Raw genomic sequence first — 56,507 nt, forward strand, 5'->3', positions numbered from 1 at the left:
ATGGCGGGTGAAGTTACCAGCAACCTACGCGGTGTTACTGACATCCACAACGAACTCACCATCGCCGCTCGCCTACCGGCCAGCCAGCGCCTGACCGACACATGGCTCACCACGAATGTCGTCAGCCACCTGGCAACCAACGACCGCATCGACTCTTCAAAAATCAAAGTCACCACCGAAAATGCCAGCGTATATCTGATGGGCCGCGTGACCCGGGAAGAGGCTGACCGTATCGTCAATGCCGCTTCCTCGGTTGGTGGTGTACAACGAATCGTAAAAGTATTTGATTACCTAGACTAATCCACTGTTTTCCCATTGCGTTTTAGCAGCCACAAAAAAGCCTCGCTTAATAAGCGAGGCTTTTTTGTGGGCGGCACACCCCAGGGTGTTATTTAACGACCCGCAGGGTGGGTTTTTTCTTCGTCTTGCTCTTAGCTTGAGACTCTTTTTCAGACGTATCCGCTGACGCCGTTGAGTCACTGTCACTCTTTTCGGAGACGGGCTCTGTGATCGACAGCTCAGGCTTACTAGAGGGCTTCTCTTCGTCCTCAATAGCGCCAAAAGAGTCGGCTCCATCACCTAGCTCAGGCTCATGACCAAAGACCATTCCTGCACCGTTCTCACGGGCGTAAATAGCGATTAAGGCCGGAGTCGGTATCATTACCTGCATAGGCTGCCCGCCAAAGCGCGCATTAAAGCCTATCGCCTGATTCTCCATAAAAAGATCACGTACTGCAGTCGGCGCCACGTTCAAAACGATCTGACCGTTTTGAACAAACTGACGGGGCACCTCAACGCCAGGCAAGGTAGCATCAACCACCAGGTAAGGCGTTAGCTCATTATCCAGCAACCACTCATAGAGTGCTCGGGCGAGATAGGGGCGACTCGATTTCATCTAGACTCCCTCCTCCTTACAAGAAAGGCTCCCTGCCCTTATCAAGCACAAAGGAGCCAAATGAATTCAAGCGCGCATCTCTTTTTCACGCTCACTTAAAGATGCCTTGAACGCTTCACGCTCGAATACTCGCGACATGTAGGACAGCAGCGGCTTAACCTGCTTCTCGGGCAATTCGATATTGAGTTCCGGCAAACGCCACAATACAGGCGCTAAACAACAATCCACCAGCGTAAACTCTTCGCTCATGAAGTAAGGCATATCCTCGAAAATTGGCGATATGCCGATCAGACTTTCACGCAACTCTTTACGCGCTTTATCTGCCTCTTTCTTTCCACCACTGCGAATCAGGTCGACCATTGGGCACCACTCGCGCTCAATGCGGTGCATCCATAGGCGGCTTTGCGCACGCGCTACTGGATAAACAGGCAATAGCGGAGGATGCGGGAAACGCTCATCCAGGTACTCCATCATAACTTTGGACTCATACAGCACCAAGTCACGATCTAACAGCGTCGGTACGCTGTTGTACGGATTGAGGTCTGCCAGCTCTTCCGGTGGTTTTTCGTCGAGTACATCGACGATGTCGACGGCAACCCCCTTCTCGGCCAGCACAATGCGCACACGATGACTGAAATGATCATCACTGCCTGAGTAAAAGATCATCGACGACCGTTTGGCCACAACACCCATGAAAGCATCCTCACATCAAAACAATCTTGGATAATAACACGCCAGCGCTACCTTAGGGGAAGCCAGCTTGCTTTGCTTTACTGCCATGCTGACAAGCAAAAGGCGCACGACTTACGCCGTGCGCCCCACTGACCATCAGCTACTGCTAATTAGTGGATATCTCGCCAGTACTCGCGCTTGAGCAGGTAAGCAATCACACCAAAAATGAAAATAAAGATCAGTACTTTAGGTGCCAGCGCCTGTGCTTGAAGCTTGGAGGGCTCACCTACATAAGCCAGGAAGTTAGTAAGATCATACATCGCCTCCTCAAATTCCGCAGGTTCGAGCTCCCCCGGCTCGGTCACTTGCAGCACGTTACAAGACTGATACTTGCCCGATAACGCATCCGGTTCTTGCCCTTCTACCGGGTGATCGGTTTCAGCACATACCAGCTCTTGCACGCCCTGCAGAGGCTCTAACACGTTCGGCATTGCCACTAGGTCAAACACCGTATTGTTAACGCCCGTGGGACGGCTAGGATCTTTGTAGAAACCGAGCAAATAAGAGTAAATCCAATCGGTCCCACGCACACGCGTCTTGAGCGACAGGTCGGGCGGCGGCGCACCAAACCAACCCTCCGCATCACCGCTGTTCATGGCGTTATGCATTTGATCGTTGTAAGCCAAATCTGACGAGAAAATCAAATTCTCTTCAACCAAATCCTGAGGCATCCCCAAGTCGTCTGCCGCACGCGAAAAGCGTTGATAGTTAAGCGAGTGACAGCCCATGCAGTAGTTAACATAGAGCTTCATGCCATTTTGCAACGAGGCCTGATCATGCAGATCAGGATCCATCGAGTGAGGCACACTTGCGCCCCCCGCAGCCATCGCGGTTACTGGCACTAAGGCGAAAAGGAGTCCAAATAGATACTTTTTCATTAGCCAGTCACCCTTTCCGGAACGGGTTTAGTCTTCTCCAGCTTGGTGTAGAACGGCATCAAGACAAAGAAGGCGAAATAGATCACGGTGCACGCCTGGGCTAGCAGTGTCCTACCCTCTGTCGATGGCAACACACCTAAAACACCCAGGATGACAAAACTGATAGCAAACAGCAGCAGCATGACTTTCGACATCCAGCCTTTGTAACGCATAGAGCGCACGGGGCTACGATCCAGCCAGGGCAGAACAAACAGGATTGCAATCGCCGCGCCCATAAAGATAACCCCTAGGAACTTGGCGTCTAAACCAAAGACCGAGAAGGTGATGGCGCGGAGAATGGCGTAGAACGGTGTCATATACCAAACGGGGGCAATGTGATCTGGTGTCTGCAGCGGGTTCGCCTGATCAAAGTTAGGCCGCTCAATAAAGTAGCCACCACCTTCGGGGAAGTAGAACACCACTACGCAGAAAACGAACAGGAACACTGCCACACCGACAAGGTCTTTCACCGTGTAGTAAGGGTGGAAAGGAATTCCATCCAACGGCACACCAGCCTCATCCTTCTTCTGCTTGATATCAATGCCGTCCGGGTTATTCGAGCCCACCTCATGCAAAGCAATGATGTGCAGCACAACCAGTGCCAGAATAACGATTGGCAGCGCAACCACATGCAGTGCAAAGAAGCGGTTTAGGGTAATGCCTGAAATCAGGAAGTCACCACGCACCCACTGTGCCAGGTCAGGGCCGATCGCCGGAATCGCTGAGAACAGCGAGATAATCACCTGCGCACCCCAGTAGGACATTTGCCCCCACGGCAGCAGATAACCCATAAAGGCTTCCGCCATTAGCACCAGGTAAATAGTCATGCCGAAGACCCACACTAACTCGCGCGGGGCTTTATAAGAACCGTACAAAAGGCCACGGAACATATGCAGATAGACAACGAGGAAGAAGGCGGAGGCCCCCGTGGTGTGCATATAGCGAATCAACCACCCCCATTCCACATCACGCATGATGTATTCGACGGAATCGAAGGCACCTTCAGCTGAGGGGTTAAAGCTCATGGTCAACCAAACCCCGGTGAGGATTTGGTTGACCAGCGCCAGCAGCGCTAACGAGCCAAAGAAGTACCAGAAATTGAAGTTTTTCGGCGCGTAATATTTGGAGAGGTGCTCTTGCCACATCTGAGTAGCAGGGAAGCGATCATCCACCCAACGCATGAGGCCTTTTTCCGCCTTGGCTTTATTCGGATTACCCATTAGGCAGTCTCCTCATCTTCGCCGACGATAATGATATCGTCATTCTCAAAGCGGTAGGGTGGAACCTCAAGATTGGTCGGCGCAGGAACGTTGTTAAATACGCGACCAGCCAAATCAAAGCGGGAACCGTGGCATGGGCAGAAGAAACCACCCGGCCAGTTATCAACGCCTACGCCCTCTGCGTCGGGTTCAGGCCGGAATAACGGCGAACAGCCTAGGTGAGTACAAATACCGATCAACACCCCAATCTCGGGCTTGATAGAGCGCAATCCACCCTCGATATAAGCGGGCTGTTGTGGCTCTTCCGAATCCGGATCGGCCAGTTGCTCACCGCTCAGCGACTCAGTACGCTCGATCATTTCCGGCGTGCGATTAATGATCCATATTGGCCGACCACGCCACTCAACGGTCATACGCTGCCCAGGCTCAAGCTTGGAAATATCTGCTTGAACGGGAGCACCCGCCGCTCTTGCTTTGGCACTAGGCTGCCAAGAAGCCACAAAGGGTACCGCTACCCCGACAGCACCTACCGCACCCACAACGGAGGTGGCGCCTACGAGGAAACGGCGTCGGCCTTTGTTTACGCCGTTATCTGCCATTTCAGGTTTCTCCCATCAGCTTACCCGTTCCGCCACAAAGGCGTCTTGCGGCGACGAATATTAATTACGCTCTATGGTAAAAAAACAAAGCGCTGTGCACAAGAACAACCGCTCGTGACCATAGTGGTACGAGCAATATAATTTTTTGATATTCCAATAAAAAACGCCCAGGTCGATGACCTGGGCGTTTTTCCGCATAGCGTAAAAATTAACGCTTCGAGAACTGCGGACGACGACGTGCTTTGCGCAGACCGACTTTCTTACGTTCAACTTGACGTGCATCACGCGTTACGTAGCCAGCGGCACGTAGCGAAGGACGCAGGTCTTCATTGTAGTTCATCAGGGCACGTGTAATGCCGTGACGGATCGCACCAGCTTGAGAAGAACCACCACCACCAGCGACAGTCACGAAGATGTCAAACTGGTTCAGGGTTTCAGTCAATTCAAGCGGCTGGCGAACAACCATACGACCGGTAACACGACCAAAGTAGAGGTCAAGGTCTTGGTTGTTGACAGTAATTTTGCCAGAGCCCGGCTTCATAAACACGCGAGCGGTGGAAGTCTTGCGGCGCCCGGTACCGTAATACTGCTGTGTCATGGCGAAGATTTCCTCAGAGGTTCAGTTCAAGCGGCTGTTGGGCAGCATGCGGATGCTCGTCGCCAGCGTACACTTTCAACTTCGTGTACATGGCACGGCCCAAGGGACCTTTCGGCAACATACCTTTAACGGCAGACTCAATGATACGCTCGGGCGCATGATCAAGCATTTTGTCGAATGTCATAGAGCGCAGACCGCCCGGGTAACCAGTGTGGCGGTAATAGGTTTTAGCCTTCGCCTTATTACCAGTTACGTGGACTTTCTCTGCGTTGATCACGACGATGTAGTCGCCAGTATCAACGTGAGGGGTAAATTCGGGCTTATGCTTGCCACGTAGGCGGCGAGCAATCTCGGTTGCCAGACGACCGAGCGTTTTGTCCGTAGCGTCGACTACATACCAGTCGCGCTGGACGGACTGCGGCTTAGCACTGAACGTCTTCATGGATGAAATCACCAGATTAAATGTATTGGGTGACTTACACCGTTGTACGGCGAAGCACCATCCCTATTCTTTTTGGTTGCTGGTTTAACCCAGCAACATGCAGCGAGGCGGCATTCTACAGTAAGGCTACTGACAAGTTAAGCCGTATCGTGACTTTTTTACTGAGCCGACACCCCGTCAGGCTTTAAGGCTTATGCGCCAGCGCCAAGTACTCCTTGGACTGCATCTCTTGTAGACGCGACAACGTCCGCTGGAACTCGAACGTTAGCTTGCCATCGCTATACAGCTCTTCAATCGGCGCTTCCGCGGACATCAGTAGTTTGACGCCACGATCATAAAACTCATCGACCATATTGATGAAGCGGCGTGCCTGATCATCCTGCTTGGCATTCATACGCCTCACATTGGAAACCAGCACTGTATGAAACTCCCTGGCCAGTTCAATATAGTCATTTTGACTGCGCGGCCCGTCACACAGCTCAAGAAACTCAAACCAGGCGACATCATCATGCAGCCGACGCGTTTTCAACACACGGTGATTTACCTCTAGCGACGCCTGTGACTCGCCTTCGTGCCCGGCTATTTCCCGAAAGCTGCGCGATAGTTCGCGCTCAGCCGCTTCATCCAGCGGCGAGTAGAAGATGGCCGCACGCTCCAATGCGCGCAGTCGATAATCCACCCCAGAATCGACATTAACCACCTCACAATGACGATTCACAAGCTCAATGGCTGGCAAAAAGCGCGCCCGTTGTAGGCCATCTTTATATAAATCATCAGGTACGATATTAGAGGTCGCCACCAATACCACTCCGCGCTCAAATAACGCCTCTAGCAAGTTGGCAAGAATCATCGCATCGGTAATATCTTTGACGAAAAATTCATCAAAGCAAATAACCCGCGCCTCAGTAGCAAACTTACCCGCGATTAGGGTCAGTGGATTCTTTTCACCTTTATAGTGGGTCAGCTCGTTATGGACACGCTGCATAAAGCGGTGAAAATGGGTACGCATTTTGTCGGGAAAGGGCAAGGCTTCATAAAAGGTATCGACCAAGTAGGTTTTGCCCCGCCCTACCCCACCCCAAAAATAGAGGCCTTGGATATCGGGCAAGACAGGCTCATCAGCCAATGAGGATTTCTTGCCCATGAAACCCGCCATCTTGGCTTTTAACCCTTTATGGAGCCCCTTATTCGCAACCAGAGCTTTGGGAACGGTTGTTGGCGCAGCGACAAGCTCATCATAGAGCCGCTGTAGATGCTTTACTGCCAACTCCTGCGCTGCATCATATTGAAAATCATCGCGCTCTAAGTCCGCCCGATAGCGCTCTATAGGCGATGCAGGGCGCGTTTTTGACGATGCCCTACTCGCAGTTGTTGATGACATGCACTCGCCTCCCACAGCATGTAAGGCAGCCGCCAGTACATGACTGGCAACCTTGAAAAGGTTGTGATTATACCTGTAGAGACATCTAAGCGCATGAGCGGATTGACCCAACCGGCTGAGTGACGCCTATAATGGCAGCCTGTTTGATTCTTAAGCTGCTAGCATATGCAGCCTCTAAATCATTATATTCAAGGCGCCAGGGAGAACACTGTGGACGCGAGCTCACCATTAACGTTTGCCATAATCGGTTTTATCGTCGGCCTGATCATTGGAGCGGTTGCTTATCGCCTCTTCAGCAAAAGCCAGCGTGAAGCGGCTTCCATGCGCCAAAAGCTACTCGAACGCGAGCACCAGATTGCCGAGATGAAGAGCAGCGTGGGCAGCCATTTAACGGGTATTTATCAACGCCTAAGCAATATACGCGACGAAGCCAACCAGCTTGAGCTTCAACTGAAAGAGGACGCCGCGGAGTGGGATATTCGCGACGCTGCTATTCAGCCTAGCCTTGATCTCTCGGGTATTGATCCAGCGCGCGAGCAGCAGACGACGGCAGACGCCAGCTCCCCTTCGACGCCACGTGACTACGCGGATGGTAAGGGCGGCACGCTGTCAGAAGACTTTGGCTTGAAGAGCAATGAGGCGGCGACACCCCAGCCGCCGCGCTACTAATAATGATTGATCAGCCCCGGCTTCTGTTATCGGTGATCCGGGGCATTTAATGCGTTAAGCGGGATTATCAATATCCACAAAGCGGTGCTCAACGTCATACTCATCGCTTAGCCACTCGCCCAGCGCCTGAACACCATAACGTTCAGTGGCATGGTGCCCGGCGGCGATATAATGAATACCCATCTCCCTCGCCAGATGAGTGGTTCGCTCGGATATCTCACCTGATACAAATACCTGTGCGCCCGACTCATAGGCGTCGGTGATCATGTCCTGCGCACCACCGGTACACCAGGCGATGCGCTCAATATCTCCCACCTGCGGGGCTTCAATGACCAACGGCTTGCGCTGTAAGGTTTGCGCTATTTGCGCTGCCAGCTCACTGACTGAGTGTGGCTGCGGTAATCGTCCTGACCACAAAAGCCCCTCCCCCAGCGCGCCATCAATGCATCCCTCTACTTTCCACCCCAAGTGACGGGCTAACTCCGCGTTATTGCCCATCTCGGCATGCGCATCCAGAGGCAGATGATACGCTAACAGACTAATGTCATGATCAAGCAGGGTTTTAATCCGCCGCTGCTTCATACCAGTAATCGCCACGGGCTCGTTTTTCCAAAAGTAACCGTGATGCACCAGCACCATATCTGCCTGCCAGGCAACGGCTTCGTCCAGCAGCGCTTGGCAGGCAGTAACACCGGTCATGATGCGCTTGACGTGTTCACTGCCCGCCACCTGTAAGCCATTAATGGTAAAATCTTTAAACTCTGCCGCACGTAACTGATGGTCACAAGCCGCTACTAGTTGATCACGATGAATCATATTGAGTCCTTTATTGATTTAACCGCACCCGTGAGGTAGCTGCTAAGAAAGTGTTACCATAAAACCATTGTAAAACTCGCTGCTTTATATCGCGAACAGCGAGACTGACCCGTTAAGGAATTGATTGCATGCGACGCTACGTGCTGCCTTATCTCTGGCCTGTTATCACTGGCGTACTGCTCGCGGTGGTGATTCTCTTCGCACTCCCCGAGCAGTTGCCCAACCCGTTTCGTGACTCGTCGCCTCAAGCCCCCCAAGTCGCCGCGCCGGTCATCTCGACGACACCAGAAGTGGTAGAACCCAACCCTAGTCGCCCTGCGCCTGAAATTCATCAGGCAGCGCCGCTTTCCCGGAACAAAGGCCCCGTCAGCTATGCTCAGGCAGTGGAGCAAGCCGCGCCGGCGGTAGTAAATATCTACTCATCGCGCATCGTTGAGCGCGACCAGCACCCACTGATGTCAGATCCATTTTTTCAGCAATTTTTTGATAACCAGGGAGATGACGCGACGACCCATCAACGCATGCTCTCAAGCTTGGGCTCTGGCGTTATAGTCAGTGAGGACGGCTACGTACTAACCAATCACCACGTCATCAACGGCGCCGATGAAATCCAGGTCGCTCTGCGCGACGGACGCGAAACCCTGGCAGAGGTGATCGGCACAGATCCTGAAAGTGATTTAGCCGTGCTAAGAATTAACCTGGACGATTTGCCAGTCATTGAACTCACAGACTCAGCCGACGTAGCGGTAGGCGACGTAGCGCTCGCTATTGGCAACCCTTTTGGTGTCGGTCAGACGGTCACCATGGGTATTATTAGTGCCACGGGGCGCAATCATTTAGGGCTAAACGCCTATGAAGACTTTATTCAAACAGATGCGGCTATCAACCCGGGTAACTCAGGTGGCGCGCTGGTCAATCCTGAGGGCGCCATGGTCGGCATTAATACGGCTATTTTCTCGCGCTCAGGTGGCTCCCAAGGCATTGGCTTTGCCATTCCTGCCAACCTTGCCCACAGCATTCTGGATGAACTGGTCACTCAAGGACGGGTAATTCGTGGCTGGTTAGGCATTGAAGCGCAAGCACTATCACGGGAACTGGCAGCCTCTTTTGGACTGCAAACACCCCAAGGTGTGATCGTCGCGGGGGTTGTCAGCGGAGGGCCTGCCGCGGAAGCGGGGCTAGAGCCAGGCGATGTGCTTCTCTCTGTCAATGGCCAGCCTATTCTGGATGCCCGCACCACGATGAGCGACATTGCCTCTATTCCCCCCGGTACTTCGCTACCGATAACCATCGTACGCAGCGGCGAACGCATGGAGATGACCCTCGAAGTGGGAGAACGCCCGCTACCGACCATCCCAATTAATGAAGAGACCCCAGGCCAACGCGACTCATAGCATACTTACAAATAGTTAGTTACTACTATTAAGCGCGTTGGCGCAGGGCTGGGTGTATCAATCGCGAATCCGGTACTCCGCTGAACGAGCGTGAGCGGTCAGCGACTCACCTCGCGCCAATACCGAGGCGATTTTACCTAGCTCAGAAGCGCCGCCTGCGGAGCAGTGAATAATCGAAGAGCGCTTCTGGAAATCGTAAACGCCCAGTGGTGAAGAGAAGCGCGCCGTGCCAGAGGTAGGCAGCACGTGATTTGGCCCAGCACAGTAATCACCCAGCGCCTCGGCGGTGTAACGCCCCATAAAGATTGCCCCGGCATGGCGGATATCGTCCAACCATGTCTCGGGGGCAGCCACCGATAGCTCCAGGTGCTCAGGAGCAATCCGGTTAATCAACGTAATCGCTTCTTGGGCGTCCTGGCAGAGCACTAACGCTCCTCGCTTACGCAGCGACTCACGCACGATCTCTTCGCGCTCTAAGGTCGGCAACAGCCGCTCAATTGCCGACTCCACAGCATCTAAGTGCCCGGCATCCCAGCTCACCAAGATCGCCTGGGCATCTTCGTCGTGTTCGGCTTGAGAAAATAGATCCATTGCCAGCCAATCGGGATCAGTCTGACCATCGGAAATCACCATAATCTCCGAGGGCCCGGCAATCATATCAATGCCCACTTGACCAAATACTGCACGCTTCGCCGTGGCCACATAAATATTGCCCGGCCCAACTATTTTATCGACTCGGGGGACACTTTCAGTGCCATAGGCAAGCGCGGCTACGGCCTGAGCGCCACCGATGGTAAACACATAGTCGACCCCCGCCAGGTGGGCCGCTGCCAGCACCAACTCATTGAGCACGCCATCCGGAGTAGGTACGACCATAACGATTTCGCGCACACCGGCCACATGGGCCGGAATCGCATTCATCAGCACTGACGAGGGATAGGCAGCTTTGCCGCCAGGAACATAAATACCGGCGCGATCCAGGGGGGCAACTTTCTGCCCCAGTACCGTGCCGTCTGCTTCTTCGTATTGCCAGGAGCTGGGCTTCTGACGCTCGTGGTAGCACTTAATCCGCTCGGCGGCGCTGGAAAGCGCCTCGCGCTGCTCAGCAGGCAAGTTATCAAACGCTCTTTTCAACTGCTCGGGCGTTAACTGCAATTCGTCCATCGAGGTAGCCGCAAGTCGGTCAAAACGATTCGTGGCTTCCACTACCGCAGCATCGCCGCGCTGCTTTACACTGGCAAGAATTTCTTCGACCCGCGCCTGCACCGCTTTGTCAGACACCCCTTCCCAATCTAACAGCGCATCAAGTCGATGGTTAAAGGCATCATCGCTTGTCGATAGGCGTGAAATCGTTGCAGTCGTCTGTTTGCTCATGGGTTCACTCATGGGTCACCTCACATCATTCGGCAAGCTGGGTCTGACGCTTTTTGACCGCACTGTCCAAGCGCTCTAGTAACGGCTTAATACGCTCATGCTTCATGGTCATGGCGGCCTTATTCACCACCAGCCGGGTGCTGATATGGGCAATAAGCTCACGCGGCTCCATACCATTCGCCCGCAGGGTATTGCCAGTATCGACGATATCAACAATTTCATCGGCGAGATTCATTAACGGCGCCAGTTCCATAGCGCCATAAAGTTTGATCACCTCAGCCTGAATTCCCTGCTCGGCGTAGTAGCGTCGCGCCACGTTAACAAATTTCGTTGCCACCCGACGCCGGGCACGGGCTGGCAACTGGCCGGTCACACCCGCAGTCATCAACTTACAGCGGGCAATTTCCAAATCCAACGGCTCATAAAGCCCTTCGGCACCGTGCTCAAGCAGCACATCTTTACCTGCGATACCGACATCGGCTGCCCCTAGCTGAACGTAGGTGGGCACGTCGGTGGCACGGATAATCACCAGTTTTACGTCGGGCAAGTTGGTATCAAATAGCAGCTTACGACTTTTGCTTAAATCCTCTGCAGGTGTAATACCCGCATCGGCCAGTAGTGGCAGCGTCTCTTCCAGAATACGGCCCTTCGAGAGGGCTAAAATCAGTTGCTTACTCATCGTGTTGCCCAGTGGTTATTAGCATGCAGGGGCTTAGCAGCAGAGACTCAGTAGAAATGGTCTAGCCAGGAATACGGCGAATGCGCGCACCCAGCAGCTGCAATTTCTCTTCGATACACTCGTAGCCACGGTCAATGTGATAGATGCGGTCTACTAGAGTTTCCCCCTCGGCCATCATGGCCGCAATCACCAGCGAAGCCGACGCGCGCAGATCGGTTGCCATTACCGGTGCACCGGAAAGCTTCTCGACCCCCTCGATCAAGGCGGTGTTGCCCTCCAGCACGATATTGGCGCCCATGCGGTTAAGCTCTTGAACATGCATAAAGCGGTTTTCGAAGATCGTCTCGACCACCCGAGAGTGCCCCACGGCCACTGCGTTCATGGCCACGAACTGCGCCTGCATATCGGTTGGGAACGCTGGATAAGGCGCAGTACGAATATTCACCGCCTTAGGACGCTTGCCGTGCATATCCAGGGCGATCCAGTCGTCTCCACTGGTGACTTCCGCACCCGCCTCTTCCAGCTTGGCAATGACCGCGTCCAGGATATCGGCCCGGGTGCGCTTGACCTTCACCCGTCCGCCAGTCATGGCGGCGGCAACTAGAAAGGTGCCTGTCTCGATACGGTCGGGCATGACATCGTGCTCGCAACCGTGCAGTTTTTCGACGCCTTCGATAGTAATGGTGTCAGTGCCTTGACCGCAGATTTTAGCGCCCATTTTGATCAAGCACTCAGCCAAGTCGACAATTTCAGGCTCGCGGGCAGCGTTTTCCAGAACGGTTTTGCCATCGGCTAGGGTCGCCGCCATCAGCAGGTTTTCGGTACCGGTCACTGTCACGGTATCAAAGTAGATAGTTGCCCCTTTTAGACGACCGTCCACCCGCGCGCGGATATAGCCAGCCTCAACGCGAATCTCCGCCCCCATGGCTTCTAAACCGCGAATATGCAAATCCACCGGGCGCGAGCCAATGGCGCAACCACCGGGTAGCGATACATCGGCTTTACCGAAGTGGGCAAGCAGAGGGCCCAACACCAGTATCGAGGCACGCATTTTCTTAACCAGCTCATACGGTGCGTGACACTGAGTGACTTGGGAGCCATCCAACTGAATACTCAGCTTTTCGCCCATCACCGGCTCAACGCCCATGCGGCCGAGCAGTTCTAAGGTGGTGGTAATATCCTGCAAGTGCGGCAAGTTACCAATCACCACGGGGCCATCGGCCAACAGGCTGGCACACAAAATAGGCAGCGCCGCATTTTTAGCGCCACTCACCCACACTTCACCGTCTACCGATCCATTGCCGGTAATGATTAATTTATCCATGGGGCGACCGTTATTGAACGTTTTCCGGTGCAGTTTGCCACTGCACCGGGGTAAACGTTTTGATGCTAATAGCGTGGAGCGCACCCGAGGCGATCTCATCGCTCAGCGCAGCGTAGACAAGCTGCTGACGTTTGACCGGAGAGAGACCTTCAAAGGCATCGCCAACCGCAATCACCTGAAAATTACAGCCTTCACCCTGGATATGGAACTGACATCCGTCGATACGGGATTCAAGCAGTGCTTTTACCTCGTTGGGTTGCATGGCGCAGAAAACTCCTTTGGGGTCATCGTTATTAATGAACGTAATTGGGTCGACATAATAAAGAAAAGCAGTGCGCTTGGCGATGCCGGAGCGTTAAATGGCCAGAGTAGCCGCAGGCTGATCAATCAAAGCATCCAACTCAGCCAGGGAGGCAAGTCGGCGTAGCGGCGCTGAAAAAAGAATGGCTTGGATATGGATACCGCGCTGCCGACAAATTCGAAGCCATTCAAACAGCACGCTAATGGCAGCGCTGCTAGCCTTCTCAATGCGACTAAAGTCCAAGCTGAGCGAAGTTAGCTCGGTGTGCTTGAGCCATTTAACACCACAGGCGGCCAAATCGGCCGCCAAGGATACCTCCACATCACCTTCCACCAGCAAGGTAGTGTTTTCTACACTAACCGTTACACTGGGGCGTGAAAACAGCACTGTCACGCATCGCCTCCCTGCTCAAGCTCTTCAACGCCCACTTCAGGTGACCATCCCTCAATAACCGCGTCATAATCACGATTGTTATCGCGCATGGCTTGGTCAAATTGATTGCGGAACGTCAGACCCAGATTAATACCGTTAACGATCACGTTAACCACCCGCCATTCGCCGTCGGAGAGTCTCAGGCTATAGCTTACGGGGTACACCTTGCCGTTATTGGCCACCACTTCCATGGCAACGCTGGCCTGGTCGTCATAGCGCTGAGCCTGCTGGGCATTCAGCACCCGCAGCTCATCATAATCAAACGTCACCAGTCCGCGGGTATAGGTATCAATCAGCGTTTGGCGAAACACATCGACAAAACGACGGCGCTGTTCCGGGGAAGCGTTGCGGAAGTAGTTCCCCATCACGCTGGCCCCGATATAGCGGAAATCCGCCACTTGTTCGAGGTTGCTATCCACTAACGCCTCAAGCTCGCTAAGATTATTGGCGTAATAATCCTTGCGACCTTCGAGTTCCGACATCAGTGACTCAACGTTATCGCGAATCATTGCTTCTGGTGTCTGAGACTGCGCCTGTGACTGCAGTGGCACCATTAACGCCGCCATCATCATTACCACCAATAACCAACGACCCATCATCAAGTTCACTCCATTCATAACCATCATCTCCCCACCCGGTATTGCACTGGGCCCGTTATTACACTGGATTAGTGCCTGCCGTTTGAAACACTAGTTAGTTGCCATATTGGACACAAACTGCTGGATAAGTTCTTCCAACACCAGTGCCGACTGGGTGTCACGAATCGTATCGCCATCCTCAAGCATTTCAGGGTCGCCGCCCACGCTAAGGCCAATGTACTGCTCACCTAATAAGCCTGCAGTCAGGATCGAGGCAATCGAGTCTTTGGAGAGCTGACCCTCAAGCTCGCTATCCAGGCTAAGAACGACCCGCGCATCGAACCACTGCGTATCCAGCTCAATGGCTTCTACCCGCCCCACTGTCACACCCGCCATGGTGACCCTGGCACGGGGTTTTAAACTACCAATATTGGCGAAGTTGGCCTCTAACTGAAACGACTGCGTGGGCGCTGAGAGCGTCAGTCCACTCACACGTAGGCCGAGGAACACCAGCCCCAGAATGCCCGCCACCATAAACAGGCCCACACCGAACTCCATGGTTTTACTGCGTTTCATGAAACTGCTCCAGCCATTAAAGGCCGCCAAACATAATGGCGGTCAACACAAAATCAAGCCCCAATACTGCAAGCGACGAATACACCACCGTGCGCGTAGTAGCGCGGGAAATGCCTTCAGAAGTGGGCACCAAATCATAACCTTGAAATACCGCGATCCAGGTCACCACCAAAGCAAATACGGCGCTTTTGATCATGCCGTTACCGATATCACTGATAAAGGCTACATTGGCCTGCATGTTGCTCCAGTAAGAGCCCTCGAAGACGCCTAGCCACTCCACGCCCACCAAGTAGCCGCCCCAGATGCCCACGACACTAAACCCAACCGTTAAAATAGGCAGTGACACAAAGCCTGCCCATAGGCGTGGCGCCACCACGCGGCGCAGTGGGTCAACACCGATCATCTCCATGCTGGTGAGCTGCTCTGTCGCTTTCATTAAACCGATCTCGGCGGTGAGCGCAGATCCCGCCCGGCCAGCAAACAGTAGTGCTGCCACCACTGGGGCTAACTCCCTCAATAGCGACAGTGCCACCATTTGTCCCAGCGCCTGCTCAGCCCCGAAATCGACCAAAATGGTATAGCCCTGCAGTGCCAGCACCATGCCGATAAACAGCCCCGACACCAATACAATGGCTAACGAAAGCACGCCCACAAAGTGCATCTGGTGCAACCATAATCGCCAGCCTTCCCGGGAAGGCACGCCGACCACAGACTGGAATAGAAACACGCCCGCTCGACCCAATGCTTCCATTAAGTCGCACCCTCGGCGCCCCAGCCGTGTAACACGTGCGGCGCTATTAGAGAACTTTGACTGCATTAACTCTGCCCTTTATTTACCCTGCATTGGTGCATTTAAGCGCCTTATGTCACCCACTCTAGCGGTTCTATTTAACCGGAGCCCCGCCCAGAATATCGCGATAAAACGCCTCAGCGGGGTAGTGAAATGGTACCGGCCCATCAGGTTCGCCATGAATAAACTGGCTAACCCGGGGATCTTGATTTGTGTCCAGGGTTTGCGGTGTGCCATGGGCTACCACCTGGCCATCGGCGATCAGATAGAGATAGTCCGCAATGCTCAAGGTCTCCTTGATATCATGGGAGACCACCACCGAGGTTAGCTGCAGCGCTTGATTAAGGCGCTTGATTAGCTGCACCAACACGCCCATAGAGATGGGATCCTGACCAACAAACGGCTCATCATACAAAATCAGTTCTGGATCCAGCGCCACCGCACGAGCCAATGCGACCCGGCGCGCCATCCCTCCGGACAGCTCCGCAGGCGTTAAGTGTCGCGCTCCGCGCAGGCCGACCGCCTGTAGCTTGAGCAACACCAGGTCACGCACCATGGTATCGGGCAAATCCGTATGCACCCGCAGCGGAAAGGCAACGTTTTCAAACACATCCAAATCAGAAAACAGCGCACCACTCTGAAAAAGCATTCCCATCCGCTTGCGTAGCGTGAATAGCGCCTTCCGGGACAGTTTATGAACATTCTGCCCATCAATGAGTATTCGACCACGCTCCGGGGTTAGCTGGCCGCCGATCAGCTTCAGTAGCGTGGTTTTACCGGTACCACTTGGCCCCATGATCGCGGTTACTTTACCCCGCGGTATGGTCATATTCACGCCACGGAAAATTTCGTGATCACCACGCGAAAAGTAAAGCTCTTCAATTTCTATAAAGGGTGCATCTGTCATGGATCAGTTGACTCTTAACGAGGCGCGACTAAAGCTGTATAGCATACCCTACTTGCGGCTATCGCAATTAGAAAACAGCGTTTCTAAAACATTATCGAACATTGTACTATAACGCTACAAGGCATTACTGCACGAATGGGCTTTCCTATTGTTCAGGGTTATCAAAGTTGCAAAGGCTTGCTTACCCTCGCCTAAACCTGCTCTCGGCCCTGGTGATGCGGGTATAGCCCCCCAGGGAGTCGCCTCAATTACTGCCTATTAGAGCTGTCGAGATGTTATTCTTACCGGTTACTACTTTTATATTTTCATTTGTTAAGAGAAAACGCTATGCGCCAGCCTATCGCCCCCTCCAGCCTACTACGTGAAAGCGCACTGCGTACGCTACAAATCGAGCAGGCAGCGATTGGAGGCCTTCAGGCTAAGCTAGACGAAAGCTTTGATCGCGCCTGTGAGCTAATTCTCGCCTGCCAAGGTCGTGTAGTGGTGACCGGTATGGGCAAGTCGGGGCATATTGCTGGCAAGCTAGCGGCGACACTTGCCAGTACCGGCACGCCGGCTTTTTTCGTTCACCCCGGTGAAGCCAGCCATGGCGATCTAGGCATGATTACCCGCGCAGATGTAGTGCTGGCGCTCTCTAACTCGGGCGAAACTGCCGAAGTCACTGCTCTGCTACCACTGCTTAAACGCCTTGGCACACCGCTGGTCAGCATGACGGGGCGCCCCCACTCCACGCTTGCCAAGCACGCTGATGCGCACCTAAACAGTGGCGTTGAGCGTGAGGCTTGCCCGCTCGACCTCGCCCCCACCAGTTCCACCACCGCGGCTCTCGCCCTGGGTGATGCACTGGCGGTTGCATTACTGGAAGCACGCGGCTTTACCGCTGAAGATTTTGCCCTCTCCCACCCCGGCGGCAGTTTAGGCAAGCGCTTACTGCTACGCGTTAGAGACCTCATGCACGACGGCGCACGCCTGCCCCAGGTCGCATTGGGCAGCCCGCTGCGCGACGCATTACTAGAAATTACCCGGCAAGGGCTTGGCTTTACCTGCGTAGTGGATAGTGAAGGACGCTTAGCCGGGGTCTACACCGATGGCGACCTACGCCGCACGCTGGATCAATTCCATAATCTGCGCGACGTGCTCGTTGATGATGTCATGACTCGACCGGGCAAACGCATAGGCCCCGATATCCTGGCGGCCGAAGCGGTACGCATCATGGAAGAAAGCCGTATTACCGCGCTAGCGGTGGTTGATGAACAACAGCGCCCAATTGGGGCTCTACATATGCACGACCTGCTCGCCAGCGGCGTTATTTAACCCAGCGGCGCCAACACGACCTGCTTTACGAACTGATTGATATGGAGGTTCTATGACCCTACCTGCCTCGCTACTCGACCGACTCCGCCGTGTACGCCTGCTAGCACTGGATGTTGACGGCGTCCTTACCGATGGGCGCCTCTACTTTCAGGCCGATGGTATCGAAATCAAAGCATTCCACACCCAGGATGGCCACGGGCTAAAGCTTCTCAAACGCGTGGGCGTACATGTCGCGTTGATTACCGGGCGCGACTCCCCCATGGTTAGCCAACGCGCGGCAGCACTCGGCATTGACCATGTTCACCAAGGCTGTGAAGACAAACTGGCCACACTGCGCGGGCTCTGCCAACGCCTCGATATTGAACTAGAGCAGGTGGCTTATTGTGGCGACGACCTACCCGACCTAGCGGCTATCAAACGATGCGGCGTCGGCATTACCGTACCTAACGCACCAGATTATATGCATACCCACGCCGACTGGACTACCGAACGCTTGGGTGGCCACGGTGCCGTGCGTGAGATCTGCGATACGCTGCTTGAATCTCAAGGACACTGGGGCGCGGTGCTCGACACCTATCTGCACGGCCGCACGTAAATGTTTAAACGCTTTAAAGTACGCCTTTGGTTAGCCGGGCTAGTCATCGCGCTGGGGATTCTGCTGGTATGGCTTGACCCACGCGGGCCTCAAGACACCAGCATCGATCCCGAAGCACAGGCTCAGGAACCTGGCCACGTGCTGGAAAATGCCGAGATTACCCTATTCGGGGATAACGGCAGTGTCATGCAGTCGCTAAAAACACCGCGCCTTATCCATACCCCGCAGCGCAGCGAAACCTGGACGGAAGAGCCCGAGGCAGTACTGTATGACAGCGAAAACCGTCAGTGGCTGGCCAGCGCCGCTGTAGGCACGCTCAACACCGCTACCCAAGCCCTGCTGCTGTCAGGTTCGGCTCGACTGTTTGCACCAGATGAAGGCTGGCAGCTAGATACCGAGCTACTGCACTATGATGGCCTCGAGCAGCATGCCTGGAGTGACACACCGGTATTGATGCAGCAACCGCCGCAGCAAATGAGCGCTTCACGTATGGACGTTTGGCTTAACACCAGCCAGGTTCGCTTAACGGATAATGTGCGCGGCACGCACCCCCCGGCCACACAACGCTAATAGGAACCGCCATGAAAGCCATGATTTCCCCAGCCCTGCTCTACACTGCACTGTTCGGTTTAGCGATACCTTTATCAGTGTTAGCCCAAACCAACTCATCTTCCCAGGCCCCAGTGGAAGTGGAAGCCGACCGTTTAGATCTTGATCAGCGGGCAGGCACAGCTGTTTATACTGGGGATGTGGACATTCGCCAAGGCGAAATGCAGCTGCGCGGCGAGCGGGTAGAGATCGAACGCAACGACGCGGGCGAACTCTCGACAGCCACCGCTACCGGTGAGCGCGCCTACTTGCGCCATCAAGGCGAAGGGCAAGAAGGCCCCACGGAAGGCTGGGCGCGGCGGATTATTTATCACGTCGCCGAGCGTCGCGTAGAGCTGATCGACCAAGCCGAACTGACCCAGCAAGAGGACACCTTTAGTGGCGGTCGCCTTGAGTATTTTATTGACCGAGAAGTGATTCAAGCGCGCTCTGACGTTGATGGCAGCGAGCCCCAGCGCATACGCATGACCCTTCAGCCTGAACAATAGGGAGCCTAGCTGTGGCCACTGCAGACACTGCGCCGATCAAAACCCTTTATGCCCACCACCTGGCTAAAAGCTACAAACGCCGCCGAGTGGTCAAAGACATCAATCTGGAGATATCCCAAGGCAGTGTCGTTGGCCTTTTGGGCCCCAACGGCGCGGGCAAAACCACCTCATTTTATATGATTGTTGGGCTGGTCAAATCCGACGCTGGCAAGGTGGGTATCGACGATGTGGATTTAACGCGCGCCCCCATGCACGAGCGCGCAGCCGCGGGGATTGGCTATCTACCTCAAGAGGCGTCTATTTTCCGCAAACTCTCGGTTGCCGAGAATATTATGGCGATACTCGAGACCCGCAAAGAGCTTAACCGCAGCGACCGCGAACAGCGCCTGGAAGCGCTACTCGAAGACTTCCATATCACCCATATTCGCGACAACCTGGGCATGAGCCTTTCGGGCGGCGAGCGCAGGCGTGTAGAAATAGCCCGCTCGCTAGCCACAGAGCCCGCTTTTATTCTGCTCGATGAGCCTTTTGCGGGCGTTGACCCCATCTCGGTAGGTGAGATTAAAACCATCATTCGTGCACTGAAACAGCGCCATATCGGCGTGCTGATCACCGATCACAACGTGCGTGAAACACTAGACATTTGCGATACCGCCTATATCGTCGGCGATGGGCAAATCATCGCCAGTGGCTCGCCCGCCTCGATTCTCACCAACCAAAAAGTAAGGGATGTGTATTTGGGCGCCGATTTTCGCCTGTAATGTTTTTGCCTTAATTGCCCCTAAATAGCGCTTTAAAACAACTTTACGACCAATGGCATGCTTATTGCACTTGCGCCAAGCACTCACTCGCACTAGGGTGGAGCATTCTGATTAACGAGTGGTTCTCAGATGGTCATGAAAGCTTCTCTCCAACTGCGTATCGGCACACAGCTGACCATGACGCCCCAGTTGCAGCAGGCCATTGCGCTGCTGCAACTCTCTACGCTGGATCTTCGTCAAGAAATTCAGCAGGCCCTCGATGCCAATCCCATGCTGGAGCAGGAAGATGAATTTAGTGAACAGGCTGTCAGCGAGCCTAAGGAAGAAGAGTGGTCAGAGAGCATCCCTACTGAGCTCTCGGTAGATAGCGACTGGTCAGATACCTATCAAGATATGGGAAGCCAGGGGGGCAGCAGCAGCGAAGGCCCCGACTTTGAGCGCCAGGCAGCCGGGCAGAGCCTTCATGGCCACCTGCTGTGGCAACTCGCCATGACCGATTTTAGCGCTCGCGAGCAGCTTGTCGCGGAAAGTTTAATCGACGCGCTAGACGCCAACGGCTACCTGACCCAGCCGCTCAACGACATCCGTGAAGGGCTTCGTGCCCAGGGCATTGACGGGCTAAGCCAGCGCGAAGTGGAAACCATTCTACTCAAGCTCCAGCAGTTTGAGCCGACCGGCATATTTGCCCGTGACTTGCGTGAATGCTTGATGCTGCAGCTCGCCGCTCTCCCCGATGATACGCCACTGCTGGTTCCCGCCCGCCGCTTGGTGCGGCAGTTTCTCGAAGCGCTTGGCAAAGACGATATGCGTCTGCTGAAACGCCGTCTAGGGCTCGACGACGAACAGCTGGCCGATGTCATCCTGCTTATTCGCAGCCTAGACCCACGCCCAGGCAGCGCCTACGGCGACACCGATGACAGCTATGTCACCCCCGATCTAGTCGTCCGCCACGATAATGAAGGCTGGCATTTAGAGCTCAACCCCGAGGCCCTGCCACGGCTGCGCATTCAGCCCGACTACGCCAGCTTGATTAAGCGTGCGGATAAAAGCGATGACAACCAGTTTCTCAAAGAGCACTTGCAGGAAGCGCGCTGGTTGATCAAGAGCCTCTCTAGCCGAAACGATACGCTGCTGCGTGTTGGTCGCGAAATCATTACCCGCCAGATTGGCTTTTTAGAGCACGGCGAAGAAGCCATGAAACCACTGATACTGGCCGACATTGCCGAAGCCGTGGAGATGCACGAGTCGACTATTTCACGGGTAACGACGCAAAAATATATCCATACACCCCGTGGTGTGTTTGAACTCAAATACTTTTTCTCAAGCCAGGTGAGCGGTCAAGATGGCGACAGCCACTCCAGCACCGCCATCCGTGCACGACTCAAGAAACTGATTCAAGAGGAGCCGCCCGGCAAGCCGCTTTCAGACAGCCGCTTAGTGACGCTATTAGGCGAAGGAGGGATTCAAGTGGCGCGTCGTACGGTGGCGAAATACCGTGAAGCCATGGGCATTCCCTCTTCCAGTGAACGGCGTCGTTTGCGCTAACTTCGTTAACGTTTCAGGGAAACTCTCGACAAGGGCTTTGCAACGCGGCAAAAAGGGTTACAATCGAAGTACAGTCCGATGGATAAGGAGCACGTCAATGCAAGTAAATATCACTGGTCATCACGTAGAACTGACTGACGCCTTGCGTGACTATGTCAACGAAAAGCTTGAGCGTGTAGAGCGCCATTACGACAATATAACTACGGTGCAAGTCACCTTATCAGTGGAGAAAGAGCGCCAGCAGGCCGCCTGTACGCTGCACGCCGCAGGTGCTGACTTACATGCGGAAGCCCTAGACAGTGATATGTACGCCGCTATCGACGCACTAGCGGACAAAATCGACCGTCAACTCGTTAAACACAAGGAAAAAGCACAAGCTCGCGCCCAAGGCGCCGGTGTGCGTTAATTCAATGACGTTGGAAACCATACTCCCCCCGGAACGCGTTCTGTTCGACGTCCCCGGGGGCAGCAAAAAAAGGGTGCTGGAGTTTTACAGCACCTTTATCGCCCAAAATATCCCCAGCCTGGACAGCCAAGAAGTGTTTAGCCGTTTAATCGGCCGCGAGCGCTTAGGTAGTACGGGTATTGGTAACGGCGTGGCTATTCCTCATGCGCGTAGCCCCCACTGCAACGCCCCTATCGCTGGATTTTTGAAACTGGCTGAAGCGATCGATTTTGACGCTATCGACGGCGACCCGGTAGATCTGGTGTTTGTCCTGTTGGTACCCGAAGAGGCAGATGACACGCATCTCTCACTACTGGGTCAGGTAGCGACCATCATGAATGATGCGGACACGCGCCAGCAACTGCGTAAAGCAGCCAGCCAGCGCGAACTGCTTGAGCTGATTACCGCCAAAATTCGCGAGCAATCAGCGGCCTAAGGGTCTGAAACCCTGTTCAGGGCAGATCACAGCAGGTTATCCGCTCACCACCCTCAACGCAGCTTGATCAAAGCAAAGAGAGACTCTATGCAACTGGTGATCATTAGCGGCCGCTCCGGGTCAGGTAAATCTATCGCCTTGCAAGCGCTGGAAGATCTTGGCTACTACGCGATTGATAACCTCCCAGCTATGTTGCTGGGGTCGTTGGTGGATGAACTGCGTGACCAGGGCGACCGAGCACATTTAGCGGTGAGTATTGATGCCCGCAATTTGCCGGGAGCTCTGGAGCGCCTGCCCTCTTTATTAGACGAGTTGCGCCAGCGTAAAATCGACTTCCAAGTTATTTACCTGACCACCGATGCTCGCATACTGCTTGAGCGTTACTCAGCAACGCGTCGCCGTCATCCGCTGACCCGCGATAGCGAAATGACGCTGGAAGAGGCGATCAATAAAGAAGAGACGACGCTAGAGGATATTCGCGATCTGGCCGATCTATTGATCGATACATCACGATTATCGGTGCACGATTTACGCCGTCGCATTACCGACCAAGTAGCCCATCAGCGGCGCGACAAGCTGACGCTAACGCTGGAATCGTTTGGGTATAAACGCGGCGTACCGTTAGACGCCGACCTGGTCTTCGATGTGCGCTGCCTGCCAAATCCGTACTGGGATCCAACGCTGCGCCAGTTCACTGGCCGCGACGCGGAAATCGTGGCTTTTTTGAACAGCTATCCGATTGTTGATGCCATGAGCGACGACATCTTGGCCTGGCTAGAGCGTTGGCTACCCGCTTACCAGAATAGCCAACGTAGCTACATGACTATCGCGATTGGCTGTACTGGTGGCCAGCACCGCTCGGTCTATATGGCCGAGAAGTTAGCGGAAAAATTGACTCCTAGCATGGGCGAAGTTCAACTTCGCCACCGCGAACTGGGTCTGCACTACACCATAAGCGAACAGTTGGCCGCTCCCCTCGTCAGCGCTTCCACACCTAACGAGCGGCCAGAGACCTCTTAAGCGCGTCTATCCATTAATGACACCACTCGGCGAAAAGGAACCAGGGTGCCAGAACGCATACTTACACTTACCAATCAACGCGGGCTACACGCTCGCGCGGCGACAAAACTGGTCAAATGCGGCCAACAGTTCACGGCAAAAATACGCGTTTACAAACAGCAACAGGCCGCCGACGCCGCCAATATCATGTCACTGCTGATGCTTGCCGCACCTTGTGGCACCGAGCTTAGAATCACCGCCGAAGGCGATGACGCCGAACAGGCGCTTGAAGCGATTCAAGCGCTGTTCGACGCCCGCTTTGAGGAGGATCAGTAAGCCGCCGCTTGGCTTGTTAGTCCCCCGCCACGGTCATGGCATCAATCAACCAGCTACCCGTGTGAACACTGCCACGGGTATCAGTGTCATCGCCAATACCTACTAAGCCAGCAAACATCCGCTCCAGGTTTCCGGCAATGGTGAACTCTTCGACCGGGTACTGCACCTTTCCATTTTCGACCCAAAAACCTGCTGCACCGCGGGAATAGTCACCGGTCACACCGTTGACACCTTGGCCCATCAACTCAGTCACCCAAATACCCCGCCCCATCTCTTGCAACAAGCTTTCGCGTGATTGCAGCGGCGCCGCTAAACGCACGTTACGTGCCCCACCGGCATTGCCCGTGGTTTGCATATCGAGACGACGAGCGCTGTAAGAAGAGAGCATATAGCTGGCAATGCGTCCCTGATCGATAAAGCGATTATTGCGCGTTTGCACGCCCTCGCCATCAAACGGTGAGCTTGCCGTGGCGCCAATCTCCATTGGCCGCTCTTCGAGACTAAACCAGTCGGGAAACAATGGTGTACCGAGCCGGTCGCACAAAAACGAGGCCTGCCGGTAAAGCGCACCACCGGCTAACCCACCGAGCAGGTGGCCAATCAAGCCACTGGCCAACGATGGGTCAAACAGCACCGGAAAGGTGCCCGTTGGCGGCCGTTTAGCACCTAGCCTGCGCAGCGTACGCATCGCGGCTTCGCGCCCCACCTCAGCGGGGTCACGTAGCGCCTTGGGGTCACGGGCAGAGGTGTAGTCATAATCACGCTGCATACCGCTCGCGTCTTGGGCAATCAGCATGCAAGAAAGAGAGTGACTACTGCCCTTTTGGGTACCTAAAAAGCCGTGGCTATTGGCGTAAACGCGCACCCCTTCGCCACTGGAGAGAGACGCGCCATCTGACTGTGAGATGCCGTCAACGTCTCGCCCCGCCTGCTCGCAGGCAAGCGCTAACTCAATCGCCTCATCCGTTGTGAGCGCCCAGGGGTAGTGCACTTTTAGATCGGGTAACTCAGTAGCCATAAGGGAGGCATCGGCCAGCCCTGCGGCCGGGTCTTCGCCGGTATAGCGGGCAATCGCCAGCGCTTTCTCTACGGCTGCCTGGATCGAGGCACTGCTGGCATCAGTGGATGAAGCGCTGCCTTTACGTTGACCCACGTATAGCGTGACGGCAATGCCTTGGTCACGGGATAACTCAACCGTTTCAACTTCGCCCAGGCGTACGCTAACGCCTATACCCTGATCGACGCTTGCGCCTACTTCGGCAGCATCCGCGCCCAAGCGCTTCGCCAGCGCTAACGCCTCTTCGGCGCGCGCGGTCAATAGCGACTGCTGCGCGGATGCATCAAATGCCTGTGCCATATGGCCTCCTATTTCAACCGAATGCCTCTCAACCAAAGTCTTGCAAGAGAGTGTCATCGGCGAATCAATGTTGTACTCGCAGCTGGTATAATGCCGCCACGAATCTTGTCTGTGAGTCACACTATGCGTAAGCAACGTCCCGATCCCGTTGAAGTAGAAGAACAGGAAGAACGCCCTAGCAAGTCGCAACTCAAACGCGAAATGCATGCCTTACAGGCACTTGGGGAAACCTTAATCGCCATGCGACCGGCGGAACGCGCCCGTTTCCCCCTCTCTGACGATATGCTACGCGCTATCGAGGAAACCTCGCGTATTCGCTCCCATGAAGGTCGCCGCCGCCATATGCAGTATGTCGGTAAGCTGATCCGTAAAGAGGATCTTACCGCCATTCAAGCCGTGTTCGACTCCATCGACCAGGAGCAAGAGCAGCGCGACCACGCGTTCCACCGACTGGAAAAATGGCGGGAACGCTTAATTGACGAGGGAGATGCGGCAGTTGACCTGTTTATGGCGGAGCACCCCGACGCCGATCGCCAGACACTGCGTCAATTGATTCGCAACGCCCAGCGGGAACGCGAACAGGGCAAACCGCCGACCAGCTCGCGCAAGCTCTTCAAACACCTGCGCGAAACCCTCGCACTTTAAAAACAGCCTCTTTAAGACGGTTTTTCAAGACCGCCTATCAAGACTGCGTGCCGCCGACGGTCAGCTCATCCAATTTCAGGGTGGGCTGGCCCACACCCACCGGCACGCCCTGCCCTTCTTTACCACACACGCCAATGCCGGTATCCAGCGCCATATCATGGCCAATCATGGAAACACGCTGCATCGCTTCCGGCCCGTTACCAATCAAGGTGGCGCCTTTCACCGGCACCGTCACCTTACCGTCTTCAATCAAGTAGGCTTCGCTGGCAGAGAACACAAATTTGCCAGAGGTGATATCCACCTGCCCGCCCCCAAAGCTCACCGCGTAAATACCGCGCTTAACGCTTTTGATAATATCGCTGGGCTCATCTTGGCCCGCAAGCATGACCGTATTCGTCATGCGCGGCATCGGCAGGTGGGCAAAGGATTCGCGTCGCGCATTGCCTGTGGGAGCCATGCCCATTAAGCGGGCATTGAGTTTGTCCTGCATATAGCCAGTCAAAATGCCGTCTTCGATAAGCGGCGTGTATTGGCCCGGCGTGCCCTCGTCATCCACGCTCATCGAGCCACGGCAATCCGATAGTGTCGCATCATCGACAATCGTCACACCTTTTGCGGCCACGCGCTCGCCCATTTTGCCAGCAAAAGCGGAACTGCCCTTACGGTTGAAATCCCCTTCCAAACCATGGCCGACGGCTTCATGAAGCAAAATTCCCGGCCACCCCGACGCCAGCACCACAGGCATTTGCCCCGCGGGCGCATCGACGGCTTCCAGGTTGACCAGTGCCTGACGCACCGCCTCTTTGGCGTACTGCTCGGCAACTTGGTCATCGCGCAGCTTGGCCATGGAGTAACGGCCACCGCCGCCCGCACTGCCGCGTTCACGACGACCATTTTTAACCGCGATAACGCTGACATTAAAGCGCACCAGCGGGCGAATATCCGCCGCCAAGGTGCCATCGCTTGCCCTCACCAGCACTACTTCGTAGGTACCTGAAAGAGAAGCACTCACTTGACTGATGCTCGGGTCTGCAGCACGCGCGATTTTGTCAGCCTGTTTTAGCATGGCGACTTTGTCTTCCGCGCTTAGCCCGGCCAGGGGGTCGATTCCCGCATAGCGCGACATGGCGGATACCGGGCGCACCAACTGTCCAGGCAGACGTTGACCGCTGCGGACGATGCCTGCCGCCGTGCGGCCGGTGTCCATTAGCGCATCGGCCGTTATTTGGTTGGAGTAGGCAAAGCCAGTCTTTTCACCTGCCAGTGAGCGTACGCCGACGCCACCGTCAATATTGTAGCTGGCCTCTTTTACCTCTCCATCCTCCAGTACCCAGCCCTCTTGCCAGGTACGCTGGAAATAGAGATCGGCATAGTCAATGCCCGCGCCCATGGCGTAGCCCAACCCCGTTTCCAGAGCCTCTAAATCGAGCCCTCCGGGGGTCAACAGAATGGCGGCGGCCGTATCTACATCACTTTTATATGCGGTCATTGGGGGCCTTCTAAAGTAACCTGCGGCGAAGTCCAAGGGCCTCGCACGCGATAATGGAGTGTCGTGGCGCGATCTAAGGCGTCGCCAAACAGCTGGTCAGCAAGGAACAGCGCGCCACCCACGATGGGTGCGCCAACGGCAATCGCCGCGATCGGTAAACTTTGCGTCACTGGTAGTGTGACGCCAAGCCGCTGGTCAAGTTCACGCGTCACCAGGTTGACACTGCCGGTAAGCGTTAGGGTGGTGGCCGGAGTATCAATTTGCAATGGCCCGCGCAGCGTCAGCAACTCACCAGTAACATCAGCCGTCCCCTTAACACGGTCAAATGCCGTGCCGCGGCCGGTAACGTCGGAAAAATCCAAGCGTAGACGACGTAAAATATTATCGAAATTGAGCAAGCCAATTAAGCGCGCAGGTGCCGATTCCAGAGTGACAAAGCGGCCATCACGAATGTCGGTACTGATATAGCCATCTGAGCGGCTTAACTCCAACTGCCAGGGCGCCCCCGGCCAATCAAGCGAAGCAGCCACATCGGTACTTCGGCTACGCATGGCCACCGGTTGGTCAAGACGCTCAAGGGCGGTGCCGATGTCGCCACCCTGAATCGTAATGTCCGCACGGGTATGACTGGAAACAGCGTCCCCCTCCCAGTAAAGCTCACCTCGCGCAGAGAGCTGACCCAGGGTTAAGCCAACGGGGGTAAGCGAAAAACGCTCGCCGTCAGTTTTCCAGTAAGCAGTCAAAGGGCCGAAGCGGCGCGGCCCCATAGCAATTTCGGCTAAGCGTAATCGTCCATTGGGCACATCGGCTAGCCAATCAGGAATGGCCACAGGCACCTTGCGCTGGGTATCGACCGTTTCCATCCAGGAGTCTGGCATCGGAGCATCGCTGTCGTGTTCAACATTGGCTAACGCCAGCAAGCGATCAAGCGCCAGAGCTTCAATGGCCACATCTAACGGTTGCGGTGATTGAGCATCGTACAGTAAATGCCCAGTGACCAGATTACCGCTTAGCCCCAAATCGATCCGGCCATCGTTCACGCCTCCCGACGCGTTAAGGCTGCCTAAACACTCCCTTTGGTAAACCACACAGGGTGTGGCTAACGAGACCGCCAACGGTATTTGAGTACCTCCACCCGACGCACTGAGCAACCCGCTGGGCATTAGCGGTGAAATCGCCTGCTGCCACGCTAGCGGGTCAATGCGAGGTAGGGCAGCATCGATACTAACCCCTGGCTGGGAGGGCCAGTCGGGCAGGCGCACCGCCTGGCTGCCTAAATTTAGCGTCCCGGCAAGCGAGCCATTAAGCTGTTGCAGTCGTGCAGAAGCGATATCGGCTAGGCGGCTTTCGATACGTTTTGTGTCCATATCGGCGGTTAATGTCCAGGGCCAGGCCTGCCGTGACGATTTTGCAAAGGGCTCGGGAAGATGACTGGTGACGCCGACTAAACGACTCTCCAAGCGCAGGATGGGCGTTGGCGTTAGGGCGACACTGCCCTGCCACTCTAGCGGTCCTTCTAGCGGCATACGCCCTTGACTATCCAACCCTGCAAGCCCAAAAAGCGCCCCAGTGGCGACACTCCCCTGCAGCTGTATGTCGTTGCGTTGAGTATCAATATCAGCGTTGATAGGGCCTCCCAGCAACTGCCCACTAACCTCACCGACGAGACCTGAACTCTTCCCGTTTTGAAGCCAGGCGAGATCCCCCTCAACCGATTGAAGACGTAGATCGAGCGGTTTATACACCACTTCCGGAAAGCGTGGCCGAGCATTGATTTCCAGTTGCAGCGCTTCAGGGTTTGCCAACGGCAACGACAACGCAATATCGCCGTTAACGCCACCCGTTACGCGCAAATCACTTAGTGGGGAAAGATCAATCTCGGGCATTGCCTGTAAAAATGATATCAGCGCTGGCCCATCCGATTTTAACTGCCCCGAAAGGTTGAGCGTCTCATCCTCCATCACCACCTCACCCTCTGAAGCAGTGATGCCATGGCTCTGGGCGTTATCAATTTCAGCTTCTAACACTCTGTTTTGCCACTTTAAGCGCCCCTCGACGTCGTCAAGACGTGGCCAGCCTGGCGCGATCGGCAAATGTCCTTGGGTCACCGCCAGAGCGAGCGTTGCAGTAAAGTCGTTGGCGGTCGCCCCTTCGCCTAACGGTTGGCTAAGCTGCAGAGAGCCCTCGCTCACGTAGCCACCAATATCATTAAGCAGCCATTCGCGAAGCTCGTCATCCATGACGCTGAGCGGCAACCACTGGGCCAGCGGACGCTCAACAGCATCCACGTCACTGAAATTGAGGTCTAAACCAAAATGCCCGCGCTGATTACCCGTCACCAAACCAAAGCCGCCCGCTATCTGGGCGCCGTCCCAGTCGACGCTTAGGCGCTTGCCACTCACCATGGTATTGGGGCCGTCGTATACCCACTCCACTTCCCCTTCAGCACGTCGCAGTTGCATGGGAGCGGCAAAAAACTCAGGAAAGTAGAGAGTGCTTTCACCGTTGCTGCTAAACAGCACGCGGCCGCGTAAATCCCGCGCCTGTACCCAGGCATCCAGCGGGCCTCCGCCCGGTGCCTGCTGCCACGGTGAGACCTCCACGCCGGTTAACGCCGCATCCACTCCCCAGTGACCATCCTGCTGCCCCACGTGCAACCCCTCGACTTGCCCACGAGGAGCAAGGGTTTGCAATACCCGGGTGACGGATTCAGGGAGCAATACGTAGTCACGCCAAGCGGTCAGCGAGGCAAGCTCAAAGGCGCTGGTGCGCACTTCCCACTGTCCTGGTTGGTGGGTGGCATGCCAGTGGCGTGGCAACGCTGGCCCAACGTTACCTCCAGGGGGCTGGGCCCACTCAACGCTCTCCGCGTCGCCGCTTAGCCACGCCTCACCACCTTCGCCGTCGCGCTGCCACAGGCCATTAGCCTTAATATCTCTTAACACCGCGTACTGAACCTGGTGGCGAAGCGTCAACTGTGGAACGTCGACGGCAACACGAGCTTCCTCAAGGCGCCCGGTGGTCCAACGCCCCCATAGCCGCGCACTGCCCCCGGCTTGCTCTAAATAGGCGGCATGATCAGGCCGAAACATATCCGCCAGAACCACTAACTGATCAAGCTGAATATCCAACTGCAGTGCTGCCGAAAAATCGCTAAAACCTCGTCGGCCGGGCTGCATTTCGACCTTCATTTCCGCCGCAGGAAGGTCTATATCGCGAGCCTGCTCTAACGATGGGGCAATATTGATGGCGCCCTCTAACCTTGTGCGCCGCTCATCACCGGTCAGCAGCAGTGTCTGAGCATGCAGCATCACGGTGTCGTCTTTGCCGTGCAGTACAACCCGCGTGTCATCCACCCACAGGCGTTGGCGTAGAATCAAGCCCGCCCAGCTATCAATTGTGGCCAGATCCACATCGGGTTCTGCCGCCATCAATAGCGGTAACTCCGCAGGCTCAGGCCACTGTAAAGACCTCCCCGAACCTTGATAGAGGTGAAACTGTGTACCACTGATACGCGCATCACTAAAAATCGGTGCCAGATTGGCAAACGACGCCCAGGTATCTAAGCGCAGCCCCGCATGCTCAAGGGAAAAGAGTGCTTGGCCATCGGGGGTTTCCGCGTTCACCCCGTCAAGCCGTAGCAGTAGATCGCTACGCGCTAGCGATAGCGATAAGCGCTCGATGGTCACCGGCACGCCAATGCGCGCCTCGAGTAACGCTTCAATGTGGGGGGTAAGGGCATCGGATTGGCTGATCGCTAGACGCAGCAGCAACAGCAGCACAGCCGCGCTGCCCAAAAGCCAGGCCGCTATCAGCAAACTCCAACGCACCAGCGAACGAGTCAGCATGGTTACATCAGCACAATATCGTACTGCTCTTGGGAGTAGTGTTGCTCAACCTGAAAACGGATCGTTTTATTGATAAACGTCTCCAGGTCAGCCACTGCCGCTGACTCTTCATCTAGTAAACGGTCAACAACGGGCTGCGATGCAAGCACCATATAAGTTTCAGCACTGTAGGCACGCTCTTCGCGCAGAATCTCACGGAAAATTTCGTAGCAGACAGTCTCAGGCGTTTTAAGTGTGCCGCGCCCACTGCAGGTTGGGCACGCTTCACACATCGTTTGCTCTAGGCTCTCCCGGGTGCGCTTACGGGTAAGCTGAACCAAGCCAAGCTCGGTAACACCGGTACACTTGGTTTTAGCGTGGTCGCGCTCTAAGGCTTTTTCCAATACTCGCAACACTTGCCGCTGATGCTCAACATCGTTCATATCGATAAAGTCGATAATGATGATACCGCCCAGGTTGCGCAACCGAAGTTGGCGGGCAATCGCCGTGGCCGCCTCAAGGTTGGTTTTGAAAATGGTCTCTTCAAGGTTGCGGTGACCCACATAGCCGCCGGTATTAACATCAATGGTGGTCATTGCCTCGGTGGGGTCAATCACCAGATAACCACCGGATTTCAGCTGCACCTTGCGACCCAAGGCTTTCTGGATCTCATCCTCGACACTGTAGAGATCAAAGATGGGGCGCTCACCTGGGTAGTACTCAATCCGCTCAACGGCATCGGGCATAAACTCTTCGGCAAACTCGACCAGTTTGACGAAGTTTTCCCGCGAATCGATACGCACTTTTTCAATATCGTCGCGCATTACGTCGCGCAGAGTGCGCATAAAGAGCGGCAAATCATCATAAATGACGCTTTGTGGCGTCGCGGTGACTTTACGCTCACTCACCTTACGCCACAGCCGCAACAGAAAGTGCATATCGCCTTTTAGCTCTTCGTCACCTACGCCTTCCGCGGCAGTTCGGACAATAAAGCCACCCGTCACTTCCAGCGTCTGCTCCGCCACGCTGTTATCCAGCAGGGCTTTTAAACGCTCGCGTTCACGCTCATCCTCGATGCGTTGCGAAACGCCGTGATGCGGCGAGTCGGGCATATACACCAAATAGCGGGAAGGGATCGAGAGGTGCGTGGTTAAGCGCGCACCTTTACTTCCAATAGGGTCTTTGGTCGCCTGCACCACCAACGCCTGGCCTTCATGAAGTAACTGGCCGATGGTCTGCTGCTCATCGAGCGGTGTGCCGGGTGGCATCACTTCGTGGGCATGAATAAATGCCGCCCGCTCTAAGCCAATATCAACAAAGGCAGCCTGCATACCAGGCAGTACACGGACGACTTTGCCTTTGTAGATATTGCCCACGATGCCACGCCGACGGGAACGCTCGATCAGTGCCTCTTGCAAAACGCCATTTTCAACCAGCGCGACGCGGGTTTCCATTGGCGTTAAATTGATGAGAACTTCACCGCTCATGCAAAATTCCTTGTTGGTTGACGTATTCCTTGCCAGCGATACAGGCGGCGTTGCCCTCTATATCTAGAGAATTAAACGCGCTGCCAGATAGGAACTCCCTGTCGGCATAGCAAGTGCGTCGTCTCATACAGCGGTAGCCCTACCACTGCTGAGTGACTGCCTTGAATCTGTTTTACAAATATGGCGGCTAATCCCTGTATTGCGTAGCCACCAGCCTTATCAGCAGGTTCACCCGTGCGCCAATAGGCAACGATTTCATCAGCGCTTATCTCACGCATTGTTACCTGAGTAGTCACGCAGGAGGAGAGCATACCTTCTGGCCCACGTACCGCCACAGCGGTAAGCACCTCGTGGCACCGCCCCGAAAGCAGCCGCAGCATCTCGGCGCCCTCCTCAGCATTCGCTGGTTTACCTAGGATACGCCCATCGACCACCACAGCGGTATCTGAACCTAGGATAGGCAAGTGGGTAAAAGGGGCTGCTGCCTCGGCTTTGGCAACTGCTAAGCGCTGCACATACGCTTGAGCCGACTCACCCACCTGCGGAGTCTCATCAATATCACAAGGGTGAACCGCGACCGGCACACCAATGGATGCCAGCAAAGCTCGACGGCGTGGAGAGGCAGACGCTAAACACAAAACAGGCGCAGTCATGAAGCGGCCAACCGACGTTCTAATGCTTGAAACATCGTCGCTAGCCATGGCCATAGCAACGCACTGATCAGCGCGGGAATCAAAAAGGCTAAATGAATCGAAAAATCACCCACGATAGTGCGTAGCCATTGAGCGACTAGCTGCATCAAGCCCAACAGCACCAGCACCAGCGCTGATTGCTGTACCAGTGAATAAGCACGGAAGCGGGGATAGACCAGCGCACACAAGAAGGCCAGCAGTGCATAAATAAGCGCATGCTGGCCCAGCACGGTGCCTTCAATTAAATCCATCAAAATCCCCAGCACAAAGCCATGAAAAACGCCGACTCTGTCGGGTGTGCGCATACACCAGTAGATCAGCATCAGCCCTAACCACTCGGGGCGATATACCTGCCAGCCATCGGCCAGCGGCATCACCTGCAAGCAAAGAGCCAAGACCAAACTAAACCAAATAATCACTAGCGGAACAATCGGTGCTCGTGGCATCAGGGCACCTCTTGAGATGATGCATTTGAGTCGCGCAACGCATTGTTGGGGCTTGTTGAAAGCTGGAGTGAAGAGCGCAAGGCCTCTGCGGAGATATCCAGCGTCTCATCCCAGGCATGTTCTTCTACCTCCTCTCGCGGGGGCGGAAAAAGTAGCAAGAAATGACGCGAGCGCTGCAGTTGAGCCATCGGTTCGGCCGTCACGCGAGCAAAAGGCTGCCCCGGATCGTGAAACACCTCGGTGACTCGCGCCACGGGGTAACCCGGAGGAAAGCGTCCAGCCAAGCCCGATGTGGTCAGTAAATCACCTTCACGGATATCCGCCGTATCAGGTACGTGCATCACATTAACGCTGCTGTAACGTCCCGCCCCTTGGACGATAAAACGTAAGCCATTGCGGTTTAACTGAACCGGCAACGCATGACTGGCATCAGCTAACAGCAGTACCCGACTTGAGTAGGCAGAGACCGCGGTAATTTGCCCCACCAAGCCCGAGGCATCAATCACCGGCTGCCCCACGTAGGTGCCATTGCGATGGCCGCGATTAATCACCATCTGATGACTAAAGGGGTCGTTATCAAGCGACAACAGTTCGGCGGTGATATAAGGAATATCACGCCGCTTCGCGGCTTTTAGCAATTCGCGAAGCTCGCTGTTTTCCGCGGTCAAATTCGCCATTCGCTGACCACGATGGGAAAGGGTGAGAATCTGCTCACGCAGGCGACGGTTTTCATCCACCAACGCCTGCTGGTCAGAGAGCGCAAGCGACCCCCAATTCAACAGGTCGCTAGGCACACTGACGACCCATTGAATAGGAGCAACGACCATCGACATTTGCGCGCGCACTTTCTCCATACGCGTGAAATGCTGGTCGACAAACATCAATGCACTGGCGGCCAAGACGCAAAAAAACAGCCGGTAGCCCGGCAGTGGCCCGTGCGAAAACAGCGGTTTAATAGGCAATCCCCCCGCAATTAACCGCTGCGATTAGTCGCTCGACAGCAACTCAAAGGTGTGCTGATCAATCATCTCCAGCGCCTTACCACCGCCGCGAGCAACGCAGGTCAACGGGTCTTCGGCAACAATTACCGGCAACCCTGTCTCTTCAGCGATCAGCTTGTCCAGGTCGCGCAACAGCGCCCCACCGCCCGTTAGCACCAAGCCTCGCTCAGCGATGTCGGATGCCAACTCAGGCGGTGACTGCTCAAGGGCGCTCTTAATGGCGGCCACGATAGAACCCAGGGTTTCTTGCAATGCTTCCAGGGTTTCGTGGGAATTGAGCGTGAAGCTGCGTGGAATGCCTTCGGCCAGATTACGACCGCGCACGTCAATTTCGCGCAGTTCGCCACCGGGGTAGGCGCAACCAATCTCTTCCTTGATGCGCTCGGCTGTCGCTTCGCCTATCAGGCTGCCGTAGTGACGACGTACATAGGCGGTAATGGCCTCATCAAAGCGGTCGCCGCCCACCCGAATCGATTCGGAGTAGACCACGCCGTTGAGTGAAATAATCGCGATTTCAGTGGTACCACCACCGATATCCACCACCATCGACCCCTGCGCTTCATCAACCGGAAGGCCAGCGCCAATTGCCGCCGCCATGGGTTCTTCGATCAAGAACACCTCGCGGGCACCTGCCCCTTCGGCAGACTCACGAATCGCCCGACGTTCTACTTGTGTTGACATGCAAGGAACGCATACCAGAACGCGTGGACTGGGGGTTAAGAAGGTGCTTTGGTGAACTTTACGGATAAAGTGCTGAAGCATCTGCTCGGTGACGGTGAAGTCGGCAATAACGCCATCTTTCATCGGCCGAATCGCGGTAATATTGCCGGGCGTACGCCCCAGCATTCGCTTGGCATCAGTACCAACTGCCGCGACGCTGCGCATATTGCCAGACTGGCGGATAGCAACCACGGACGGCTCATCGAGCACGATGCCGCGACCGCGAACATAAATCAGTGTGTTGGCCGTACCCAAGTCGATCGATAGATCGCTGGAAAACAGCCCCCTCAAACGTTTAAACATGGATGTTGTTACCTAGTGCAGACCGGGAACCCTGTGCGGATGCAAACGGTATCACCGCAACCCCCTGGCAGCAAGCACGAGTCGCGCCTAACACTGCCCGTTAAGGCCAAGATGTGGTACCTTTTGCGGCTATTTTCCACGTCTGCAACACAAGACGTTTTTTTGATATCGGTATGTATACCGCTTAAAGCCGATTATGTTCCATCACGTTTATGAGGAAATATCGATCATGGCGCTTGAAGAATCTCATGTGCGCCGGGCCGCTCACTTGGCCCGACTCGCTGTCAGCGATGACCAAGCCAGCGGCTTTGTAGACGACCTAAGCCGGATTCTGGACATGGTCGACCAGCTACAAAGCCTCGATACTGAAGGCGTTACGCCGCTCGCCCATCCGCTAGATGCGACCCAGCGACTGCGCGCCGATGAAGTGACGGAAACCAACCAGCGCGACACGTTTCAGCGCTGTGCTCCGGCAGTGGAAAATGGCCTGTATCTCGTGCCCCGCGTCGTTGAATAAGTACGCTGAGTAACAACGCACGAATATTTAATCAAGCCACCACTATTGCCTCTTTTTTTCTCCCCTGAACGGAGCTTCTGGGTCATGTACGAGAAAACCTTAACGCAACTCGCCGCCGCGCTAAAAAGCGGTGAGTTCTCAAGCCGCGAGCTGACCGCTCACTATTTGCAGCGTATCGAACAGGCTGACGGCAAGCTGAATAGTTTTATCAGCGTGACCGCCGAGCAAGCGCTGAAACAGGCTGAAGTAGCCGACAACGCCCGAGCGGCAGGCAACGCCGGGCCGCTGTCAGGCATTCCCCTAGCGCTCAAAGATATTTTTTGCACCCAGGGCGTGAAAACCAGCTGCGGTTCAAAAATGCTGGATAATTTTATCGCCCCCTACAACGCCACCGTGGTTGAAAAGCTCAACGCGGCGGGCACGATCAGCCTGGGCAAAACCAATATGGACGAGTTCGCCATGGGCTCCTCCAACGAAAACAGCTACTACGGCCCGGTCAAAAATCCCTGGGATCTGACAGCGGTGCCCGGCGGCAGCTCCGGCGGCAGCGCAGCAGCGGTCGCGGCTGGTTTGGTGCCCGCCGCCATGGGTACCGACACCGGCGGCTCGATTCGCCAGCCCGCGGCATTTTGTGGCATCACCGGTTTAAAGCCCACCTATGGTCGTGTGTCGCGCTTCGGCATTATTGCCTACGCCTCAAGCCTTGATCAGGCTGGCCCCATGGCGCGCAGCGCCGAAGATTGCGCCCACCTACTGGGTGTTATTGCGGGCCATGACGGCCGCGATTCCACCAGCGTTGCCCGCGGCGTACCCGACTATGTGGAAGGCCTTAATGCCCCCCTCTCGGGCCTCAAGATCGGGCTTCCCAAAGAGTATTTCGGCGATGGTTTAGACCCTGATGTCGAAAAAGCCGTCCGTGAGGCGGTAAAAGTTTACGAATCCCTAGGCGCGACGGTTCGTGAGGTCAGCCTACCGCATACCCACTATGCGATTCCGGCCTACTACGTGATCGCCCCCGCGGAAGCCTCTTCCAACCTGTCCCGCTACGACGGTGTGCGTTTTGGTCACCGCTGCGACAATCCCAGCGATTTGATTGACCTCTACACACGTTCGCGGGCTGAAGGCTTCGGCGAAGAAGTTAAACGACGCATCCTGATCGGCACTCACACGCTCTCTGAAGGCTTCTTTGACGCTTACTACACCAAAGCCCAGCAGGTGCGCCGTTTGATCCGTCAGGACTTCCTGGACGCCTTTGAAGACGTCGACGTGCTGATGGGCCCCGCCTCGCCTACCCCCGCGTTTGACCTGGGTGCCAAAAAAGATCCGGTGTCGATGTACCTGCAGGATATCTACACTATCGCGGTGAACCTAGCGGGCATTCCCGGCATCAGCGTGCCGGCGGGTTTGGCCGGTGGCCGCCCCGTTGGTCTCCAGATTCTGGGCACCCACTTTGCCGAAGCGCAGCTGCTTAACGTCGCTCACCAGTTTCAGCAAGCGACCGACTGGCACTTACAACGTCCTGCCTTTGCCGAGGAGTACGCCTAATGCAATGGGAAACCGTGATTGGGCTTGAAGTCCACGTTCAGCTCGCAACGCGTTCAAAAATCTTTTCCGGTGCCTCAACGGCGTTTGGCGCCGAGCCAAACACCCAGGCCTGCGCGGTGGATTTAGGCCTACCTGGCGTGCTGCCAGTGCTCAATGAGCAGGCCGTGGCCATGGCCGTGCAGTTTGGCCTGGCGGTGCATGCGGATATCGCCGAAGTCTCGGTGTTTGACCGTAAAAATTACTTCTACCCCGACCTGCCCAAGGGTTATCAAACCAGCCAGATGTACCATCCCATCGTCGGCCCTGGCGATGTTGAGATTACGCTGGAAGATGGCAGCACTAAGCGTATCCGCATTCACCATGCCCACCTTGAGGAAGATGCCGGTAAATCGCTGCATGAAGATTTTCACGGCATGACCGGTATCGACTTGAACCGTGCTGGCACGCCGCTACTGGAGATCGTCTCCGAGCCGGATATGCGTAGCGCCAAAGAGGCCGCGGCGTATCTCAAAGCGATTCACTCGATCGTTACTTACCTGGGCATTTCCGACGGCAATATGGCGGAAGGCTCCATGCGTTGCGACGTTAACGTCTCGGTACGCCCCAAAGGTCAGGAAGCCTTTGGCACCCGCGCTGAGATTAAAAACGTTAACTCTTTCCGTTTTGTCGAGCGCGCCATTGCCTTTGAGGTTGAGCGACAAATTGAGCTGATCGAAGATGGCGGCAGCGTGGTTCAAGAAACCCGCTTGTTTGACCCAGACCGTGATGAAACCCGCAGCATGCGTACCAAGGAGGAGGCCAACGACTACCGTTACTTCCCCTGCCCTGACCTGCTGCCGGTGGTGCTTGACCAAGCTTATCTTGACCACCTGCGTGGCCAGTTGCCCGAGCTGCCAGCAGATAAGCGTGAGCGCTTCCAGAACGAGCTGGGTCTGTCTGCTTATGACGCCAATGTCATCTCCGCCAGTCGCGATATGGCCGAATTCTTTGAAGCGGTGCATAGCGAGTGCGGCGATGCCAAGCAGGCAGCTAACTGGGTACAGGGTGAACTTTCCGGGGCACTTAACCGAGAAAACCTGAGCATTGCCAATAGCCCGATCTCAGCGCGCCAGCTAGGCGAGCTGATCAGCCGCGTACTGGATGACACCATTAACGGCAAAGCCGCTAAAGAGGTTTTTCAGGCGCTGTGGAACGGTCAGGGTGAGTCCGCCGATGAGGTGATTGACGCAAAAGGCCTCAAGCAGGTGACCGACACCGGCGCCATTGAAGCAATGATCGACCAAGTGATTGCCGACAGCCCCGCTCAGGTCGCCCAGTACTGCGACTCGGAGCCGGAAAAACGCGGTAAAATGATCGGCTACTTTGTTGGTCAGGTGATGAAGGCGTCACGCGGCACCGCCAACCCACAGCAGGTGAACGGCTTGCTAAAAGAGAAGCTCGACGCGCTGCTGTAAAGCCTAAAAAACGGCTGCCTAGGCAGCCGTTTTTTAATGGCACACATTTGAACTAGGCCAACTGGCTGGGCTGGGTAAATCGCTTCAACTGCGCACAGCCTGCCGCCCATACGTCGGCCTCAAGCTCGGCGATGGCGGCGGTAGGGAAGCCAAGCCCCTGAGCAGGGCTGCCCTCTACTAACAACCCCGCCAGTTCGCCTACCAGCGGCATATGACTGACCAGCATGATCGGCGCACCTTCAGGCTGTTCAAGCAACCAGTCGCTTACTGCATGGGGCGAGTCATCCGGAGTGATAAAATCCAGCGTTTCCAGCGAGGCTCCCAGCGCATCACATAGCGTTTGCGCGGTTTGCTGCGCGCGAGAATAGGGGCTGGCATAAATTTTCGGCATAAACAGCTCCCCATCAGCCACGCGCTCAGTCAGCCAACGGGCCATTTTTTTGACCTCCTGCTCACCATGAGGCGTTAATCGACGCGCTTGGTCGGGATACCCCGGTGCGGCCTCAGCGTGGCGCATAATCAACACATCAGGCATTCCTGCCTCCATTGCCCTTAGAAACCTGGTTCTTAGAAGCGTGGTTGTGAGGAGCTTGGTCTCGATGGGCCTGCTGTACGGCTTCACGGGGCAGAATAAACTCTACATCGCTACTCTGCTCACCCATCATAAGGGTGCGCGCCATCTCCTGGGCGGGCACGCCGTCAAACAGCACATGATTGAGACCTTCCGCCAACGGCATATAAACACCCATTTCACTCGCTTTAGCGCATACCAGTTTAACGGTGTTTACCCCTTCTGCGACCTGGCCAAGGGCATCAACCGCCTCTTCCAACGTACGCCCTTCGCCCATGGCGTAGCCAACACGATAATTACGCGACAGGTTAGACGAGCAGGTAACGATCAAATCCCCCACCCCCGCCAGTCCTAAAAAGGTCATTGGGTTAGCCCCCTGGGCAACGGCAAAGCGGCTCATTTCGGCTAAGGCGCGAGTCATCAGCATACTGCGGGTGTTTTCGCCCATGCCCAGCGCCGCCGCCATACCGGCGGCAATCGCATAAATATTTTTCAGTGCACCACCCAGTTCAACACCATGACGGTCATCGCTAGCGTACACACGAAAGTAACGGCAACCCAATACTTGCTGTACGCGGGTGCGGGTAAGCGGGTCAGCGCTGGCAATCACGGTAGCAGTTAACTGCTTATCGGCAATTTCAGAGGCCAGATTTGGGCCCGCAATCACGCCAATGTGACTAAAACCCGTTTCCTGCTCGAGTACTTGGCTCATCAGCAGAAAGCCCTTCTGCTCGATCCCCTTAGTGGTACTGACCAGTATCTGCTCGGGTCTCAACCACGCTTTCGCCGCCTGCACAACGCTGCGAAAGGCCTTTGAAGGAATAGCGATGAGTACAAGCTCCGCATCGGCCAGCACGGCTTGGAGGTCGGTTGAGGCTTTCACTGCCGGATTCATTGCATAGTGGGGCAGATAACGACCGTTACGGTGCTCTTGGTTGATTTGTGTGACCAGCGTTTCGTCACGCATCCACTGACGAACGCGGGCACCATTATCGGCGGCAATGCTCGCTAGCGCCGTACCAAAACTACCGCCTCCCAGCACCGCTACGTTGGTTGTCACTGGGACATTGGTTTGCTGCTCAGCCATGACGATATCCTGATCGTTAGTCTCTTACATTTACTGGGTACTTTAGCATCTTCACCCATAGCATCTTCACTAACAGATGCGGCCCGCTTGGAAATCCAAGCGGGCCGCATGTCTGACGTTATTGGCTCATTAAGCCGTCAAGACGCTATTCAGACGTTTCACGTAGGCAGCCGGGTCATCCAGATGGCCGCCCTCTGCAATAATTGCCTGATCGAGCAGGATGTGGGCTAACTGTCCAAATTGATCGCCTTCAGCCCCTTCCAAACGCGCTACCAGCGCGTGGCTAGGGTTAAGCTCAAGAATCGGCTTCACCTCGGGCAGCGGCTGACCGGCGGCTTCCATAATGCGGCGCATCTGGTAGCCCATTTCATGCTCGGGTAGCACGACGCAGGCCGGTGAATCGGTAAGGCGGTGAGTCACTTTTACCTCTTGAACACCATCGCCCAGCGCTTCTTTTACGCGCTTCACCAGTTCCTCTTTGGCTTTAGCGGTCTCCTCCTGAGCTTTTTTCTCTGCTTCGTCTTCCACATCGCCAAGATCAAGCTCGCCCTTGGCCACATCAGCAAAGGTTTTACCGTCGAATTCAGTCAGATGGCTCATCAACCAGTCATCGATACGGTCAGACAACAGCAGAACTTCGATGCCTTTTTTGCGGAAGATCTCCAGGTGAGGGCTGTTTTTCGCCGCATTGAAGCTATCAGCTACGACGTAATAAATCTTCTGCTGCCCCTCTTTCATGCGCTCGACATAGTCTGCCAGCCCGTGCTCCTGGGCAGCCGTATCGGTATGGGTTGAGGCAAAGCGCAGCAGACCAGCAATTTTTTCCCGATTAGAGGGGTCTTCGCCCGGCCCTTCTTTCAACACGCTACCAAAGGTATTCCAGAACGTCTGGTACTGCTCTTTATCTTTGGCCAGCTTCTTCAGCATATCCAAACCGCGCTTAGTAAGCGCCGATTTGATCTTATCAACATTGGGATCCTGCTGGAGCAGCTCACGGGATACGTTTAGCGACAGTTCGCGGGTATCCAGTACGCCTTTGATAAAGCGCAGGTAGAGCGGCAGGAACTGTTCGGCATCGTCCATAATAAAGACACGCTGAACGTAGAGCTTAACGCCCCGGGCACCGTCGCGCTCAAACAGGTCAAAAGGTGCCCGACCCGGTACATAGAGCAGGCTAGTGTATTCGAGCTTGCCTTCGACCTTGTTGTGGCTCCAGGTCAGCGGGTCAGAGAAATCGTGGGCAACGTGCTTGTAGAACGCCTTGTACTCATCGTCGGAAACCTCGCTCTTGGGACGCGACCACAGCGCCGTCGCCTCGTTAACGGTTTCCCAGGTAGTCACTTCACTACCCTCGATAGGATTGCCCTCGTCGTCCTTCGCCGTTTCTGTTTTCGGCATGCGCACGGGGACTTCGATATGATCCGAGTACTTACGAACCAAGCCCTGCAGCCGATAGTCGTCAGCAAACTCTTTGGCGTCCTCTTTCAGATGCAGAGTGATTTCTGTGCCGTGCTGAGCACGCTCAATATCGGCAACGGTAAATTCACCTTCCCCTTTCGAGCGCCACTCAACGCCTTCTGAAGCGTCTGTACCCGCCTTGCGGGTGCGCACCGAAATTTCATCAGCGACGATAAAACCCGAGTAGAAACCAACGCCGAACTGACCGATTAGCTTGGCGTCTTTCTGCTGCTCACCAGAGAGCTGCTTGAGAAACTCAGCGGTACCGGAACGCGCAATGGTACCCAAGTTGGCGATCACGTCTTCCCGGTTCATGCCAACGCCATTATCACGTAGGGTGATAGTGTTGGTATCGCGGTCGTGTTCGATTTCAATGCGTAGTTCGCTGTCGCCTTCGTAGAGCGCATCGTTATCGAGAGCCGCGTAACGTAGCTTATCGCAGGCGTCGGCGGCGTTTGAGATAAGCTCGCGTAAGAAAATCTCCCGGTTAGAGTACAGGGAGTGAATCATCAAATTCAGCAGTTGCTTAACTTCCGTTTGAAAGCCTAGCGTTTCTTCGTGGTTAGCCGATTTATCAGTCGCTTGTTCGTGGGTAGCTGTAGTCATGCGCTTAGCCCTTATCAATCACGTTGAGTCGCATCCCTCTGCGTGTACATGCAATGGGATAAAATGGTTTCGTGGAGTAGATATGGGGATAGGCAGCGATTTTTCAAGCAGCCTTGATCAAGAAGCCACTGGGGGTAGCAAGCCGCTGGGGTCAAGAAGGCGTCATATCGGGATCGGTATATTTCCAGGCTCGATAGCCTTCCAGGCGCTGATCGATACGATTGAGCAGCCAGCCGACAATCAGCACGTCATCCACCACGCCGATTAGCATCAGAAAATCGGGTATCAGATCGAACGGCAGTACCAAATAACCCAGCGCTAATGCCATCATGCCGAATGCCGACCAGGGAATAGGCCGAAAATCGCCACGCATGACGTCTCGCGTCATGGGGATAAACAGTTTTAAAGCACGCACTATACGTTTTGTCGCCCAAACGCGTGATTTGAGTCGACGCAGCAACGACCAAGTGGATAATGGGGCCATAGGTAATTAAATCCTTTTAGTATCTGGGCTGTCAGATCATGACGGCTAATATTCGTTCAGTATAGCGGTTGCACCGCAAACTGCGTGGGCTGCTCCCGAGCCCCGATTAAGTGACACCGATTTACAGAGAGAGAGCACCATGTTGGTTTCGCCATTTCGCCATACCGCCCGCGTGCTGTGTACAGCACTACTGGCGGGATTACCTGCACTTTCGTGGGCCGCATCCGATAGTGAGTTACGCGATGCCCTCGCTGCTGCCCGCGAGCAGCAGTGGGCACGGGTCGATGAGCACTCAATTGAAGACCACCCGCTGCGTGGCTATGTGGAGTACCACCGCTTAAGGGGGCAATTGCCTAACGTGGCTCCTGAAAGGGTGCATCAATTTATCGACCAGCACGCAGACTCTCCTCTAGCAGGGTGGCTGCGAGGTCAAGCGATCGCAAAGTATGGCCATGCGGGCCGCTATAGCGACCTGCTGGCAGTGGCCGATGGCGAGCCTGCGGGCACGGTTCGCCAGTGCTACTACTACACGGCGCTGCTGGATGAGCAGCCTCAGCAGGCGAGCAAAGCGGGGTCGGCTTTATGGCGCGTAGGCAGCTCGCAGCCCAATGCTTGCGACCCGCTATTTGCACGCCTGCGGGCCAATGGCACTATTGATGCCACAGCTATTTGGGAGCGTAAAATGCTCGCCTGGCAAGCGGGAGAAACGCGCCTATCGAGCTATCTTGGTGGGCTATTAAGCGGTCAGTGGCAAACCGCTCTAGAGACGGTGGATAGTGTCACAGCACGCAGCAGCGCCATTACCCAGGCGCCCAGCTGCCTAGGCCCCGAGTGTGCCGCCACGGCAAGCTTCTACCGGGCCGCCATGCAGCGCTACACCCGTGAAGATACGCCTGCAGCCTTTGCCGCTTGGCAGACGCTCTCGTCGCGTTTAAACCTGCTGCCCAGTGACCGTCAAGCTATTGAAGAAGAACTGGCTTTTTACGCCCTGGTGCGCAATGTACCGGGCACGCTAAGCTGGGTTGACAGCGTGCTACCGGGCCTGGAAAGCGAGCGCGTATTAGAGCTGCGTGTCCGCAATGCGCTGGCTAGCCGGGATTGGAACGGAGTGCTCTACTGGATTGCCGAAATGCCCGCTATCCAGCAGGAGAATAGCCGTTGGCAGTATTGGCTGGGCCGCGCCAATGAGCAGCTTGGCAACCAGGCGGCCGCCGAAGCACGCTACCAACAGGCTGCGCAGGATCGCAGTTTTTACGGCTTTGCAGCAGCAGAAAAGCTCGGCCAACCCTATCAACTGAATCTTGAACGCAATCATTTTGACGAAGCGTCGCGTCAACGTATTGCCCAACTACCCGCCGTTCAGCGCACCGAGGCCTTGCTACGCATTGGTGAGGATGGTCTCGCCAACAGTGAGTGGCTGCACGCGGTGCAGAGCGGTTCGCCGCAACAGGCACGAGCGCTAGCCGACTATGCCGCTCAACAGCAGTGGCATGCGCGCCTGGTGCAAACCACCATTGCCGCTGAAATGTGGGACGCCTTGGATTGGCGCTTCCCCCAGGCCTACCACGACAGCTTTCAACATTGGGGCCGTCTCACCGGCGTGGATCCATACCTATTGATGGCCATTACCCGGCGTGAAAGCGCTTACAACCCTAACGCCCTTTCACCCGCAGGGGCGCGTGGATTAATGCAGCTAATGCCCGGTACCGCCAGCCAAGTCAGTCGCGAATTGGGCATTAGCGATCCTGGCCCCTACGGCGTTCTCGACCCAGAGCTTAATATTCGCCTGGGCAGCACCTACCTGCGCGACAAGCTGCAACGCTACCAGGGCAATCGACTGGCCGCCGCAGCGGCTTATAATGCGGGCCCTGGCCGCGTCGATCAGTGGCTGGGCGATGGCGTAGAGGCCTTTGATCTCTTTGTAGAGAGCATCCCCTTCCGCGAAACCCGCGACTACGTGCAGGCGGTGCTTAGCTATCGGGTGATTTTTGAAAGCCTCGCTAACGGTGGCAGTAGCGAAGGCGTTTCACTGCTTAGCGATAACGAGCAGCAGGTACGCTACGACCGAGCCCTGCTCGCCCGCCGCTAAGCCCTTCTCTACCTACCACATTACCAGCGTCCGGTTTATACCGGGCGCTGTGTTAATGCCAGCCGAATACCAAACACCACCAATACACTGCCCGTAGCGGCATTAAGCGCTTGCGCAAAACGTGCGTTAGCCAACCATTTGCCGGCACTTCCCACCATCATGACCACGCTGATTTGCCAAATATTGGCGATGATAAAGTGCACTCCCGCCAGCCATAGCGACTTCAGTAGCGCAGGATCGCCAGGAGCGATGAACTGAGGCAAAAAGGCCATGTAGAACACCACGGTTTTGGGGTTCAACACATTGGACAAAAAACCCTCTTTAACCGGCTGCCAGCGCGAAACGGCAGGCACACCTTCTAGCACACCATTAACCGGCAGTGGCTGGCCTTTCCGCGCTGCTAACAAGCTGGTAATACCCAGCCAAATTAGGTAGCCCGCCCCCACCAGCTTCAGCATATGAAACGCCCAGGCCGACTGGAGCAGGATCAACGAAATGCCCAATGCAGAAATCGTTGCATGCACAAACAGGCCGCAGCAGATAGCTAAACTCGTGGTGACCCCATCGTGGATGCCTCCGCGGGCCGTATTGCGTATCACCAGCAACGTATCGACACCGGGGCTTATCGTCAGCAACGTGATCGCTACCAAAAAGGAAATAAACTGCGCATCAATAAAACCTAACTGCATCATTTGTGCTTGCTCGCAACCAAATAAAAAATCTTAGGAATGTCGCTGGACGACAGCCGTGTTTACATCTAGAGTAATTGTAGCGGGTGGACAATAGAGTTGCCCGTGATTACTAAGCACGTTAAGGAAATAGAAAATGGCAACTGGCACTGTTAAGTGGTTCAACGACACTAAAGGCTTCGGCTTCATCTCTCCTGATGACGGCGGAGACGATCTGTTCGCCCACTTCTCCGAAATTCAAGCTGAAGGCTTCAAGACCCTGCAAGACGGTCAAAAAGTCAGCTTTGAAGTGACTCAGGGTAAAAAAGGCCTTCAGGCTTCCAACATCCGCCCAGCTTAATTGCTAACGGATGGACAAAGGCCCGCAAACGCGGGCCTTTTTTATTGCCTGACTATTGGCTAAAGAGAATCACTCAAGCGATCCTCTCTCACTCCGCGACTCTCCATTAGCACCGGTTTCCTGGCTATCTTCAGCGCTATCGACATCACGATTATCAGAATCACCGCTATCGGAGTCATTGCTGTCAAAGTCATTGCTATCAAGCTCGCCTGACGGCTCGACCACAGCACCACTCTCCGCCTCACGATTCTCCAACTCTTGGAATTGTTCCTCAAGCCGCTGCTGCGCTTCTTCAAAGCGACGTTCGGTGTCTTCAATCAAGGCGTCAACATCGGTTACATCACTGTCATCCTGCAAGGGTGTGCGCTCGGGCAGACTGCTTTCGGTGTCCCAGCTAGGCGGTACATCCTCGTTCTCCATCGGCTCCAAGGTTGGCGCCTGCTGCTCTACCTCCTGAAACTGCTCCTCCAAACGCTGCTCGGCCTCTTCAAAACGGCGTTCAGTTTCGGCAATGATGTCATCTACATCGGAACGTGTAGCTTCACCCGGCATAGCGCTCTCTTCATCGAGCACCTCTTCAGGATCCGCCGCCAAGGTGTCTTCACCAGCCTCAACCTCTTCACCGCCAGCCGTCGCACTGCCACTGGACTGAGTGCCGCTGGATTGGGGATCACTAGCCTGAGTGTCGCTATCCTCGCGCAGCGCTTCCGCTCGCTCAAGCTCCTCAGCAGCTTGGCGCTCCTCAATATCATCCTCTACTTCTTCAGGACTGGACATCTCAGTCGCGTTTTCAGCCGTGACCGACGCTTCTTCGCCCGCCCCCTCATCACGAGCCGTTTCTTCATCCGTCACCGCAGCATTATCATCGGGTGTCACGGTGGGATCTTCCTGGGAGTCACCGCAGGCACTCAGCAAAAGAGCCACGGCGGCGAGCGCGGGTATCCACACGCGATTTGCCATTTAATTCTTCTCCTTTATAACGTTAACAATGTGAGCCAAAAGAACTAAGGCCGGCTGGTCGAGGAGAGCAACGGGCACTCCTCAGGCAGTAACACACGCAGAGCAAGGGGCACTACTTCCGCGCAGAACTGGTCATAGTAGCGCGCTTCGCCGTCTAACGTGAGTGGCCAGGGCGAACCATTTGCCTGGGTGGTCACGGTTAGTTGGGTCGTGGTGAAGTAGCGCACGAATCGCCCGTCATAGGGGAAACTCTGCAGCTCGCTAATGAGCTTGGTCAGTTCCGTTATCGACCGGAAGTCTTTGACCAGCAGCACGTCCAGACGGCCATCATCCAGCTTGGCACGCGGCCCCAGTACCTGTCCCCCGCCCGACTGGCGGCCATTACCTAGCGCCAGTAGCAACAAAGACGCACTCTCCTCTTTTTCGTCCCAATGGAGCGTGCCGCGATAGCTGCGGTGGCGCCAAGCCTTCAGCGCGCCCATCACTGAGTAAGCCCCGCCCCCGAGCAGCCGCTTAAGCGTTTTCGGTGTCGACGAGGTAACTTCAGCGCCAAACCCACCGGTGGTCATGTTGATATAGTAGCTGGTGGACGATTCGCCACCTGCACCTGCGGTCACGCGCACAACATCAATGGGATAGGCGCTTAACTCCCGTGCAGCGGCCAAAGCGGCGCCTGGCTCCAGCGGTAAACCAACGGAGGTAGCAAAATCATTGGCACTGCCTAGGGGCACAATGCCCAACGCAGGACGCCGGTCATGAGGCAAGCGCATCAGCCCGTTCATGACTTCACTGACGGTGCCATCGCCACCACAGGCAATCACGTGGGTAATGCCCATGGCGCCAGACTGCTCTGCAATATCCGCAGCGTCGCCCCCTTCCCAGGTAGCGCGAACCGTAATCAGCATCCCTGCCTGACGTTGTTCATTGACTGCTTCACGCAATGCCGGGTTACCGGCGGATTTACCATTGATAATCAGTAAATAGTGTTGCTGTGAGTCTGTCACTATTGTTATTCCTTTCCATGGTTTAACTGCGGTTGTTCACTACTGCGCTAAACGCTTATGCCAGTGCTTTCTCGACCACCTCGTATACATTTGAAGATAGCGGCTGTTGTTTGATCCGCTCAAGCTCAGACCGCATTAGTGCTTGGCGGGTTTCATCAAAGCGCTGCCAGCGGGTTAACGGGGTGATTAGCCGCGCGGCAATTTCCGGGTTAAGCCGGTTGAGCTCGATGACCACATCAGCCAGCAGTTGGTAGCCTTGACCATCCAAACGGTGGAAATTGACCCGGTTCTGAGCAAAGGCGCCGACCAATGCACGGACTCGATTGGGATTCTTGAGTGAAAAGGCGGGATGCTGCATCAGGTACTTCACCCGCTCAAGCACATCTGGCTGAGGGCGCGATACCTGGACGGTGAACCACTGATCCATCACCAACGGGTCATGCGCCCACTTCTCACCGAAGGCTTTGAGTGCTGGCGAAGCCAGGTCGTCGCGGTCGCTGTGCACCAGCAGGGTGAGCGCCTGACGCACATCGGTCATATTGTGGTCAGCAGCGAATTGGCTTTCACACAGTGCCAAGCCCTGCTCATCTTCAATCGACATAAGATAAGAGAGCGCCACGTTTTTCAGGCTACGCTGAGCTATTTGCTCCGGTGTCGGCGCGTACGCTTCTTCCGTCACATTGGCTTCATAGATAGCCAGAAACTCATCCCGCAGAGCCACGGCTAATGACTGACGAACAAATTCCCGCGCGGCATGGATAGCATCTACATCCACAATGGGCTGCTGCTCGGCGATATATGCTTCAGAGGGTAGCGTCAGCATCTCTGCCAATACCGCCTTATCGCTCATTGGCCCGCCCAGCAGCGCTCTAAAGGCATCGACAACGCGGCTATCCATGACCTTTTCGACGCCATTCCTATGGGCAGCAATCAAGTCATCCAAGGCCAAAAGCGCTAGGCGTTGACCCGCATCCCAGCGGTTGAAACCATCGCTGTCATGGGTCAATAAGAAGGCGAGATCTTCCCTTGAATAGGGATAATGCAGCTTCACCGGGGCGGAAAATTCGCGTAGCAAAGAGGGCACCGGCGCTTCGGCAACATCGGTGAATACAAACGTTTGCTCATCGTCACGTAGATGAATAACCGCGTCTTTGCCGAGCTTTTCGCCATTGAGCGTCAGGATGAGATCCTGCCCCGACTTGGTACCTACCAGCCCCATACGCACCGGGATATGCAACGGCAGCTTATCTGGCTGGCCGGGTGTTGCAGGCGTACGCTGACGCAGCGTCAAGTGGTACTCGCCCTGAACATAATCATACTCACCGTGGGCATCAATATCCGGCGTTCCCGCCTGGGAGTACCAGCGCATAAACTGGCTGAAGTCTTCACCGGAGGCTTCAGCCATACAGCCGACAAAGTCTTCAATGGTCACCGCTTGACCGTCGAACCGCTCGAAGTAAAGGTCTGAACCGCGACGAAAGCTCTCCTCCCCTACTAAATTACGCAACATGCGTACGACTTCGGCCCCTTTCTCATAAATCGTCAGGGTGTAGAAGTTGGTAATTTCGATAAAGTGGTCGGGACGAATCGGATGCGCCGTGGGGCCAGCATCTTCGGCAAACTGGGCCGTGCGGAAAAAGGAGACATCCTGAATGCGCTTAACCGGCGCTGAATTGGTATCCGCCGAAAAGCACTGGTCACGAAAGACCGTAAAGCCCTCTTTCAGCGAGAGCTGGAACCAGTCGCGGCAGGTGACGCGATTACCCGACCAGTTGTGAAAGTATTCGTGGGCGACTATGCCTTCCACGTTTTGGAACGCTGCATCGGTGGCGGTCTGGGGGTGGGTCAAGACCGCGGCGGAGTTAAAGATATTGAGGCCTTTGTTCTCCATCGCTCCCATATTGAAATCATTGACGGCCACGATCATAAACAGATCCAGGTCGTACTCGCGCCCATACGCCTGCTCGTCCCACTCCATGGCACGCTTTAACGAGGCCATGGCATGCTCGGTCTTATCCAGGTTCTCTTTTTCTACCCAAATCTGCAGCGTGACATCCCTTCCGCTCATGGTGGTGAAGTGATCTTCTACGCTATGCAGGTTGCCTGCCACCAAAGCAAACAGGTAACAGGGCTTGGGGTGCGGGTCTTCCCAAGTAACAAAGTGGCGACCGCCCTTCAGCTCGCCGCGCTCAATCGGGTTACCGTTAGCCAGCAAAATCGGCTCTTGCTGCTGATCGCCGATCACAGTGACCTTAAAGGTCGCCATGACGTCTGGGCGGTCAGGGTAAAAGGTAATCCGCCGGAAGCCTTCGGCCTCGCACTGGGTGCAGTACATACCGTTGGATTGGTACAGCCCCTCTAACGCCGTATTCTCCTGCGGGGCGATCTCCACCTCGCTCTCCAACACAAAACGCTCGGGCACCTGAGCAATGCGCAGGACTTCATCATCTAGTTCATAAGCAGCGACATCCAGCGGCGTTGCATCAATCGCCAGGGAGATAAGCTTTAGGTGCTCGCCATTTAAGACGAGCGGTGCCTTAGCGTCAGCTTCTGGATGTCGCTCAATCAACAGTCGCGCTTTCACACGGGTCGCGGCGGGGTCAAGATCAAACGTCAGCTCGGTATGAGTTACCCGGTAGGCGGGTGGCTGGTAGTCGCTTAAATAAACCGGCTGCGGATCAGACATAGTGCGTGACTCCTGTATAAAACGAATATTACATAGTTCAAAATGTTCGACAGCTTAACACCGCTACCTAGTCGCGGAAGTTATCGAATTGGAGCGGTAAATCCGGCCCCTCTTCGCCGCGCAGCAATGCCATAACAGCTTGTAAATCGTCGCGCTTTTTACCCGTTACACGCACTTTCTCACCTTGAATTTGCGCCTGCACTTTGAGCTTGCTGGCCTTGATGCGCTTGACCACATCTTTGGCTTCCGCCGCGTCGAGCCCCTCCTTAAGAGCGACTTCCTGGCGTGCTTTCACGCCGGAGAGCACCGGGTCTTGAACATCCATACAGCGGGCATCGATACCCCGGGCGATTAAACGGGCTCGCAGCACATCGAGCATCTGCTTGAGCTGGAAATCGACTTCCGCCTCTAGCTGCACTTTGTCACCTTCAAGGGTGAAGCTGGCATCGACCCCCTTAAAATCGAACCGTGACTGCACTTCCCGGTTAGCTTGGTCTACGGCGTTAGCGCCTTCGTGTTTATCGAACTCTGAAACAATATCAAATGAGGGCATGATGTAATTCCTGAAAAGACATGACCACCTATTCTAGAGCAGCCAGCCCCCTAGGGGCCAATCCTGTTCTTTTTTGTTGGATTTTAGGGTGCATTATTGAGACAAATATTCACAAAACACCGAAAATACCTGTACAAAAATTATCTTCAAGTACCTCCATAAAGATGTTCAACCCTGTGCTGATAGCTTAGGCTAGCGGATTATGAATATTGGCTATTTTTCAGCTTTCCATTTTATCAGGAGATACCATGAGTGACCGCGACACCCGCCACAAAGCCTCTATGGAGAAGCTTAAAGCGCGCGTAGAGGAGAAAGTCGCCAGTGCTAACGAGCAGCGCGGCCTAATCATCGTTAACACCGGTAACGGTAAAGGCAAAACAACCGCTGCCTGGGGCACGGTCACCCGCGCTTTGGGTTATGGCTATAAAGTGGGCGTAGTGCAGTTTATCAAGGGGTTGTGGGAGTGCGGCGAACGCAATCGATTGGAGGAGGATGCCAATCTAGAGGTGGCGATAATGGCTACCGGTTTCACCTGGGATACGCAAAATCGCCAAGCGGACACCGACGCCTGCCAAGCAGTGTGGAAAGAGGCTGAGCGTATGCTCGCAGACCCAGAGACCTATCTGGTGGTGCTCGACGAAATCACCTATATGCTCAAGTTTGGCTACCTGGAGATCGAAGCCGTTAAACAAGCACTGGAGAATCGTCCTAAAGAACAGACAGTGATTATTACCGGCCGCAACGCTCACCGCGAACTCGTCGCCATGGCCGATACAGTGACCGAGATGCAGGAAGTGCGTCATGCCTTCAACAATGGCCTGCAGGCGCGCCGGGGTATCGACTTTTAATCCTGACCATCAATGCAAAAGGGGCAACTAAGTTGCCCCTTTTGCTCATCTGCTCACTAATGGCCCGCTTAAAGCGTGCTTAGCTATCGAACGGGTTACGTAGCACGATGGTTTCCATGCGGTCTGGACCGGTGGAAATAATATCGATACTGGTGCCTACCTGCTCTTCAAGGTAGCTGATATAAGCGCGGGCATTGGCAGGTAAATCCTCTACCTTTTTAGCCCCTAGAGTCGACTCTTTCCAGCCTGGCAGGTCTTCGTAGAGGGGTTCAACAGCTTCATAGCCTTCTGAATCCACTGGCGTTTCCAGCACGTCACCATCTTTACTGCGATAGCCAACGCACACGCGGATATTTTCCAGCCCGTCCAGTACGTCCAGCTTGGTCAGGCAGATACCGGTGACCGAGTTGATTTGCACCGCGTGACGCAGTGCCACAGCGTCAAACCAGCCACAGCGGCGGGCACGGCCAGTGGTAGCACCAAACTCGTGGCCACGCTCGGCAAGGTGGCGACCATCGACATCGAACAGCTCAGTGGGGAACGGGCCTGAACCAACACGGGTGGTATACGCCTTGGTGATACCCAGCACGTAGTCCAAATAGAGCGGGCCGACGCCAGAGCCGGTGGCTGTGCCGCCTGCGGTGGTGTTAGAGCTGGTTACATAGGGGTAGGTACCGTGATCGATATCCAACAGCGAGCCCTGAGCCCCTTCAAACAGGATATTCTCACCGGCTTTTCGCAGGTCGTGCACCATACTGACGGTATCGCACACCATGGGACGCAGCTCTTCGGCCATCTGCATCGCCGTGTCCAGCACTTCCTGGAAGTCGACCGCCGGTTCACCGTGGTAATTCACCAACACGAAGTTGTGGTAGTCGAGCACTTCGCCCAACTTGGAAGCGAAACGTTCGCGATGCAGCATATCTCCTAAGCGCAGGCCACGACGGGCGACTTTGTCTTCGTAGGCAGGACCAATGCCCCGGCCAGTGGTGCCAATTTTGGCAATGCCACGGGCTTTTTCACGAGCCTGATCCAGGCGCACATGGTAAGGCAAGATCAGAGGACAAGCTGGTGACAGACGCAGGCGTTCGCGTACTGGCACACCTTTGGCTTCCAGCTCACGGATCTCTTTGATCAGCGCTTCCGGCGAAAGCACCACACCATTACCAATCACGCAGGTTTTGCCTGGGCGCAAAACGCCGGATGGAATCAGGTGGAGAACGGTCTTTTCACCGTCGATGACCAGCGTATGACCCGCGTTATGGCCACCTTGAAAACGCACCACGGCGGATGCGGACTCAGTCAGCAGGTCAACGATTTTACCCTTGCCTTCGTCACCCCATTGGGTGCCCAGCACTACGACATTCTTACCCATTATGATGCACTCGTCTCTTGTGTCAGGGCCGTTGGCTGCCAACGACCATCGATAAGCTCAAGACGGCGGTCACACTCATGCTCCGCCGGCCCAGTACGCTGCCCTGGCAGCGCTTGAATCACGCGTTCCCCCTGCTCACGCAGCGCGACAATGGCAGCGTTGAGCGACTCATCCTGCACAGCGGGCGACCAAATAGCCCCGCGACTCGGGGATGCCAGCGCCAGCGACGCCAGCTGTTTCAGATCCATCGAGAAGCCGGTGGCCGGGCGCGCACGACCAAAAGCCCGCCCGGTATCGTCATAACGTCCGCCTTTAGCCAACGCATGTCCGTAGCCCGGCACATAAGCGGCAAACATCATACCCGTGTGGTATTGATAGCCGCGCAGTTCCGCCAAGTCAAAGTAGAGCGACACATCAAAGCGTGCCAGCACCCCTTGATAGAGCGCATCCAACTGATCCAGTGCCGCCGTGACCGAGGCCGGCGCACCGGCAAAACGCTCCCGCGCCTGGCGTAAAACATCCGCACCGCCGTGCAGATCACCCAGAGCTAACAGCATGTCCGCTAAGGCCGGGTCGCTGACGCTGGCATCTACATGCTGCGCCAGTTGACTGGGTGATTTTAGCGCTAACGCCTCAAATAACGCACGCTCCTGCTCGTCACTGAGCGCTGCCGCTTCTGCAAGGCTTCGATAGATGCCGATATGCCCTAACGCCAAGTGAATCTCCTCAGCGCCCGCGGCCTTCATACTGGCCAGCGCCAAGTGAATTATCTCACTGTCCGCTTCTAGCCCGGCATGACCAAACAGCTCAGCACCCACCTGCACCGGGCTACGCCCTCCCTGATGCTGGTCTGCCTTAGCACGCAGTACATTAGTGCAGTAGCAAAGGCGCACCGGCCCCTGACGCTTTAGCGAATGGGCATCCATACGCGCAACCTGCGGCGTAACGTCCGCCGAGGCGCCCATCATACGGCCGGTCAACTGATCAGTCAGTTTGAAGGTCTGAAGATCCAGATCCGTACCGGTGCCGGTTAACAGCGAATCCAGAAACTCCACTGGAGGCGGCATAACTTGGTCGTAGCCCCAGCAGTGGTAAAGATCGAGCAGCGCGCGGCGCAGCTCTTCCATACGGCTTGCCTGAGGCGGGAGCACCTCATCCATGCCGTCGGGCAGTAGCCAGCGGTCAGCGATGGTCATGACGATTGCCTTGAACTTGAAGAAATAGGAGCCACAAAAAAACCGGGCGACGCCCGGTCAACAAATTCTATCACGTTTATTGGCCGGGTGAACCCCGCTTGGCTATCAACAAACCAAGACGAGGAGCACCGGCCAACGGCGGTTTACTCGCCGCTGTCTTCACCGCTTTCTGGTTCAGCGCTGCGCAAATAGCGGAAGAAGTCGCTACTCGGCTCCAGCACCATCAGATTGCCATCGTCGGCAAAGCTTTCGCTATAGGCATTAAGGCTACGCCAGAAAGAGTAGAACTCCTGATCCTGACCATACGCTTCAGAGAAAATCGCAGCGGCTTGGGCATCACCTTCACCGCGCAGCGTCTCGGAGCGCTCATTGGCCTGGGCAAGCAGTACTTGGCGACGACGATCCGCATTGGCGCGAATACGCTCAGCCTCTTCCTGACCCTGAGCACGCCATTCACGAGCTTCACGCTCACGCTCGGAGCGCATCCGCTCAAAAACAGCGGCTGATACGTCTTCGGGCAAATCGATGCGCTTGATACGAATATCGCGAATTGCCACCCCGAGCTCTTCACGCATCAGCTCGTCGAGTTCTGCGGTGGGGCCCGTCATCAGGTCATCACGACGCTCGGCGATAATTTCCTGAAGATTCAAGCGACCAAATTCATTACGCAGGCTCTCATCCACCCGCGGCTGAATCAGGCGAATGGCCATCAACTCATCGCCGGCAGTCGCCTCGTAGTAGCGAGTAGGATTAACCACCTGCCACTTAACATAGGAGTCAACGATAACCGCTTTCTGCTCAAGGGTCAGATAGCGGCTGGTATCGGTGTCCAGCGTCAACAAGCGCGTATCAAACTTACGAATCGTTTGCGCGATCGGCACTTTGGCATGCAAGCCAGGCTGAATATTCTCTTCAATGACTTCACC

Annotated in this window: 58 protein-coding genes (2 of these 58 only partly in view); 20 read left to right on the top strand and 38 right to left on the bottom strand. The window is 55.4% G+C overall.

Annotated features, from left to right (window positions below):
* Positions 1-300, top strand: the 3' portion of a protein-coding gene (locus tag AC4EYZ_RS02085; RefSeq protein WP_022523916.1) for a BON domain-containing protein. It extends 273 nt beyond the left edge of the window; the window shows 300 of its 573 coding nt (coding positions 274-573); its start codon lies beyond the left edge, outside the window; it ends in the stop codon at positions 298-300.
* 88 nt (positions 301-388) lie between these two features.
* Here the strand turns inward: AC4EYZ_RS02085 and AC4EYZ_RS02090 are convergent, their stop codons facing one another.
* From AC4EYZ_RS02090 to zapE, 8 genes are all read right to left on the bottom strand, one after another.
* Positions 389-895, bottom strand: coding sequence for a ClpXP protease specificity-enhancing factor (locus AC4EYZ_RS02090; RefSeq protein WP_009287785.1), 507 nt, complete (start codon positions 893-895; stop codon positions 389-391).
* Positions 896-961: 66 nt separating this feature from the next.
* Positions 962-1,588, bottom strand: coding sequence for a stringent starvation protein SspA (gene sspA, locus AC4EYZ_RS02095; RefSeq protein ID WP_007114711.1), 627 nt, complete (start codon positions 1,586-1,588; stop codon positions 962-964).
* A gap of 149 nt (positions 1,589-1,737) precedes the next feature.
* Positions 1,738-2,505 carry a cytochrome c1 gene (locus tag AC4EYZ_RS02100; RefSeq protein ID WP_009287784.1) on the bottom strand — a complete coding sequence of 256 codons (768 nt, stop codon included), beginning with the start codon at positions 2,503-2,505 and terminating at the stop codon, positions 1,738-1,740.
* Complete coding sequence (locus tag AC4EYZ_RS02105; RefSeq protein WP_009287783.1) at positions 2,505-3,764, bottom strand: cytochrome b; 1,260 nt, start codon at positions 3,762-3,764, stop codon at positions 2,505-2,507. The genes AC4EYZ_RS02100 and AC4EYZ_RS02105 overlap by 1 nt, the downstream gene beginning before the upstream one ends.
* A complete protein-coding gene (gene petA / locus AC4EYZ_RS02110; RefSeq protein ID WP_022523917.1) occupies positions 3,764-4,363 on the bottom strand; it encodes a ubiquinol-cytochrome c reductase iron-sulfur subunit in 600 nt (199 codons plus the stop codon). The genes AC4EYZ_RS02105 and petA overlap by 1 nt, the downstream gene beginning before the upstream one ends.
* A 208-nt stretch (positions 4,364-4,571) precedes the next feature.
* On the bottom strand, positions 4,572-4,961 hold the full coding sequence (gene rpsI, locus AC4EYZ_RS02115; protein ID WP_022523918.1) for a 30S ribosomal protein S9: 390 nt from the start codon (positions 4,959-4,961) through the stop codon (positions 4,572-4,574).
* Positions 4,962-4,974: 13 nt separating this feature from the next.
* Positions 4,975-5,403, bottom strand: coding sequence for a 50S ribosomal protein L13 (rplM, locus tag AC4EYZ_RS02120; RefSeq protein WP_022523919.1), 429 nt, complete (start codon positions 5,401-5,403; stop codon positions 4,975-4,977).
* A gap of 184 nt (positions 5,404-5,587) precedes the next feature.
* Positions 5,588-6,784 (bottom strand): cell division protein ZapE, encoded by a 1,197-nt coding sequence (gene zapE, locus AC4EYZ_RS02125; protein WP_490204076.1) that lies wholly within the window; start codon positions 6,782-6,784, stop codon positions 5,588-5,590.
* 210 nt (positions 6,785-6,994) lie between these two features.
* Here zapE and AC4EYZ_RS02130 point away from each other — a divergent pair, with 210 nt between their 5' ends.
* Positions 6,995-7,453, top strand: coding sequence for a Z-ring associated ZapG family protein (locus tag AC4EYZ_RS02130; protein ID WP_022523921.1), 459 nt, complete (start codon positions 6,995-6,997; stop codon positions 7,451-7,453).
* 54 nt (positions 7,454-7,507) lie between these two features.
* On the opposite strand, the gene AC4EYZ_RS02135 is transcribed toward AC4EYZ_RS02130, so the two are convergent.
* Complete coding sequence (locus AC4EYZ_RS02135) at positions 7,508-8,269, bottom strand: Nif3-like dinuclear metal center hexameric protein (protein WP_138800072.1); 762 nt, start codon at positions 8,267-8,269, stop codon at positions 7,508-7,510.
* Between the two features lie 128 nt (positions 8,270-8,397).
* Between AC4EYZ_RS02135 and AC4EYZ_RS02140 the strand changes: the two genes are divergently transcribed.
* Positions 8,398-9,663, top strand: coding sequence for a Do family serine endopeptidase (locus AC4EYZ_RS02140; protein ID WP_474191863.1), 1,266 nt, complete (start codon positions 8,398-8,400; stop codon positions 9,661-9,663).
* Between the two features lie 57 nt (positions 9,664-9,720).
* Here the strand turns inward: AC4EYZ_RS02140 and hisD are convergent, their stop codons facing one another.
* From hisD to AC4EYZ_RS02185, 9 genes are all read right to left on the bottom strand, one after another.
* A complete protein-coding gene (gene hisD, locus AC4EYZ_RS02145; RefSeq protein WP_474191864.1) occupies positions 9,721-11,037 on the bottom strand; it encodes a histidinol dehydrogenase in 1,317 nt (438 codons plus the stop codon).
* A 25-nt stretch (positions 11,038-11,062) separates the two neighbouring features.
* Positions 11,063-11,716, bottom strand: a complete 654-nt coding sequence (gene hisG, locus AC4EYZ_RS02150) for an ATP phosphoribosyltransferase (RefSeq protein WP_022523925.1) — start codon at positions 11,714-11,716, stop codon at positions 11,063-11,065.
* Between the two features lie 61 nt (positions 11,717-11,777).
* Complete coding sequence (gene murA / locus AC4EYZ_RS02155; RefSeq protein ID WP_022523926.1) at positions 11,778-13,040, bottom strand: UDP-N-acetylglucosamine 1-carboxyvinyltransferase; 1,263 nt, start codon at positions 13,038-13,040, stop codon at positions 11,778-11,780.
* Between the two features lie 10 nt (positions 13,041-13,050).
* Positions 13,051-13,302 (bottom strand): BolA family protein, encoded by a 252-nt coding sequence (locus AC4EYZ_RS02160; RefSeq protein WP_022523927.1) that lies wholly within the window; start codon positions 13,300-13,302, stop codon positions 13,051-13,053.
* A gap of 93 nt (positions 13,303-13,395) precedes the next feature.
* Positions 13,396-13,734, bottom strand: coding sequence for an STAS domain-containing protein (locus tag AC4EYZ_RS02165; RefSeq protein ID WP_022523928.1), 339 nt, complete (start codon positions 13,732-13,734; stop codon positions 13,396-13,398).
* Positions 13,731-14,372 carry an MlaC/ttg2D family ABC transporter substrate-binding protein gene (locus AC4EYZ_RS02170; RefSeq protein WP_083868817.1) on the bottom strand — a complete coding sequence of 214 codons (642 nt, stop codon included), beginning with the start codon at positions 14,370-14,372 and terminating at the stop codon, positions 13,731-13,733. The genes AC4EYZ_RS02165 and AC4EYZ_RS02170 overlap by 4 nt, the downstream gene beginning before the upstream one ends.
* Positions 14,373-14,462: 90 nt before the next feature.
* The gene (gene mlaD, locus AC4EYZ_RS02175; protein WP_022523930.1) at positions 14,463-14,927 is read right to left on the bottom strand and encodes an outer membrane lipid asymmetry maintenance protein MlaD; all 465 of its coding nucleotides are present in this window, start codon (positions 14,925-14,927) and stop codon (positions 14,463-14,465) included.
* A 16-nt stretch (positions 14,928-14,943) separates the two neighbouring features.
* Positions 14,944-15,744 (bottom strand): lipid asymmetry maintenance ABC transporter permease subunit MlaE, encoded by an 801-nt coding sequence (gene mlaE, locus AC4EYZ_RS02180; protein ID WP_035539165.1) that lies wholly within the window; start codon positions 15,742-15,744, stop codon positions 14,944-14,946.
* Between the two features lie 67 nt (positions 15,745-15,811).
* Positions 15,812-16,624 carry an ATP-binding cassette domain-containing protein gene (locus tag AC4EYZ_RS02185; RefSeq protein ID WP_474191866.1) on the bottom strand — a complete coding sequence of 271 codons (813 nt, stop codon included), beginning with the start codon at positions 16,622-16,624 and terminating at the stop codon, positions 15,812-15,814.
* 327 nt (positions 16,625-16,951) lie between these two features.
* Here AC4EYZ_RS02185 and AC4EYZ_RS02190 point away from each other — a divergent pair, with 327 nt between their 5' ends.
* From AC4EYZ_RS02190 to AC4EYZ_RS02235, 10 genes are all read left to right on the top strand, one after another.
* Entirely contained in the window at positions 16,952-17,938 is a 987-nt protein-coding gene (locus AC4EYZ_RS02190) for a KpsF/GutQ family sugar-phosphate isomerase (RefSeq protein ID WP_190373413.1), read from the top strand.
* 52 nt (positions 17,939-17,990) lie between these two features.
* Positions 17,991-18,533: a KdsC family phosphatase gene (locus tag AC4EYZ_RS02195; RefSeq protein ID WP_159176630.1), complete on the top strand. Its 543-nt coding sequence runs from the start codon at positions 17,991-17,993 to the stop codon at positions 18,531-18,533.
* Positions 18,534-19,103, top strand: a complete 570-nt coding sequence (lptC, locus tag AC4EYZ_RS02200) for an LPS export ABC transporter periplasmic protein LptC (protein WP_009287775.1) — start codon at positions 18,534-18,536, stop codon at positions 19,101-19,103.
* An 11-nt stretch (positions 19,104-19,114) separates the two neighbouring features.
* On the top strand, positions 19,115-19,630 hold the full coding sequence (lptA, locus tag AC4EYZ_RS02205) for a lipopolysaccharide transport periplasmic protein LptA (protein WP_009287774.1): 516 nt from the start codon (positions 19,115-19,117) through the stop codon (positions 19,628-19,630).
* An 11-nt stretch (positions 19,631-19,641) separates the two neighbouring features.
* Complete coding sequence (lptB, locus tag AC4EYZ_RS02210) at positions 19,642-20,391, top strand: LPS export ABC transporter ATP-binding protein (RefSeq protein ID WP_474191867.1); 750 nt, start codon at positions 19,642-19,644, stop codon at positions 20,389-20,391.
* Between the two features lie 129 nt (positions 20,392-20,520).
* Positions 20,521-21,936, top strand: a complete 1,416-nt coding sequence (locus AC4EYZ_RS02215; protein WP_027959083.1) for an RNA polymerase factor sigma-54 — start codon at positions 20,521-20,523, stop codon at positions 21,934-21,936.
* A gap of 97 nt (positions 21,937-22,033) precedes the next feature.
* Entirely contained in the window at positions 22,034-22,342 is a 309-nt protein-coding gene (gene hpf / locus AC4EYZ_RS02220; protein WP_007114683.1) for a ribosome hibernation-promoting factor, HPF/YfiA family, read from the top strand.
* Positions 22,343-22,346: 4 nt separating this feature from the next.
* Positions 22,347-22,817, top strand: coding sequence for a PTS sugar transporter subunit IIA (locus AC4EYZ_RS02225; protein ID WP_039859784.1), 471 nt, complete (start codon positions 22,347-22,349; stop codon positions 22,815-22,817).
* An 87-nt stretch (positions 22,818-22,904) separates the two neighbouring features.
* A complete protein-coding gene (gene rapZ, locus AC4EYZ_RS02230) occupies positions 22,905-23,837 on the top strand; it encodes an RNase adapter RapZ (protein WP_022523939.1) in 933 nt (310 codons plus the stop codon).
* 45 nt (positions 23,838-23,882) lie between these two features.
* Positions 23,883-24,152, top strand: a complete 270-nt coding sequence (locus tag AC4EYZ_RS02235; RefSeq protein WP_027959080.1) for an HPr family phosphocarrier protein — start codon at positions 23,883-23,885, stop codon at positions 24,150-24,152.
* Positions 24,153-24,168: 16 nt separating this feature from the next.
* Here AC4EYZ_RS02235 and pmbA read toward each other — a convergent pair whose 3' ends face one another.
* Positions 24,169-25,509 (bottom strand): metalloprotease PmbA, encoded by a 1,341-nt coding sequence (pmbA, locus tag AC4EYZ_RS02240; protein ID WP_490204077.1) that lies wholly within the window; start codon positions 25,507-25,509, stop codon positions 24,169-24,171.
* A gap of 123 nt (positions 25,510-25,632) precedes the next feature.
* On the opposite strand from pmbA, the gene yjgA reads away from it, so the two are divergent.
* On the top strand, positions 25,633-26,154 hold the full coding sequence (gene yjgA / locus AC4EYZ_RS02245; RefSeq protein ID WP_039859781.1) for a ribosome biogenesis factor YjgA: 522 nt from the start codon (positions 25,633-25,635) through the stop codon (positions 26,152-26,154).
* A gap of 37 nt (positions 26,155-26,191) precedes the next feature.
* Here yjgA and tldD read toward each other — a convergent pair whose 3' ends face one another.
* The 7 genes from tldD to AC4EYZ_RS02280 form a co-directional block, all read right to left on the bottom strand.
* Positions 26,192-27,643, bottom strand: a complete 1,452-nt coding sequence (tldD, locus tag AC4EYZ_RS02250) for a metalloprotease TldD (protein ID WP_041158047.1) — start codon at positions 27,641-27,643, stop codon at positions 26,192-26,194.
* A complete protein-coding gene (locus tag AC4EYZ_RS02255) occupies positions 27,640-31,491 on the bottom strand; it encodes a YhdP family phospholipid transporter (protein ID WP_430468891.1) in 3,852 nt (1,283 codons plus the stop codon). Before AC4EYZ_RS02255 ends, tldD begins: the two co-directional genes overlap by 4 nt.
* 2 nt (positions 31,492-31,493) lie before the next feature.
* Positions 31,494-32,957 carry a ribonuclease G gene (gene rng / locus AC4EYZ_RS02260; protein WP_041158045.1) on the bottom strand — a complete coding sequence of 488 codons (1,464 nt, stop codon included), beginning with the start codon at positions 32,955-32,957 and terminating at the stop codon, positions 31,494-31,496.
* A gap of 71 nt (positions 32,958-33,028) precedes the next feature.
* Positions 33,029-33,610: a Maf family protein gene (locus AC4EYZ_RS02265; protein WP_035539162.1), complete on the bottom strand. Its 582-nt coding sequence runs from the start codon at positions 33,608-33,610 to the stop codon at positions 33,029-33,031.
* On the bottom strand, positions 33,607-34,095 hold the full coding sequence (gene mreD, locus AC4EYZ_RS02270) for a rod shape-determining protein MreD (protein WP_022523947.1): 489 nt from the start codon (positions 34,093-34,095) through the stop codon (positions 33,607-33,609). Before mreD ends, AC4EYZ_RS02265 begins: the two co-directional genes overlap by 4 nt.
* Positions 34,095-35,057: a rod shape-determining protein MreC gene (mreC, locus tag AC4EYZ_RS02275; RefSeq protein ID WP_009287769.1), complete on the bottom strand. Its 963-nt coding sequence runs from the start codon at positions 35,055-35,057 to the stop codon at positions 34,095-34,097. Before mreC ends, mreD begins: the two co-directional genes overlap by 1 nt.
* A 24-nt stretch (positions 35,058-35,081) precedes the next feature.
* Positions 35,082-36,119 carry a rod shape-determining protein gene (locus AC4EYZ_RS02280; protein ID WP_007114671.1) on the bottom strand — a complete coding sequence of 346 codons (1,038 nt, stop codon included), beginning with the start codon at positions 36,117-36,119 and terminating at the stop codon, positions 35,082-35,084.
* 229 nt (positions 36,120-36,348) lie between these two features.
* Here AC4EYZ_RS02280 and gatC point away from each other — a divergent pair, with 229 nt between their 5' ends.
* The 3 genes from gatC to gatB all read left to right on the top strand — a co-directional run bounded on the left by gatC (position 36,349) and on the right by gatB (position 39,635).
* Positions 36,349-36,636: an Asp-tRNA(Asn)/Glu-tRNA(Gln) amidotransferase subunit GatC gene (gatC, locus tag AC4EYZ_RS02285; RefSeq protein ID WP_022523948.1), complete on the top strand. Its 288-nt coding sequence runs from the start codon at positions 36,349-36,351 to the stop codon at positions 36,634-36,636.
* 84 nt (positions 36,637-36,720) lie between these two features.
* A complete protein-coding gene (gatA, locus tag AC4EYZ_RS02290; RefSeq protein WP_022523949.1) occupies positions 36,721-38,181 on the top strand; it encodes an Asp-tRNA(Asn)/Glu-tRNA(Gln) amidotransferase subunit GatA in 1,461 nt (486 codons plus the stop codon).
* Positions 38,181-39,635 (top strand): Asp-tRNA(Asn)/Glu-tRNA(Gln) amidotransferase subunit GatB, encoded by a 1,455-nt coding sequence (gene gatB, locus AC4EYZ_RS02295; RefSeq protein ID WP_009287767.1) that lies wholly within the window; start codon positions 38,181-38,183, stop codon positions 39,633-39,635. The genes gatA and gatB overlap by 1 nt, the downstream gene beginning before the upstream one ends.
* 52 nt (positions 39,636-39,687) lie before the next feature.
* Here the strand turns inward: gatB and sixA are convergent, their stop codons facing one another.
* From sixA to AC4EYZ_RS02315, 4 genes are all read right to left on the bottom strand, one after another.
* Positions 39,688-40,170 (bottom strand): phosphohistidine phosphatase SixA, encoded by a 483-nt coding sequence (sixA, locus tag AC4EYZ_RS02300; RefSeq protein ID WP_427769377.1) that lies wholly within the window; start codon positions 40,168-40,170, stop codon positions 39,688-39,690.
* Positions 40,163-41,293: an NAD(P)H-dependent glycerol-3-phosphate dehydrogenase gene (locus AC4EYZ_RS02305; protein WP_474191305.1), complete on the bottom strand. Its 1,131-nt coding sequence runs from the start codon at positions 41,291-41,293 to the stop codon at positions 40,163-40,165. Before AC4EYZ_RS02305 ends, sixA begins: the two co-directional genes overlap by 8 nt.
* 129 nt (positions 41,294-41,422) lie before the next feature.
* Positions 41,423-43,357 (bottom strand): molecular chaperone HtpG, encoded by a 1,935-nt coding sequence (gene htpG / locus AC4EYZ_RS02310; protein WP_474191304.1) that lies wholly within the window; start codon positions 43,355-43,357, stop codon positions 41,423-41,425.
* 151 nt (positions 43,358-43,508) lie between these two features.
* Positions 43,509-43,841, bottom strand: a complete 333-nt coding sequence (locus AC4EYZ_RS02315; RefSeq protein WP_022523954.1) for a YkvA family protein — start codon at positions 43,839-43,841, stop codon at positions 43,509-43,511.
* A 139-nt stretch (positions 43,842-43,980) separates the two neighbouring features.
* On the opposite strand from AC4EYZ_RS02315, the gene AC4EYZ_RS02320 reads away from it, so the two are divergent.
* On the top strand, positions 43,981-45,930 hold the full coding sequence (locus AC4EYZ_RS02320; RefSeq protein ID WP_474191303.1) for a transglycosylase SLT domain-containing protein: 1,950 nt from the start codon (positions 43,981-43,983) through the stop codon (positions 45,928-45,930).
* Positions 45,931-45,965: 35 nt separating this feature from the next.
* Here AC4EYZ_RS02320 and AC4EYZ_RS02325 read toward each other — a convergent pair whose 3' ends face one another.
* Positions 45,966-46,622, bottom strand: coding sequence for a LysE family translocator (locus AC4EYZ_RS02325; protein WP_027959070.1), 657 nt, complete (start codon positions 46,620-46,622; stop codon positions 45,966-45,968).
* Positions 46,623-46,755: 133 nt separating this feature from the next.
* Between AC4EYZ_RS02325 and AC4EYZ_RS02330 the strand changes: the two genes are divergently transcribed.
* Entirely contained in the window at positions 46,756-46,959 is a 204-nt protein-coding gene (locus tag AC4EYZ_RS02330) for a cold-shock protein (protein ID WP_007114660.1), read from the top strand.
* A 69-nt stretch (positions 46,960-47,028) separates the two neighbouring features.
* Here the strand turns inward: AC4EYZ_RS02330 and AC4EYZ_RS02335 are convergent, their stop codons facing one another.
* The 4 genes from AC4EYZ_RS02335 to AC4EYZ_RS02350 all read right to left on the bottom strand — a co-directional run bounded on the left by AC4EYZ_RS02335 (position 47,029) and on the right by AC4EYZ_RS02350 (position 52,162).
* Positions 47,029-47,919, bottom strand: coding sequence for a hypothetical protein (locus AC4EYZ_RS02335; protein ID WP_051052089.1), 891 nt, complete (start codon positions 47,917-47,919; stop codon positions 47,029-47,031).
* Positions 47,920-47,963: 44 nt separating this feature from the next.
* On the bottom strand, positions 47,964-48,923 hold the full coding sequence (gene yegS / locus AC4EYZ_RS02340) for a lipid kinase YegS (protein WP_022523958.1): 960 nt from the start codon (positions 48,921-48,923) through the stop codon (positions 47,964-47,966).
* 55 nt (positions 48,924-48,978) lie between these two features.
* Positions 48,979-51,609 (bottom strand): aminopeptidase N, encoded by a 2,631-nt coding sequence (pepN, locus tag AC4EYZ_RS02345; protein WP_474191302.1) that lies wholly within the window; start codon positions 51,607-51,609, stop codon positions 48,979-48,981.
* A 67-nt stretch (positions 51,610-51,676) separates the two neighbouring features.
* The gene (locus AC4EYZ_RS02350; protein WP_007114656.1) at positions 51,677-52,162 is read right to left on the bottom strand and encodes a YajQ family cyclic di-GMP-binding protein; all 486 of its coding nucleotides are present in this window, start codon (positions 52,160-52,162) and stop codon (positions 51,677-51,679) included.
* Between the two features lie 248 nt (positions 52,163-52,410).
* Between AC4EYZ_RS02350 and cobO the strand changes: the two genes are divergently transcribed.
* Positions 52,411-53,010, top strand: a complete 600-nt coding sequence (gene cobO / locus AC4EYZ_RS02355) for a cob(I)yrinic acid a,c-diamide adenosyltransferase (protein ID WP_427769383.1) — start codon at positions 52,411-52,413, stop codon at positions 53,008-53,010.
* A gap of 79 nt (positions 53,011-53,089) precedes the next feature.
* Here the strand turns inward: cobO and AC4EYZ_RS02360 are convergent, their stop codons facing one another.
* The 3 genes from AC4EYZ_RS02360 to hflC form a co-directional block, all read right to left on the bottom strand.
* The gene (locus AC4EYZ_RS02360; protein ID WP_022523961.1) at positions 53,090-54,385 is read right to left on the bottom strand and encodes an adenylosuccinate synthase; all 1,296 of its coding nucleotides are present in this window, start codon (positions 54,383-54,385) and stop codon (positions 53,090-53,092) included.
* Positions 54,385-55,581 (bottom strand): ATP phosphoribosyltransferase regulatory subunit, encoded by a 1,197-nt coding sequence (locus AC4EYZ_RS02365; protein WP_022523962.1) that lies wholly within the window; start codon positions 55,579-55,581, stop codon positions 54,385-54,387. Before AC4EYZ_RS02365 ends, AC4EYZ_RS02360 begins: the two co-directional genes overlap by 1 nt.
* Positions 55,582-55,724: 143 nt before the next feature.
* Positions 55,725-56,507 carry the 3' portion of a protease modulator HflC gene (gene hflC / locus AC4EYZ_RS02370; protein WP_009287760.1) on the bottom strand. 114 nt of this gene lie beyond the right edge of the window, so the window shows 783 of its 897 coding nt (coding positions 115-897); its start codon lies off the right edge, out of view — the gene reads right to left on this strand; it ends in the stop codon at positions 55,725-55,727.

Source organism: Vreelandella sp. 162(4c), from assembly GCF_058152265.1.

Excerpts from the sequence above, each read along its gene's own strand:
- AC4EYZ_RS02160 (WP_022523927.1), bottom strand. The coding sequence starts at position 13,302 with ATGCAACCCAACGAGGTAAAAGCACTGCTTGAATCCCGTATCGACGGA.
- AC4EYZ_RS02215 (WP_027959083.1), top strand. The coding sequence starts at position 20,521 with ATGGTCATGAAAGCTTCTCTCCAACTGCGTATCGGCACACAGCTGACC.
- AC4EYZ_RS02350 (WP_007114656.1), bottom strand. The coding sequence starts at position 52,162 with ATGCCCTCATTTGATATTGTTTCAGAGTTCGATAAACACGAAGGCGCT.
- AC4EYZ_RS02330 (WP_007114660.1), top strand. The coding sequence starts at position 46,756 with ATGGCAACTGGCACTGTTAAGTGGTTCAACGACACTAAAGGCTTCGGC.
- pepN (WP_474191302.1), bottom strand. The coding sequence starts at position 51,609 with ATGTCTGATCCGCAGCCGGTTTATTTAAGCGACTACCAGCCACCCGCC.
- AC4EYZ_RS02325 (WP_027959070.1), bottom strand. The coding sequence starts at position 46,622 with ATGATGCAGTTAGGTTTTATTGATGCGCAGTTTATTTCCTTTTTGGTA.
- AC4EYZ_RS02135 (WP_138800072.1), bottom strand. The coding sequence starts at position 8,269 with ATGATTCATCGTGATCAACTAGTAGCGGCTTGTGACCATCAGTTACGT.
- tldD (WP_041158047.1), bottom strand. The coding sequence starts at position 27,643 with ATGACCGCATATAAAAGTGATGTAGATACGGCCGCCGCCATTCTGTTG.
- yjgA (WP_039859781.1), top strand. The coding sequence starts at position 25,633 with ATGCGTAAGCAACGTCCCGATCCCGTTGAAGTAGAAGAACAGGAAGAA.
- gatA (WP_022523949.1), top strand. The coding sequence starts at position 36,721 with ATGTACGAGAAAACCTTAACGCAACTCGCCGCCGCGCTAAAAAGCGGT.
- cobO (WP_427769383.1), top strand. The coding sequence starts at position 52,411 with ATGAGTGACCGCGACACCCGCCACAAAGCCTCTATGGAGAAGCTTAAA.
- zapE (WP_490204076.1), bottom strand. The coding sequence starts at position 6,784 with ATGTCATCAACAACTGCGAGTAGGGCATCGTCAAAAACGCGCCCTGCA.
- sspA (WP_007114711.1), bottom strand. The coding sequence starts at position 1,588 with ATGGGTGTTGTGGCCAAACGGTCGTCGATGATCTTTTACTCAGGCAGT.
- AC4EYZ_RS02100 (WP_009287784.1), bottom strand. The coding sequence starts at position 2,505 with ATGAAAAAGTATCTATTTGGACTCCTTTTCGCCTTAGTGCCAGTAACC.
- rng (WP_041158045.1), bottom strand. The coding sequence starts at position 32,957 with ATGAGCGGTGAAGTTCTCATCAATTTAACGCCAATGGAAACCCGCGTC.
- rapZ (WP_022523939.1), top strand. The coding sequence starts at position 22,905 with ATGCAACTGGTGATCATTAGCGGCCGCTCCGGGTCAGGTAAATCTATC.
- AC4EYZ_RS02195 (WP_159176630.1), top strand. The coding sequence starts at position 17,991 with ATGACCCTACCTGCCTCGCTACTCGACCGACTCCGCCGTGTACGCCTG.
- AC4EYZ_RS02365 (WP_022523962.1), bottom strand. The coding sequence starts at position 55,581 with ATGACCATCGCTGACCGCTGGCTACTGCCCGACGGCATGGATGAGGTG.
- hisD (WP_474191864.1), bottom strand. The coding sequence starts at position 11,037 with ATGAGCAAACAGACGACTGCAACGATTTCACGCCTATCGACAAGCGAT.
- mlaD (WP_022523930.1), bottom strand. The coding sequence starts at position 14,927 with ATGAAACGCAGTAAAACCATGGAGTTCGGTGTGGGCCTGTTTATGGTG.
- lptA (WP_009287774.1), top strand. The coding sequence starts at position 19,115 with ATGAAAGCCATGATTTCCCCAGCCCTGCTCTACACTGCACTGTTCGGT.
- AC4EYZ_RS02335 (WP_051052089.1), bottom strand. The coding sequence starts at position 47,919 with ATGGCAAATCGCGTGTGGATACCCGCGCTCGCCGCCGTGGCTCTTTTG.
- AC4EYZ_RS02320 (WP_474191303.1), top strand. The coding sequence starts at position 43,981 with ATGTTGGTTTCGCCATTTCGCCATACCGCCCGCGTGCTGTGTACAGCA.
- AC4EYZ_RS02140 (WP_474191863.1), top strand. The coding sequence starts at position 8,398 with ATGCGACGCTACGTGCTGCCTTATCTCTGGCCTGTTATCACTGGCGTA.
- mlaE (WP_035539165.1), bottom strand. The coding sequence starts at position 15,744 with ATGCAGTCAAAGTTCTCTAATAGCGCCGCACGTGTTACACGGCTGGGG.
- AC4EYZ_RS02255 (WP_430468891.1), bottom strand. The coding sequence starts at position 31,491 with ATGCTGACTCGTTCGCTGGTGCGTTGGAGTTTGCTGATAGCGGCCTGG.
- hpf (WP_007114683.1), top strand. The coding sequence starts at position 22,034 with ATGCAAGTAAATATCACTGGTCATCACGTAGAACTGACTGACGCCTTG.
- AC4EYZ_RS02265 (WP_035539162.1), bottom strand. The coding sequence starts at position 33,610 with ATGACTGCGCCTGTTTTGTGTTTAGCGTCTGCCTCTCCACGCCGTCGA.
- AC4EYZ_RS02185 (WP_474191866.1), bottom strand. The coding sequence starts at position 16,624 with ATGACAGATGCACCCTTTATAGAAATTGAAGAGCTTTACTTTTCGCGT.
- AC4EYZ_RS02360 (WP_022523961.1), bottom strand. The coding sequence starts at position 54,385 with ATGGGTAAGAATGTCGTAGTGCTGGGCACCCAATGGGGTGACGAAGGC.
- pmbA (WP_490204077.1), bottom strand. The coding sequence starts at position 25,509 with ATGGCACAGGCATTTGATGCATCCGCGCAGCAGTCGCTATTGACCGCG.
- mreD (WP_022523947.1), bottom strand. The coding sequence starts at position 34,095 with ATGCCACGAGCACCGATTGTTCCGCTAGTGATTATTTGGTTTAGTTTG.
- sixA (WP_427769377.1), bottom strand. The coding sequence starts at position 40,170 with ATGCCTGATGTGTTGATTATGCGCCACGCTGAGGCCGCACCGGGGTAT.
- AC4EYZ_RS02315 (WP_022523954.1), bottom strand. The coding sequence starts at position 43,841 with ATGGCCCCATTATCCACTTGGTCGTTGCTGCGTCGACTCAAATCACGC.
- rpsI (WP_022523918.1), bottom strand. The coding sequence starts at position 4,961 with ATGACACAGCAGTATTACGGTACCGGGCGCCGCAAGACTTCCACCGCT.
- AC4EYZ_RS02280 (WP_007114671.1), bottom strand. The coding sequence starts at position 36,119 with ATGTTTAAACGTTTGAGGGGGCTGTTTTCCAGCGATCTATCGATCGAC.
- gatB (WP_009287767.1), top strand. The coding sequence starts at position 38,181 with ATGCAATGGGAAACCGTGATTGGGCTTGAAGTCCACGTTCAGCTCGCA.
- murA (WP_022523926.1), bottom strand. The coding sequence starts at position 13,040 with ATGGATAAATTAATCATTACCGGCAATGGATCGGTAGACGGTGAAGTG.
- hisG (WP_022523925.1), bottom strand. The coding sequence starts at position 11,716 with ATGAGTAAGCAACTGATTTTAGCCCTCTCGAAGGGCCGTATTCTGGAA.
- gatC (WP_022523948.1), top strand. The coding sequence starts at position 36,349 with ATGGCGCTTGAAGAATCTCATGTGCGCCGGGCCGCTCACTTGGCCCGA.
- rplM (WP_022523919.1), bottom strand. The coding sequence starts at position 5,403 with ATGAAGACGTTCAGTGCTAAGCCGCAGTCCGTCCAGCGCGACTGGTAT.
- lptC (WP_009287775.1), top strand. The coding sequence starts at position 18,534 with ATGTTTAAACGCTTTAAAGTACGCCTTTGGTTAGCCGGGCTAGTCATC.
- petA (WP_022523917.1), bottom strand. The coding sequence starts at position 4,363 with ATGGCAGATAACGGCGTAAACAAAGGCCGACGCCGTTTCCTCGTAGGC.
- AC4EYZ_RS02090 (WP_009287785.1), bottom strand. The coding sequence starts at position 895 with ATGAAATCGAGTCGCCCCTATCTCGCCCGAGCACTCTATGAGTGGTTG.
- AC4EYZ_RS02170 (WP_083868817.1), bottom strand. The coding sequence starts at position 14,372 with ATGATGGGTCGTTGGTTATTGGTGGTAATGATGATGGCGGCGTTAATG.
- AC4EYZ_RS02190 (WP_190373413.1), top strand. The coding sequence starts at position 16,952 with ATGCGCCAGCCTATCGCCCCCTCCAGCCTACTACGTGAAAGCGCACTG.
- AC4EYZ_RS02105 (WP_009287783.1), bottom strand. The coding sequence starts at position 3,764 with ATGGGTAATCCGAATAAAGCCAAGGCGGAAAAAGGCCTCATGCGTTGG.
- AC4EYZ_RS02225 (WP_039859784.1), top strand. The coding sequence starts at position 22,347 with ATGACGTTGGAAACCATACTCCCCCCGGAACGCGTTCTGTTCGACGTC.
- AC4EYZ_RS02305 (WP_474191305.1), bottom strand. The coding sequence starts at position 41,293 with ATGGCTGAGCAGCAAACCAATGTCCCAGTGACAACCAACGTAGCGGTG.
- htpG (WP_474191304.1), bottom strand. The coding sequence starts at position 43,357 with ATGACTACAGCTACCCACGAACAAGCGACTGATAAATCGGCTAACCAC.